At 41.4% G+C, this 57671-nt stretch carries 39 protein-coding genes and 3 pseudogenes (1 of these 42 only partly in view); 20 read left to right on the top strand and 22 right to left on the bottom strand.

Features of this window, described 5'->3' with window-relative positions; all coding sequences use genetic code 11:
* The 3 genes from LEP1GSC194_RS08850 to LEP1GSC194_RS08840 all read left to right on the top strand — a co-directional run.
* On the top strand, positions 1 to 633 hold the final stretch of the coding sequence (locus LEP1GSC194_RS08850) for an apolipoprotein N-acyltransferase (protein WP_020773258.1). 1122 nt of this gene lie to the left of the window's left edge; the window shows 633 of its 1755 coding nt (coding positions 1123-1755); its start codon lies off the left edge, out of view; the stop codon is at positions 631 to 633.
* Positions 627 to 1397, top strand: coding sequence for a ribonuclease H-like domain-containing protein (locus tag LEP1GSC194_RS08845; RefSeq protein WP_017807869.1), 771 nt, complete (start codon positions 627 to 629; stop codon positions 1395 to 1397). Before LEP1GSC194_RS08850 ends, LEP1GSC194_RS08845 begins: the two co-directional genes overlap by 7 nt.
* A gap of 337 nt (positions 1398 to 1734) precedes the next feature.
* On the top strand, positions 1735 to 2766 hold the full coding sequence (locus LEP1GSC194_RS08840) for a hypothetical protein (protein ID WP_036041896.1): 1032 nt from the start codon (positions 1735 to 1737) through the stop codon (positions 2764 to 2766).
* Positions 2767 to 2773: 7 nt separating this feature from the next.
* On the opposite strand, the gene LEP1GSC194_RS08835 is transcribed toward LEP1GSC194_RS08840, so the two are convergent.
* Positions 2774 to 3661 carry an alpha/beta fold hydrolase gene (locus LEP1GSC194_RS08835; RefSeq protein WP_020773349.1) on the bottom strand — a complete coding sequence of 296 codons (888 nt, stop codon included), beginning with the start codon at positions 3659 to 3661 and terminating at the stop codon, positions 2774 to 2776.
* Between the two features lie 132 nt (positions 3662 to 3793).
* On the opposite strand from LEP1GSC194_RS08835, the gene LEP1GSC194_RS08830 reads away from it, so the two are divergent.
* Positions 3794 to 4795, top strand: a complete 1002-nt coding sequence (locus LEP1GSC194_RS08830; protein ID WP_020773250.1) for a class I SAM-dependent methyltransferase — start codon at positions 3794 to 3796, stop codon at positions 4793 to 4795.
* A 39-nt stretch (positions 4796 to 4834) separates the two neighbouring features.
* Here the strand turns inward: LEP1GSC194_RS08830 and LEP1GSC194_RS23415 are convergent.
* The 13 genes and pseudogenes from LEP1GSC194_RS23415 to LEP1GSC194_RS08755 all read right to left on the bottom strand — a co-directional run bounded on the left by LEP1GSC194_RS23415 (position 4835) and on the right by LEP1GSC194_RS08755 (position 29249).
* Positions 4835 to 7468 (bottom strand): annotated as a pseudogene (locus LEP1GSC194_RS23415) (TonB-dependent receptor plug domain-containing protein).
* 740 nt (positions 7469 to 8208) lie between these two features.
* On the bottom strand, positions 8209 to 9093 hold the full coding sequence (locus LEP1GSC194_RS08815) for an EAL domain-containing protein (protein WP_020773291.1): 885 nt from the start codon (positions 9091 to 9093) through the stop codon (positions 8209 to 8211).
* Positions 9094 to 9954: 861 nt separating this feature from the next.
* Positions 9955 to 10638: a response regulator gene (locus LEP1GSC194_RS08810; protein ID WP_036041894.1), complete on the bottom strand. Its 684-nt coding sequence runs from the start codon at positions 10636 to 10638 to the stop codon at positions 9955 to 9957.
* The gene (locus tag LEP1GSC194_RS08805; RefSeq protein WP_020773276.1) at positions 10635 to 13262 is read right to left on the bottom strand and encodes a sensor histidine kinase; all 2628 of its coding nucleotides are present in this window, start codon (positions 13260 to 13262) and stop codon (positions 10635 to 10637) included. Before LEP1GSC194_RS08805 ends, LEP1GSC194_RS08810 begins: the two co-directional genes overlap by 4 nt.
* Positions 13259 to 13840 (bottom strand): potassium-transporting ATPase subunit KdpC, encoded by a 582-nt coding sequence (kdpC, locus tag LEP1GSC194_RS08800; RefSeq protein ID WP_020773247.1) that lies wholly within the window; start codon positions 13838 to 13840, stop codon positions 13259 to 13261. The genes LEP1GSC194_RS08805 and kdpC overlap by 4 nt, the downstream gene beginning before the upstream one ends.
* Positions 13841 to 13850: 10 nt before the next feature.
* Positions 13851 to 15935: a potassium-transporting ATPase subunit KdpB gene (gene kdpB / locus LEP1GSC194_RS08795; RefSeq protein ID WP_020773326.1), complete on the bottom strand. Its 2085-nt coding sequence runs from the start codon at positions 15933 to 15935 to the stop codon at positions 13851 to 13853.
* Positions 15936 to 15945: 10 nt separating this feature from the next.
* Positions 15946 to 17622, bottom strand: a complete 1677-nt coding sequence (gene kdpA, locus LEP1GSC194_RS08790; protein ID WP_020773308.1) for a potassium-transporting ATPase subunit KdpA — start codon at positions 17620 to 17622, stop codon at positions 15946 to 15948.
* A 9-nt stretch (positions 17623 to 17631) separates the two neighbouring features.
* Complete coding sequence (locus LEP1GSC194_RS22980; RefSeq protein ID WP_020773333.1) at positions 17632 to 17721, bottom strand: potassium-transporting ATPase subunit F; 90 nt, start codon at positions 17719 to 17721, stop codon at positions 17632 to 17634.
* A gap of 483 nt (positions 17722 to 18204) precedes the next feature.
* Positions 18205 to 23427, bottom strand: a complete 5223-nt coding sequence (locus LEP1GSC194_RS08775; protein WP_020773241.1) for a trifunctional serine/threonine-protein kinase/ATP-binding protein/SpoIIE family protein phosphatase — start codon at positions 23425 to 23427, stop codon at positions 18205 to 18207.
* A gap of 7 nt (positions 23428 to 23434) precedes the next feature.
* Positions 23435 to 25498, bottom strand: coding sequence for an NAD(P)/FAD-dependent oxidoreductase (locus LEP1GSC194_RS08770; protein ID WP_020773211.1), 2064 nt, complete (start codon positions 25496 to 25498; stop codon positions 23435 to 23437).
* 147 nt (positions 25499 to 25645) lie between these two features.
* Positions 25646 to 26569, bottom strand: a complete 924-nt coding sequence (locus LEP1GSC194_RS08765; RefSeq protein ID WP_020773203.1) for a hypothetical protein — start codon at positions 26567 to 26569, stop codon at positions 25646 to 25648.
* A 690-nt stretch (positions 26570 to 27259) separates the two neighbouring features.
* Entirely contained in the window at positions 27260 to 28363 is a 1104-nt protein-coding gene (locus LEP1GSC194_RS08760; protein ID WP_020773307.1) for an LIC_10091 family lipoprotein, read from the bottom strand.
* A 1-nt stretch (position 28364) separates the two neighbouring features.
* Positions 28365 to 29249, bottom strand: a complete 885-nt coding sequence (locus LEP1GSC194_RS08755; RefSeq protein WP_020773183.1) for a formylglycine-generating enzyme family protein — start codon at positions 29247 to 29249, stop codon at positions 28365 to 28367.
* Between the two features lie 145 nt (positions 29250 to 29394).
* Here LEP1GSC194_RS08755 and LEP1GSC194_RS08750 point away from each other — a divergent pair, with 145 nt between their 5' ends.
* Both LEP1GSC194_RS08750 and LEP1GSC194_RS08745 read left to right on the top strand, forming a co-directional pair.
* Positions 29395 to 30924, top strand: coding sequence for a M14 family zinc carboxypeptidase (locus LEP1GSC194_RS08750; RefSeq protein WP_020773283.1), 1530 nt, complete (start codon positions 29395 to 29397; stop codon positions 30922 to 30924).
* A complete protein-coding gene (locus LEP1GSC194_RS08745; RefSeq protein WP_020773318.1) occupies positions 30925 to 31827 on the top strand; it encodes a DMT family transporter in 903 nt (300 codons plus the stop codon).
* Between the two features lie 104 nt (positions 31828 to 31931).
* On the opposite strand, the gene LEP1GSC194_RS08740 is transcribed toward LEP1GSC194_RS08745, so the two are convergent.
* The 3 genes from LEP1GSC194_RS08740 to LEP1GSC194_RS08730 all read right to left on the bottom strand — a co-directional run bounded on the left by LEP1GSC194_RS08740 (position 31932) and on the right by LEP1GSC194_RS08730 (position 35378).
* Complete coding sequence (locus LEP1GSC194_RS08740) at positions 31932 to 32585, bottom strand: tetratricopeptide repeat protein (RefSeq protein ID WP_408605330.1); 654 nt, start codon at positions 32583 to 32585, stop codon at positions 31932 to 31934.
* Between the two features lie 166 nt (positions 32586 to 32751).
* Entirely contained in the window at positions 32752 to 34224 is a 1473-nt protein-coding gene (locus LEP1GSC194_RS08735) for a Kelch repeat-containing protein (protein WP_157229211.1), read from the bottom strand.
* A 275-nt stretch (positions 34225 to 34499) separates the two neighbouring features.
* Entirely contained in the window at positions 34500 to 35378 is an 879-nt protein-coding gene (locus LEP1GSC194_RS08730) for an LA_3334 family protein (RefSeq protein ID WP_020773230.1), read from the bottom strand.
* A 348-nt stretch (positions 35379 to 35726) separates the two neighbouring features.
* Here LEP1GSC194_RS08730 and LEP1GSC194_RS08725 point away from each other — a divergent pair.
* The 6 genes and pseudogenes from LEP1GSC194_RS08725 to LEP1GSC194_RS08705 form a co-directional block, all read left to right on the top strand.
* Positions 35727 to 42275, top strand: a pseudogene (locus LEP1GSC194_RS08725) (RHS repeat-associated core domain-containing protein); the annotation flags it as partial.
* A 1014-nt stretch (positions 42276 to 43289) separates the two neighbouring features.
* Positions 43290 to 43493 (top strand): annotated as a pseudogene (locus tag LEP1GSC194_RS23410) (RHS repeat-associated core domain-containing protein); the annotation flags it as partial.
* Positions 43494 to 43527: 34 nt separating this feature from the next.
* Complete coding sequence (locus LEP1GSC194_RS22975; protein WP_036041834.1) at positions 43528 to 43893, top strand: hypothetical protein; 366 nt, start codon at positions 43528 to 43530, stop codon at positions 43891 to 43893.
* Positions 43894 to 43980: 87 nt separating this feature from the next.
* Positions 43981 to 44487: a hypothetical protein gene (locus LEP1GSC194_RS08715; protein ID WP_232424456.1), complete on the top strand. Its 507-nt coding sequence runs from the start codon at positions 43981 to 43983 to the stop codon at positions 44485 to 44487.
* Positions 44484 to 45041 carry a hypothetical protein gene (locus tag LEP1GSC194_RS08710; protein ID WP_036041833.1) on the top strand — a complete coding sequence of 186 codons (558 nt, stop codon included), beginning with the start codon at positions 44484 to 44486 and terminating at the stop codon, positions 45039 to 45041. Before LEP1GSC194_RS08715 ends, LEP1GSC194_RS08710 begins: the two co-directional genes overlap by 4 nt.
* 789 nt (positions 45042 to 45830) lie before the next feature.
* Positions 45831 to 46685, top strand: coding sequence for a hypothetical protein (locus tag LEP1GSC194_RS08705; RefSeq protein WP_051997431.1), 855 nt, complete (start codon positions 45831 to 45833; stop codon positions 46683 to 46685).
* Positions 46686 to 46727: 42 nt separating this feature from the next.
* On the opposite strand, the gene LEP1GSC194_RS08700 is transcribed toward LEP1GSC194_RS08705, so the two are convergent.
* Together LEP1GSC194_RS08700 and LEP1GSC194_RS22245 are read right to left on the bottom strand one after the other, a co-directional pair.
* Complete coding sequence (locus LEP1GSC194_RS08700; protein WP_020773314.1) at positions 46728 to 46943, bottom strand: B9T54_RS14040 family protein; 216 nt, start codon at positions 46941 to 46943, stop codon at positions 46728 to 46730.
* Between the two features lie 92 nt (positions 46944 to 47035).
* Positions 47036 to 47629 carry a helix-turn-helix domain-containing protein gene (locus tag LEP1GSC194_RS22245; RefSeq protein WP_157229210.1) on the bottom strand — a complete coding sequence of 198 codons (594 nt, stop codon included), beginning with the start codon at positions 47627 to 47629 and terminating at the stop codon, positions 47036 to 47038.
* A gap of 735 nt (positions 47630 to 48364) precedes the next feature.
* Here LEP1GSC194_RS22245 and LEP1GSC194_RS08685 point away from each other — a divergent pair.
* On the top strand, positions 48365 to 48760 hold the full coding sequence (locus LEP1GSC194_RS08685; RefSeq protein ID WP_020773190.1) for a hypothetical protein: 396 nt from the start codon (positions 48365 to 48367) through the stop codon (positions 48758 to 48760).
* Positions 48761 to 48765: 5 nt separating this feature from the next.
* On the opposite strand, the gene LEP1GSC194_RS08680 is transcribed toward LEP1GSC194_RS08685, so the two are convergent.
* From LEP1GSC194_RS08680 to LEP1GSC194_RS22970, 3 genes are all read right to left on the bottom strand, one after another.
* A complete protein-coding gene (locus LEP1GSC194_RS08680; protein WP_036041886.1) occupies positions 48766 to 49665 on the bottom strand; it encodes an LIC10906 family membrane protein in 900 nt (299 codons plus the stop codon).
* Positions 49666 to 49687: 22 nt separating this feature from the next.
* The gene (locus LEP1GSC194_RS08675; protein WP_036041831.1) at positions 49688 to 50308 is read right to left on the bottom strand and encodes an LBL_2463 family protein; all 621 of its coding nucleotides are present in this window, start codon (positions 50306 to 50308) and stop codon (positions 49688 to 49690) included.
* Between the two features lie 394 nt (positions 50309 to 50702).
* Complete coding sequence (locus LEP1GSC194_RS22970; RefSeq protein WP_017809507.1) at positions 50703 to 50924, bottom strand: hypothetical protein; 222 nt, start codon at positions 50922 to 50924, stop codon at positions 50703 to 50705.
* 680 nt (positions 50925 to 51604) lie between these two features.
* On the opposite strand from LEP1GSC194_RS22970, the gene LEP1GSC194_RS08665 reads away from it, so the two are divergent.
* The 7 genes from LEP1GSC194_RS08665 to LEP1GSC194_RS08635 all read left to right on the top strand — a co-directional run bounded on the left by LEP1GSC194_RS08665 (position 51605) and on the right by LEP1GSC194_RS08635 (position 57626).
* Entirely contained in the window at positions 51605 to 52390 is a 786-nt protein-coding gene (locus LEP1GSC194_RS08665) for an AcrVA2 family anti-CRISPR protein (RefSeq protein WP_232424455.1), read from the top strand.
* An 836-nt stretch (positions 52391 to 53226) separates the two neighbouring features.
* Positions 53227 to 53685, top strand: a complete 459-nt coding sequence (locus LEP1GSC194_RS08655; RefSeq protein ID WP_020773337.1) for a hypothetical protein — start codon at positions 53227 to 53229, stop codon at positions 53683 to 53685.
* A 2-nt stretch (positions 53686 to 53687) separates the two neighbouring features.
* Entirely contained in the window at positions 53688 to 53843 is a 156-nt protein-coding gene (locus LEP1GSC194_RS22240; RefSeq protein WP_020773240.1) for a hypothetical protein, read from the top strand.
* A 136-nt stretch (positions 53844 to 53979) separates the two neighbouring features.
* Positions 53980 to 54588, top strand: coding sequence for a hypothetical protein (locus LEP1GSC194_RS08650; protein ID WP_020773219.1), 609 nt, complete (start codon positions 53980 to 53982; stop codon positions 54586 to 54588).
* A 153-nt stretch (positions 54589 to 54741) separates the two neighbouring features.
* Positions 54742 to 55524, top strand: a complete 783-nt coding sequence (locus tag LEP1GSC194_RS08645; RefSeq protein ID WP_020773305.1) for a hypothetical protein — start codon at positions 54742 to 54744, stop codon at positions 55522 to 55524.
* Between the two features lie 122 nt (positions 55525 to 55646).
* Positions 55647 to 56003, top strand: a complete 357-nt coding sequence (locus tag LEP1GSC194_RS08640; protein ID WP_036041828.1) for a hypothetical protein — start codon at positions 55647 to 55649, stop codon at positions 56001 to 56003.
* A gap of 414 nt (positions 56004 to 56417) precedes the next feature.
* Positions 56418 to 57626, top strand: a complete 1209-nt coding sequence (locus tag LEP1GSC194_RS08635; protein WP_020773214.1) for a ParB N-terminal domain-containing protein — start codon at positions 56418 to 56420, stop codon at positions 57624 to 57626.
* Positions 57627 to 57671: the final 45 nt, after the last annotated feature.

Raw genomic sequence — 57671 nt, 5'->3', positions numbered from 1 at the left:
CCTTTTTTACGTTCGATCTTCAAGGAAACCTCCCGCTACGTTCCCGGAGAAATCCCCAAACTTCTGATCGGAAATAAAATCCGGAACACAAAGCCGATTTTGCCTCCGAGCGAAAAGGAAATCTCCCGATTGAACGAGCCTGAAATCCATAAAGCCGAATTTTTCTCCCGGGACAAACGATCCGATAAGATTATAAATTTAGAATATTCGTATTCGATTATGCCTTTGCTTTGTTACGAAGCGATGTTTACGGAACTCGTTTTGGACTACTTTCGGACCGGAGAACAACCGGAAATCCTGATCAACCTCACCAACGATTCCTGGTTCGACTCGGAGCTGGAGGCCTATCAACATTCCGGAGCCGTCCGATTGAGAGCGATCGAAACCGGTCTGCCTTTGATCCGTTCCACCGTATCCGGAATTTCGGAAGTCTGGGACGCCCGCGGAATTCCTCTGATCGTTCCGATCGGATTTCACGAAACCGGAACCCGAACCTTTTCGATTCGACCGGGTTCCGCCGAGCCGACGATTTATACCGAACTCGGAAATTCTTTATTGTGGGTCTGTTGTGTTTCGATCCTGATTTTTCGTTTTATTCTCGTGCTGATATCCGTAAGGAAAAGCAGATGTTGAAACATACGTTTTGCCATCTTCCCGGGATCGACTCTAAGGAGGAAAAAAATCTTTGGGAAAAGGGAATTTACGATTGGAAGGATCTTGAAAAATATCTGAAGACCGAACCCGTTCCGATTCGAAATCTGATTTTAGACGCATTAGAGTTTTCTAAAAAAGAATTGGAAAGGGAAAATTTTTTTTACTTCTTTCACGTTCTTTCCGCCAAACATTACTGGAGACTTTTTCCTACGATTCGGGAAAAACTTCTTTATATGGATATCGAAACCACGGGTTTGGGGAACGAGGACAGAACGACGGTGATCGGAACCTTCGACGGAACCGAATATCGTTCCTATATTCGGGGATTCAATTTGGATTTTTTTTTAGACAATCTCAGCCAGGACCGGATTTTCGTTTCCTACAACGGGATCGCGTTCGACGTTCCTTTTTTGGAAAGGGAGTTTAACGTTCGTTTTAGAAACAATCACATTGATATTATGTTTTTATTAAGATCTCTCGGGATAAAGGGCGGACTCAAAGGATGCGAAAAAACTTTAGGCATCCATAGGCCGGAAGCGGTTGCGATCACAGGCGTCGAAGCGGTGAATCTTTGGAAACAATACGTGGATTATGACGATATGGACGCGCTCAAAATTTTGGAAGAATACAATCGGGAAGACACGGTCAATCTTGAAATATTATTCGTCAAAGGATATAACCTGAAGATTAAGGAAACTCCGTTCTATGGAGAGATTATCGGCGAGCCTGAGCGTTTCAAGTGATTAGGGACTATTTGCTGATTTCTAAAATGTGGGAACTCCCGCTTTTTAGGAATTGAGTGGAACGGGAACATTGAGATAAAAGTCGCACTTACTTTGAAGTCTGAATTCAAACAATTTATCGGTTGGGTAGGTTGTCGGAACGACTAAAAATAAGATCTTGTCAAAAATGAAAACGAGGGTTCGGCGCGGATTCAGAATCAGAATTCAAAAAACGAGAACCGTATCGAATGACGGATTCGGATTTTTATCAACGGAAAAAAACATAGCCAGAGTCGGGCCTATTCCCATTTTAGTATTTTCAGAAATCAATCCGGAAATTTTTTTTCAAGATAGTCCCATGAATTTAAAACAAACTCGAAATATTAAAACTTCCTCCAAACGTTTCGTCGCCGTTTTTATTTTTTGCCTTTTTCCGTTTTCCATGTTCTCCCAATCTAAAACGAAAAACGCGGATCTTCAAGATGTCGTTCCGTTTGCGCAGATAAATGCGGAAACGAAAACGGAACAAATTCCCGCAAATCAAGCGGCGATTACGGAAACAAAGGAACCTTCCAAAAGAGTGGATCAGAGAAAGGGAAACTGGAGTTTCCAATGGGGTTACAATCGCGATTCCTATACGCAAAGCGATATCACTTTTCACGGTCCCGGATATAACTTCACGTTGAAAGACGTCGTCGCGAAAGATAAACCCGAAAAATTCGATCCGTCCGTTTATCTGAACCCGAGCCTTTGGGAAATTCCGCAGTATAACTTTCGTCTAACGTATTATTTTGCGGATAAATTCTTTGTCGCTTTCGGTCAAGATCACATGAAATACGTGATGAGCAGAGGACAAGCCGCCAACATTTACGGTTATATCGATCCGCTTGCGATTCAAAGGGCGCATCTCGGAACGTCCTCCGACTCCGCGGTTTTTCTTTATCTATTTCCGGACGCCTATAAAAGATTGGAAGGATATCATAACGGAGAGACGATCAACGTAACTCCCGACTTTTTAAAATTCGAACACACCGACGGATTAAATTTTCTTTATATAGATGTGGGAATGATTCAACCTCTGCTCGTTTCGTCTAACGGAGAAAATGCGTTCAGTCTCGTTTCTTCCGTGGGCGGCGGCCCGATTGTTTGCAGAAGCGACGTTCGTCTTTTCGGAGAAGGAAAAAACAATCACTTCCACGCGTCGGGTTACGGAGTTTCCGGTTACGTCGCCGGTCGTGCGGACGTTTATCGATCCGTCTTTTTCGAACTCGGCGCCAAGGGAGGATATATCGATCTATCCGATATCTTTACAAACGGACGTTCCAAGGATCACGCCAGCCAAAGTTTCGGATTTTTAGAGTTGGTGGTTTTCGGCGGAGTGAATTTTTAAAAAGACGTTACGCGGAATGTTTGACGACGAACTTTTGAATGAGATCGGTCACTAAGTCGGGTTGTTCCCTGTGAACCCAGTGATTGGAATCGAGTTTATGAATTTCTAATTTTTCCACGTAGTCGTACGCGTTTTCATAAACCTCCGGTAAAACGATAAAATCCTTTTGAGGAACGATCAATTGCACCGGAACTTTGATATTGGAGGGAGCGGAGATCACCGTTTTACCGAACAATAACTCCCGGAACAGATTGATAGGGGCCATCGTCGCGCCGTAGATATCGTTTTTGCTCGCGTTTCTCAGAGAATCTTTTTTGGGAACTCCGCCGAGATCCATGATCCATTTGTAAATCGATTCACCGAAGTTCCGCCAGACGAATTCCGGCAGCATAGGAATCTGAAAAAACCAGATATACCAGGAGCGAAAACCCTGATCGATCACTTTTCCCCAGTTATCCAGATTGAGACTGAACAGGTCGTCGATCATTCGTTTGCCCGCGAGCCAGGGATGCGGACCGGAAATCGCCGTAAAGGAACGTACATATCCTGAATATTCAGGATCGCTAATAAATAACCAACCCAGAGCCGCTCCCCAATCGTGACCGACCAAGTGTACCTTTTTATCCTTGGAAAGGAAACGGATCGCTTCCAAAAGATCGGGAAAAATCATAGTGTAGTTGTACTCGGATTGTTCCGAAGGTTTGGAGGATCTTCCGAAACCTCTAAGGTCGATCGCACCTAAACGATATTTGTCTTTTAAGGAATCGATCTGTAAGTCCCAGGTCCGATGTGTATCGGGATATCCGTGCAGGAATAAGATAACGTTCTTCGAATCCGTTTCCGAATAGGAGAGAAATAATTTTACTTTTTGATTTTCGAGATATGTGTGTTTCAAAATTTCAACTCGCTTCTTCGATTCGGAAAATAAGAAAAATGTTTTGCAATCGTCCCGATCGTCCAGTCTTTTTATGGAATTTCCATTTTTGTTCTGATTGGATTTTGACGGGGATTTTCGTATTCTGGTTTTATGACGGAAAAACGATTCGATGAAACCAATTCGTTTAACGATTCCGGAAATCCGATGGTGATGTTTCGAAATCGTATAACGAGAATGTCTAAACATTGGAAAAAATGGGCGCGTAAAAGAAACATAGAATGTTTTCGAATCTACGATCGGGACATACCTCAGGTTCCAGTCAGCGTGGATCTTTACGGGCCTTATTGTCAAATCGCCGCATATAAAAACGATTACGAGATTTCGGACGAAGAAAGAGAAAGGGAGAACGCGGAGATAGGCCGGATCGTCTCCGAGACATTGAACCTCGGACCCGATTCCGTCTTTTGGAAAAAGAGAGAACCCAAAAAAGGCAAAGAACAGTACGAAAAACAATCCCAGCAATCGGAGTTGTTCGAAGTAGGGGAGAACGGACTTCGGTTTTACGTAAACTTATCCGATTATATCGACACGGGATTGTTTTTAGATCATAGAATCACGAGGGAACTCGTCCGCAAAGAATCAAAGGGAAAAAAATTCCTAAATCTTTTCTCTTATACGGGATCGTTTACCGTCTACGCGGTGTCAGGCGGAGCGACCGAAAGTTTAAGCGTGGACCTTTCCAACACGTATTCGGCTTGGGCCGAAGAAAATTTGAAGTTAAACGGATTTTCCCTTACAAAACATCGTCTACTCAGAGCGGATGTAACGGAATGGCTTTATCAGGAAAGAACGAACCCGAATCGAAAAAAATACGATCTGATCGTGGTCGATCCTCCGACCTTTTCCAACAGTAAAAAGATGACTAACGTCTTCGACGTACAAAAAAATCACGTAGAGATCTTAAACGTTCTCTATCGGGACTTTGCGCTTCCCGGAGCCGTGTTGTACTTTTCCACGAACTTTAGAAAGTTTGAATTTTCAGAAAAATCCGTTCTCTGGGAAAATTCGAAAGACATCACGAAGACGACTCTTCCGGAAGATTTCAGAAACGAAAAGATTCATTATTGTTGGAGAATGGAAAAGCCGCTTTGATCTTACGGTTTGTCCGAAAACCGAGTCGGAAAGATATCTTTAAAATTGCATTTGTATTCCGAAATTAAACATCGGAACCTTAGTTTTGCCGACTTCCAACCCGTTTTGATTGATGTAACCGGTAGCGGGGTTTACGTTCGGGATATAAGGAGCCAGAGTATTATAAAGATTTTTTGTAACCGCGATCCTATTTCCGGTCAGATTGATGATTTCAACGTACAAATCCAACTTCGCCCAACTCGTCGATATAAAACGATCAAATCGAATATCGATCTGATTGTAAGACGGGAGCCGAGCGGATCTGATATCGTTCGAATAAGTGGGAGTGTAAAGATTTACGGAATTAACGGGAGTCAGTTCCGACCCGACGATCGGAGTATATGCGTAATTCGTTAAGTGAATGATTCTCGTGCCGATTTGCCATTGGTCCTTGTGTTTCCAGCCGCCGACTAAACTGAACATGTGTGTTCGATCCAAATCGTAATATTCTTCCTTGGAATTTTTCTTTAGAACCTCGACGTTTCCGTTATCGTAAACGTTCGTATAATAATCCTTGGATACGTCCTGATACAAAACCCTATGATTTTTAGCCAGTTCGTTATGGGCTTGAAGTTCGGTATTGTTCAGAAGGGGTTGATTTCTATTTCGTTTTGTCAAAGAGTTCGTATAGGAAATCCAACCGAAAAATCCGGAGTCCTCCGGGATTTCTTTTTTAATCATCAACTCGAATCCTTTGGACCAGCCGGACATGGAATTTGAGTAATTCACGTTCTTTTGAGGAACGAGTTCCGCGTTTTGATTGTTGAATGCGGAAACGAGATTGTTGATGTTGGCGGCCGAAGAGTTGTAGATAAAATCGTCCCGAACGGCCAAACTGTCAAAGTGTTTTTGTAACCTTCCAACTTGACGGAGTAATTCGATAAAAACTTTTGTTCTATTCCAATATTGGAATGTTGCGATTCTTCCATTTTGAGATTGGGGTTTCCTATCTTTTTGGAAATATAACTGATGTCCGGAGGGGCTTGAAAGAATTTCCCGGTTCCGCCGAAAAAAGTCGTTTTCGTGGATTCCAGTTCTTTTGCAAACATAAGTCTCGGACTTGTTTTCCATTGTTCCGATAAATCGTGATAGTCCCGTCTTGCTCCGAGCGTTAACACGTTTCCTTTATAATCCAGTTTCATCTCGGAAAAATATCCGATCTGTCTATGAACCATCCTATCTCCTTCCAAGGTTGCCGATGTGTTCGGATCGGAGAGGATGAACTTGGTTATCTTAAGCATCTCCGGATTTTCATTGATGTATATAACCTTGCCCTTAAAGCTGGAAACGGTTTCCCTATATTGACCGCCCACCCTGAGCTTTAGGATTTTTTTGAATAAGTTCACTTCCATAACGTCCTCAAAATACCGAAGGTCCTCCGAAAAATCATTTCCAAGAGTATTCGCTTTTTGTAATCCTTCAAAGGCAAGGGAAAGTACACCTTTAGAGGTATCGATAAGATAAGTGCTGTTTTGAATTCTTTCCTGAAAATAACTCCTAGCAAAGTTCATCGTATTGGAAACGTACTCGAACGGTTTCCAAACGTATTGAATCCCGTCCGTTCTAAAATTCCTATCTACGATAAAAGAATCGTTCAGGGTTTCCATATTATTTTTTTTCGGTTCCAGTTGTTTGTTGGAAGAAAAGGGATGACGATAATCCTTCGTTCCGAAAGAGGAAAGTGTGACGGAGTTACGCTCGTCGATGTCCCAGTTGATTCGGAATTGATAATCGCTGTAATCGGAGACGAAGGTTTGATTCGGTATCAGGTCGGGTATCCTACCCAAAACGTAGTTCGGATAGTATTTTCTTCCGGATACGCTTACATTTAAGTTTTTTGTAATATTCTTAAAAACGTAAGCGTCCGTCAAAAAAGTATGTAGGTTTACGACGAGGGAGTCGTTCTTCTTTTTAAATCCTTCCACGGCGATGACTCCGCCAGTGGCAAAACCGTATCGGGCAGAATAAGTGCCTGAATAAATTTCCAGGGATCGAATCGCGTTATTGTTCAACACGGAAGTCATTCCGTCCGCGTGAAACGGGTAGACTAAGGGAAGTCCGTCGTAATAAAATTGATTGGCTCTGGTTCCCGCGCCTCGCATCACCAGAAATCCTCTTTGGCTGTTGGGAATTTCCGGACTTCTATCATTGGGGGCGGTTCTGCTTGTTCTAATCGCCATCGAGGATTGAAAGCCCGAGTTGGTATAATTTTGAAAAATCGGCGCAATTCCCGAAATGTTGAAGATCGCTTTTAAGGAATCTCCGAACGTACCGGGCATCTTGTTGATCTCTTCCGGCTTTAAGCGAACGAAATCAGGCCCGTCTTTCACCGATGACTTCGATACCGTCTTTGTCTTTTTCCGAGTCGATTGAAAAAGAAGTGTTTCCGGGACGGACTTGGATCTGAATTTTTTTCTGAAGTCCTTTTTCATTCTCCGCTAAAACCGTATATCCGCCGTAATCGGGAACGCCGAACGTGATTTCGGAGTTTGATCCCCCATTGATCCTCTTACTGAAATTCTTTCCCTCGATATCGAGATGTTTTATTTTCTCTTGCGATTTGATTTGCACTTCTATTTTATTTTGAGCGAGCAAATCCGAAGACAAAAGGCCGAAAGCGTAAAGAAACGTTATGTAGAAGAAGGAAAGTTTGTTCGTCCGAAAATATTTCTTTTGTGAAAGGAATCGTACTATGGGGTGATACCGAATATATGAGAATAAAAAAAGAATTGGAAAATTTTTCACGATAACTCTTAAAGTCCTTTAATCCTATAAAAATCCGTTCCAAAGAAGACTAAAGTGACGCCTCTCCCTCTGGATCGCTTGGCGGGCTTTGGGGACACGCTTCAAGTTCAAATATTCAGTAGCATTTAACTTTAAAATATTCTTAAATATTTATATACTTTCAATGCAGTTTAACGGACAGGCTGACAAAAATAAATTTTTACAATGTTCGGATTTAAATTTTTTACGAAGAGTTTGTCCTTAAAATACTGGTGAGTGACACTCAGGATAAAAAATGAAATCAGTGAGTGTCACTTGTGGAATCTCGGATATTAGGGTATCGTAAATTTTGGCAAGGGTCCGTCTTTTATATGCAGAATTTTCGGCGCCTTTATACGGTTTTCAGTAACGAGAAAAAAAATCCGTATTACTGATCCCTATAAAATAGAGTACCGTCAATTTGAGCACAAATCCCGCGTTTAGACGCAGAATTTCGGACATTCTATTATAGAGTTGTCGTTAGGAGTTAAAATTTAAAAAAGGAAGTCGTAATTGATTCGTATGAATTTTTTACGCCGAACTTGTATGAGATAAAATCAGGCCGATCCTTTTTGCGCGGGAAATGAAAAGAAAAGTCGGCCCGTTCGGTTTCAAACCGAAATATTCTTGGATTGGAATAAAAATCCTTGCACTAAGGGGAATCGCATTTCCGCGGCAATCAAAAGATCCTCTTGGGTTTCGACTCCTTCCAAAACACACAGTATATCCGATTCTCTCGCAAAGTCCAAAAATCCCCAAACGATATTCTTATAAGACGACTTGGTTCTAAAAAGTCGAAGCCAATGTTTATCGAACTTAATAAATTTTGAATATTCTAAAAAATCAAAACAAAAAAGATTCCGTTCGCCGCCCACGTCGTCAAGTGCAATCGGAACGTTAGCTTGTTTTAACGCGTTCAAACAGAATCGAGTGTCTTCGATCAGAGTGGAATCCGTATTTTCTATGATTTCGCAGACGATATTTTTTTCTTGGCTTAAAAGTTCATGCCAATCCTCGGCTTGAGATTGTTTTTTGCAGACGTGCGGGTCCAAATTCAAAAATAACTTTTTGCCTTGAGGGCGGTTTTTTATCTGAAAGCGTTTTAAATTTTTTTCAAATTCAAAAAACAAATCCGCATCTTGATGCAGTTCGTTAAAGACAAATTCGGGAGAAGTTTTTTCTCCTTCGATATAAAATCGGGCGAGGGCTTCGTATGCGTAAATTTTACCCGTTTCCAAGGACAGAATGGGTTGATACTCCGTATGAAACTTTTCGGTTTTCAAAATATCGATTAATATTTTGAGAAGTTCCGAACCGCTTGTCTGAGTGAAAGATTCGTTTCGTTCCGGAAGGGAGTCGGGCAGCTCGGAGATGATTTCTTGAGCCGTTCTACGTTTCTCATTGAAAGAGAAAAGGTTTTGGGCAATTCGGTCGTCTAAAGCCGAAATGTTTTTCGAAAAATTCGCGTTAGGTGATAGACCGAGAATTTCTTTCATTGCAGACCTCTTTTTTCCAAGGGTAGAAAGATAGTTTAAAAAAGTCAACATAAATGAGAATGAAACTCAAAATCGATTTTTTTAGATTGAGACATGCTGATACATAAGAAATTCGGATTTCGTGGGGGGTGTTCCCGCGTTTTCATGGAAAATCCCCGCGCTACGAAGAAAGTCTCGCGACTATCGGTGCTCGACGCGGGTAACTTGGATCTTTTCCGTACAAAATTTTAGATAATCGGAAGAACTTGACATCGCTATTTATTGATTTTTAACGCACTGACATTTAAAACGTGGGAGTTCCCACAGATTAAGTCTCTTTGTATTTAGAGAGAATTTGAAATTTATTGATCATTGTACTTCGAGCTATCGAACGACCCATGGAAACTCAATGAATGCCTTCCTAAACTAAAGTCTCACGCCCTACGGGTCGTTCGATAGGTGGTCGGCATTCAGGGAGTGAGACTTTAGTTCAGGAAAGCTCTGCGTTGCGAGTCGCTCACAACGTAGTTGTGAAATCAACGCGATCCGTAGAGAGCGTTGCATTGAGTTTCCCCTAATTTTGGGAAGTGGAAAGGCTCGGGAGGTTTTCTCTATCAGAAAATCATACTTTTTGCAAGTAGAAAACCTCACCCTTGTCGGAACACTTGCATTTTATTGTTGTATGTAAAGTCCTAAAATCTAATCACTAACCACTTGAAAAATACTGAGCTTCCTAAAAGCCCCGGTTGTCGGGCCGATTCAAAAAGTTTTTTTTATAGAAAAGATTACATCCGACATGCGCCCGTTTTAGATGTTGGCGAGTAGAAGTCGGATGTCAGGGTTTTAGTGGATGGAAGTCGAATACTTTCAATAATTATAATATTAAGGATTTATGGATAATCGGTAGCCGACTCCGGGTTCGGTCAAAAGCAACTCCGGATTGGAAGGATCCGCCTCGATCTTTTTTCTGAGGCTCGCGACGTGAACTCTTAACGGTCCGGATTCGTTTTTTGCCAGCGGTCCCCAGACGTGACGGATGATCTGTTCCTGAGTTACAACCTTTCCCGCGTGTTGAATCAGAAAAACTAAAAAGGAATATTCGATCGGAGTCAAATGCACCGTCGTACCCGAGACCTGAACGTTTCTGCCGGATAGATCCGCGTATAAATTGCCGGAAACAAAAATCGGCGAGCCGGGTTCCTGGGTTTTATTTCGAAGCGCCACTCGAATTCTTGCGAGCAGTTCTCCCATACTAAAAGGTTTTGTAATATAGTCGTCGGCTCCGCCGTCCAACAGGGAAATTTTTTCGAGGTCCGAGGAAAGAACGGACAATACGATTACGGGCGTTTCGCTCCAGGTTCGGATTTCGCGAAGAGCCGCGATTCCGTTTCCATCGGGGAATTGTAAATCCAAAAGAATCACGTCAGGAGATTCCTTTGCCGCTTTGAGAATCGTTTCCCGAATCGTCGCCGATTCGATTACGTCGTAATGAGAGGCGTTTAAACTGATTCGAATCATCTTTCGGATTCGATCGTCGTCGTCCGCGACCAATATTTTCGGATTCAATCCGGTTTTACCGGAATCTCGATACAAAATCTGGCGCCTCCTTCTTTTCGGTTTTCCGCGATCAAAGTTCCGCCGTGTGTTTCCACGATGGACTTGCTGATGGAAAGTCCGAGTCCGCTTCCTACGTGAGTTCGGTTTTTACTTCTATAAAATTTCTCGAAGATCTTTTCAAGCTCTTCTTCCGGAATTCCGGGGCCGTTGTCTTCGACGGTGTATTTCATTTTATCTTTTTTGCATATAAGTTCTATGGAGACGGGAGAACCTTCGGGAGAAATTTGAACCGCGTTGAATACCACGTTAAAAAGCGCCTGTTCCATCAACGTAAAATCCATCCAAGTAGGAATCGGATTGTCCGGAAGTCGAATCACACAACGACTGTTCTTCACCGTTTGTCTGAGCCTTCTTACCACTACGTGAACAAGGTCGGACGGATCGTGCCAATCCATTCTCAATTTCAAAAATCCGGATTCGTAACGGCTCATATCCAATAGATTTCCTAAAAGAAGATTGAGAATCATACTACTTTCGTTGATTTCGTTTAACAATTCCACGCGGGCTTCCTTGGAGTTGTCTATCTCCGGCTCCAGAAGAGCGGTGACCGCTCCGCGAATCGCGGAAAGGGGAGTTTTCAATTCGTGCGAAAGGGAATTGAATATGATCGTGTACAATCTTTCGGATTGATTGGCGAGATATCTCGTTCGAGTTTCTTCGGACAATAACTCTCTTTCGAGCGCGAGCGCGATCTGATTTCCCATCGTTAACAATAGATTTTCCTGATCCAAGTTCGGTCTTTCGGCGGGAACGATTCCCATAACTCCGATCAATTTACCGGGAGCGACCATGGGAAAGTAAGTTCCCATAGACAAGGACAAAGTATCGGTGAATTTTCCGGCGGGGATCTTATTCTTATAAACCCAGTTTGCAACCGCGGTCTCTTTCGAATCCGGAAAAAAATTTCCGGCTCTGGAAGAATTGGAATCTATGTTTCCCTGATTTTCCAATAGGATTACGACTTCCGTTTGAAATACTTTTTTGAGATATTCGGCTCCGATTTCGGAGATTCGACGGATGTCTCTCGCGTGTCCCAATTCCTTGGAAAGCTCGTATAACGTTGTTAAGCGAAGTTCCCGATTGACCAAAGTTTTTTCTTTTTGTCTCAGTCTGGAAGTGACGTTTCCTATGATGATGGATATAAAAAGAAAGGAACCGAACATCAGAACGTCTTCGAGTTTTTCGATGAAAAAAGTGTATTTGGGAGGGATGAATAAAAAATCCCAGAAAATTCCGGATAACAATCCCGCGAGAACGGTGGGCCCCTTGGAAAAGAAGGATCCGATTCCGGATACGAAAAAAAGATATAAAAAGGAAATGCTCCAGTATCCCGTAATCGGTTCTAAAAAAAGACTGAAACAAGTGGCCGATAAAATCAAGGTTACGGACGCGACGTATTGTTTTCCGCCGGAAGAAGTTTTTAGAATTCGAGAGAGAACGGATTCCTCGCCGGAAAAGGAAGTGTGATCGTAGGGGACTAAACAGAGTTCGAAGTTCGACGTCGTCCTCGCTAGTTTGGAAGCGGCGGAGTTCCATTTCTTCCACCAGGACATCGGCGGTTTTCCCAAAACGACCCGCGTTATGTTCTTTTGCTCCGCGACTCTTAGGATCGCTTCCACCGGATTTTCGTCGGCGGCGTAGAGAATTTCGGATCCTAACTCTCTCGCAAAACTCAGATTCTTTTCGAGCTGGCCTACGTTTTCCTTGGAAAGATTTTCCCTCGTTTGATTGTAGATCGCGAACAATTCTCCGTTTCGCTCGTATGCGAGACGTTTCGCATAACGTAGCAAGGAGTAGGAATGCGGACTCGCGCCGATCGCTACGAGGATTTTTTCCCTGAACTTAGTCGAGTCGGGAGAAGTGTTGACGTGCCTTGCCGTGTAGTTGAGCGCGGTTTCTCGCAGAAAGGTCAGGTTTTCCTTTTTAAAAAAATGATCTCCGGCCAGATCCGCTTTTTCCGGAACGTAGACCTTACCTTCCTGAAGACGTTTTCTGAGATCGTCGGGAGAAAGATCGATGAGTACGATCTCGTCCGCCATATCCAAAACCGAATCGGGAATCGTTTCCCTGATTTTTACGGATGTGTTTTTTTCTACGATTTCCACCTGACTTTCCAAATGTTGAACATTCAAAGTTGTGAATACGTTGACGCTGTGATTGAGAATTTCGATCACGTCCTGGTATCGTTTGACGTGTCTGCTTCCGGGAATATTGGTGTGAGCGAACTCGTCCACTAAGACGATTTCGGGTTTTCGTTTGAGAACGGCGTCTATGTCCATCTCTTCGAATCGGATTTCCCTATGTTCTATGTTTTTTCTCGGTAGGATTTCCAATCCTTCCAACAGTTCTTCGGTTTCCTTGCGTCCGTGTGTTTCGATATAACCGACTACTACGTCCACACCTTCCTTTTTGAGGTTGCGAGCTGCGTTTAACATCGCGTAGGTTTTGCCGACCCCGGCCGCCATGCCGAAAAAAACTTTGAGCTTTCCGGAGATCTCCTTTTGTTCTTCCGCTTGGATTTTACGAAGAAGTTCGTCCGGATCCAAACGCGATGTTTCCGTCCTTTCGTTCATTCTAATATTTTTCCAAATTCGGAATCCAATTTCAAGTTCAATCGGAGTACGTTGATTCGTTTTTCACCGATATAACCGAGGGAAGGTTTTTCGATCGCTCGCTCCACGATGTCTTGAAATTTAAGAGTATTCAATTTACGCGCTTTCGCGACGCGATTCATTTGAAAACGAACGGCCGCGGGACTGATATGTGGATCCAGTCCGGAACCGGAAGCGAATAGTAAGTCGGGAGGGACCGTCTTTTGATCCGGATGTTTTTCGAGTAGGAATTTTCTTCTTTCTTGAACTTTCTTCTTCAATGCCGCGTTCGTCGCTCCGGCGTTGGACGCTCCCGACGGTGTTGTCGTATAATCTCCCGCGGAGGGTCTAGGCCAGAAATATTCATTTTTTGTAAACTTTTGCGCGATCAATTCGGAACCGACGATTTTGTCGCGGACGGAAATCAGACTTCCGTTTGCCTGCGACGGGAAAAAACGTTCGGCAAATCCGGTAATTACGATCGGATAAAAAATGCCGGTGATGAAAACGAGGGTCAAAAGAACTCGGATTGCGATCGACGCCGTATTTAATAAAATCATAAAGTTCTCCTCAATTAATTCCCGATAGAACTAAAATCATGTCGATCAATTTGATTCCTAAGAAGGGCGCGACGATTCCTCCCAAACCGAAAATCGAAAGATTTCGTTTTAGGATTCTATCGGCGCCTAACGGTTTATAGGCGACTCCCTTGAGTGCGAGAGGAATCAGCGCCGGGATCACCAATGCGTTGAAGATGATCGCGCTTAACACCGCGCTTTTTTGCGAACCGAGTTGCATCAGATTGAGAACGGACAAAGGGCCGACTAACGTTTCGTTTGTCGCATAAAAGTTTCCGAACAATGCGGGAAGAATCGCGAAGTATTTTGCGACGTCGTTTGCGATGCTGAACGTGGTCAACGCTCCTCTTGTCATCAAAAGTTGTTTTCCGATTTCCACGATTTCGATGAGTTTACTCGGGTTGCTGTCCAAATCGATCATGTTACCGGCCTCTCGCGCGGTTTGTGTTCCCGTATTCATCGCCACTCCCACGTCCGATTGCGCAAGAGCGGGCGCGTCGTTGGTTCCGTCTCCGATCATCGCTACGAGATAACCTTTGTTTTGTTGTTCTCTGATTTTTTTCAGTTTGGTTTCCGGAGTCGCTTCCGCAAGAAAGTCGTCCACACCCGCTTCCGCCGCGATCGCAGCCGCCGTGAGCGGATTGTCTCCCGTGATCATCACCGTTCTGATTCCCATTTTGCGAAGACTCGCAAATCTTTCCTTGAGTCCCCCTTTGACTATGTCCTTGAGTTCGATCACACCCAACAGTCGATCGTCTTCGGTTACGAGAATCGGAGTACTTCCTCTTTGGGAAATTTTTTGAATGACCTCTTCCATCTCCATTGAAATTTCTTGACTGAAGTTGTGCAGATGGTTTCGGATCGCGTCGCCAGCTCCTTTGCGGATTTTTCGAACCGTTTTCCCTTCCTTTTTTAAGTCGATTCCGCTCATTTTTGTGGAAGCGCTGAAAGGAATGAATTCTCCTTCCATCTCCGTAAGATTCCTTTCCCGTATTCCGAATTTCTCTTTTGCTAATACGACAATGGATCTTCCTTCCGGAGTTTCGTCGGCGAGTGAGGAAAGTTGTGCGACATCGGCCAGATATTTTTCTTCCACTCCGTTTGCGGGGTAAAAGAGGATCGCCTCCCTGTTGCCTAACGTGATCGTTCCGGTCTTATCCAATAGTAGAATGTCTATGTCTCCCGCGGCCTCGATGGCCTTTCCGCTTTTTGAGATCACGTTAAACCGAATGAGGCGTTCCATTCCGGAAATTCCGATCGCTGAAAGTAAACCCGCGATCGTGGTCGGTATCAAACAAACCAATAGAGAGATCAAAATCGGGATCGAAAGGTCCGCCGTTTGGCTCCCTTGTTTGGCGACGAACTCCGCAAAAAACGGAAGGCTGATTACGGCGATCAAAAAGATAAAGGATAAGCCGGACAATAACATCGTAAGCGCGATCTCGTTCGGAGTTTTTTGACGTTTGGCTCCTTCTACAAGGGCGATCATCTTATCTAAGAACGTGTTTCCCTGTTCCGCAGTGATGCGAATCGTGATCTTGTCGCTTAACACTCTCGTCCCGCCGGTCACCGCGCTTCTGTCTCCTCCGCTTTCTCGAACCACGGGCGCGGATTCTCCAGTGATCGCGGATTCGTCCACGCTTGCGATTCCCTCGATAATTTCTCCGTCTCCGGGAATCAGGTCTCCGGGTTCGCATAAAACTATATCACCGATCTTTAATGTAGTTCCGGAAACGTTAGCAATTTCTCCTTCGAAGAGTTTTTTAGCCGTGATGTTCGTTCTCGTTTTTTTGAGACTGTCCGTTCTCGCTTTGCCCCTTCCTTCCGCGATCGCTTCCGCAAAATTCGCAAAAATTACCGTGAACCAGAGCCAAAGACCGATCTGCAGGTTAAAGGAGGAATACGTTCCATTACGGAGATCCTTAAAAAAAATCCAGGTCGTGAACAAGGCTCCTAAGAATACGATGAACATCACCGGATTTTTTGCCTGGGAAAAAGGATGCAGCTTTTTGAATGTGTTGATTGCCGCTTCTCTTAAAACCCCCGATTCGAAAAAAGCTTTCGACTTACGACTCATTGGTTTCTCCTTAAAAGGTTTTGCCTTGCAGCATTAGGAAATGTTCAAGTATAGGTCCGATGGTAAGAACCGGAAAAAAGGTAAGCGCTCCGACTACCACGATCACCGATAGGAGTAGAACGTAAAAAGTCCCCCCTTCGACGGAAAAAGATCCTTCCGATACGATCTCGGATCTTTTTTTAACGGCCGCCGCCCCAGCGATCGCCAAAACGGGGAGAATCACTCCGAACCTCCCGATCAACATCGCAAGTCCTATCATAGAATTGTAATAAGGGGTATTTGCGTTCAAACCGGCGAACGCGCTGCCGTTGTTTCCGGCTCCGGAAGAAAACGCGTAGAGAATTTCGGAAAGTCCGTGCGGCCCGGCGTTTGAAAGAGCGGATAACGCGTTCGGAATACTTACGGAGATCGCCGTAAAAAGAAGAATGACCGTGGACGGTAAAAGGATTCCTAATACGGACATTTGGATTTCTCTCTTTTCGATTTTTTTACCGAGATATTCGGGGCTACGTCCTACCATGATCCCGCTTAAAAAAACCGTTAGAAGGACGAATAGAATCATTCCGTACATTCCGGCTCCCACTCCGCCGAAGACGATTTCGCCCAATTGTATATTCAAAATTCCTACTAAACCGCCGATCGGAGAAAAACTGTCGTGCATGGAGTTGACCGATCCGTTAGACGCCACCGTGGTCGCAACTTCCCAGATCGAGCTGTTTAAGATGCCGAATCGAATTTCTTTTCCTTCCCAAAAACCGAGGGTTCCGGATATCGGATTCCACGAGGATTCGGAGGTCCAAACGACGAGAACTCCGGCACAAAAGATCGTAAACATCACGGCGAAAATCATCCAAGCGTGTTTGAGATTTCCGGTAATTCTTCCGTAAAGAAACACGCAGGCTCCGGGTAGAATGATGATGGAAAACATCTGAAGGAAGTTGGAAAGCGGAGTCGGGTTCTCGAAAGGATGGGCGCTGTTGACTCCGAAAAATCCTCCTCCGTTTGTTCCCAGTTGTTTGATCGCAATCTGAGAGGCCGCAGGTCCCAAAGGAATGATTTGTGTATTTCCTTCCAAAGTGCTTGCGGTTACGGATTCGGAAAAAGTTTGAACGACTCCGGAACCGACCAGGATCAAAGCGAGGATAAAAGAGAGAGGTAAAAGAACATATAACGTTCCTCGAATCAAATCCCTCCAAAAATTTCCGAGCGCGACAATATTAGAATTTGCCGATATTCCTCTTGCAAGCGCAAGAAGAACGCAAAATCCAGTGGATGCGCTGACAAAGTTTTGGACCGTCAATCCTACCGATTGGGAAAAATAACTCATTACACTTTCTCCGCTATAAGCCTGCCAGTTCGTATTCGTTGTGAAACTCACGGCGGTATTGAATGCAAGATAGATATCGAGTCCGGGAAAATTTCCGGGATTGAGCGGAAGGTGGTCCTGAAAAAACAGGATCAGAAATAAAAGAATACAACCGAAAAAATTGAATACGAGTAAGGAGAGAGCATATTCTTTCCAGTTCATATTCTTGTCGGGGTCGATTCCGCAAAGTTTATACAGTATCCGTTCGAGTTTTGAGGTTCCGGAAGACGAATACACTTTATACAACCATAGGCCGAACAAAGGAGAGAAGATTACGATCGAAAAAAGGAAGATCGAGAGTTGAATCCATTCCGTCGCCATAAAAGCTCCTTAGAATTTTTCCGGTTTGAAAATCGAATATACTAAGTAAACGAGACAAAATACGCCTGTGCCTAAGGCTAGAATAGTTTCTAAATTCATAATAAACTGTTTCCTGAATATAGATTCGGAAAAACGGTTTTAGTCGGACGGTTTTTCGGTTTGAACGGAAAAGGTCTCGCAGAAATTCTCTTCATGTTCCAAGTAAACCACGGAGTAGTCGTAGAGTCAAGATCGTCCGGTTAAACAAACGGAAAACGAAGTTAAGAAGTTGTTAGGATCTCGTCCGGCGCTGGATTTCCGAATGAAACGTACTTCCGAGTATTCGACTTGTGGTTCGTCAAGATTCTATTTTATTTACAGTGTGAGCTCGGTATAACAAATGCGAAAGCGATTGAAGCGAGATCAACAAATTGGAATGACGGAGAAATTTCGTTTTTCGAGCGATCCGTCAATTTGTTGATCAGAGCAGAAAGCGCGGTCCAACCCTTGGCAAAGCCAAGGGTTGGATTCGCCCAAACTTTCTTAAGCGAATTCGCGTTACTTTATAGAACGTATTAAAATTTTATATTTTTTGAATACGATTTACAATATCTCCACGGATAAGAATGTGATATCGTCCACGACCTTTTGACCCGAAAGAAAAGACTGAAGATCCGCGAATACCATTTGTACGATTTCCGAAACAGGTCCGAAGGGTTCTTTGAGAATGGATTTTAAAAGTCTGTTTTCGCCGAACGCTTCCTTGGAGGAGTTGAACTCTTCTATGATTCCGTCCGAAAAGAAAAACAACTTATCTCCTTTGGATATCTTCAAAAACCGAGAATCGTATTTTTTCTTTGCGGGAATGCCGATGATGGGTCCGCTTCTGGGCAATTTTGTGATCGTACTTCCGGAAAGATAAAATTGATCGGGATGTCCCGCCGCGGAATATAAAAGCGTTTTTTCTTCCGCGTTTACATCGGCGACGAGGCAACTGAAAAAAAATTTGAGAGTTCCGTACTTTACTATAACCGTTTTGTTGAGTTCGGAGATCACTTCGCTTGGGGATATGTTGAGATATTTCAGGCTTTCATACTCGGATTTAATCAGCATGGTGACTAACGCAGCTTGTACGCCGTGCCCGGTTGCGTCCGCCAAAAAGATCCTTACCTTGCCGGGAGAAATTTCGGCGTAGTCGTAGATATCACCGCCCACTTGGGTCATCGGAACGTATTTCGTGAGAATATGTATTCCGCTTAACGTAACTTCCGGCTCCGGTAGAATCTTGTCTTGAATCTTTTGAGCGTAGAGCAAATCCTTTTGAAGTAGACGGATCGTGTCGTTGAGTTCGGAAGTTCTTTCCGCGACCTTTTTCTCCAGTTCCGCGTAAAGGTTTGCGTTTTCGATCGAGATCGCGGCTTGCCCCGCGATCAGTTTTAGGGTTTGAATATTATTTTTCTCGAATACTCCGTCGACCATTCGATTTTCGAGATAGAGAATTCCTTTCAACTCACCCGCATAAATCAGAGGAATACAAATCATGGATCGAGGTTTTTTCTCCGCGATATACGGATCGGCAAAGTCTCGACTCGAAGAGGAGGTATCGGATACGCCGGTAGAAATCATTTTACCGGTTCTTAAAACGTAGTTGAGATACGAAATAGGATATTGTGTTTCGTCCAGTTCCGGAAATTTTTCGACCGCAATTCCGGTTTCGCCGCTTTGTCCCGTAAGATATACCGTCGGATTTTTATCGTACAAATGAAAATAAATCGCCCTCGTCGCTCCGGCCGTTTGTATCGCGATCCGAATCAATTTTCTCAAAAGATTGTCTAGGATAATCTCTTTGGAAAGAATATTATAAGTTGTTAATATAATTTCCCGATCCAAATTCGGATTTCGATTGGGAAACCCTTTTTTCTTCGTTTCTATGGAAAGGGAGAAATCCGGCCGGTTTGAAAAACGACCTTTCAAATCGGCGACTTTGGCTGAAGCTCCCCATCTGGAATAAAGATCGATTGCGCGTCCCATATAATGATTTTGAAGGGAAAGGTTTCCGATTTTAGAATGAAACTCGGAAGCGATTTCGTTCGATAAGGCTTGAAACGAAACAAAGCCGGATCCTTGAAGGAGTTTGATCGCCTTTTCGTAGCCGATAATCGTCTCGGAGATTTTTCCTCGTACTCTTTCTCTTTCAGCGCGTAGAAGTTGGAGAAGTCCCATGAAATTTTCGGGGCAATCTCCGCTCCATTTTTCAAAATAAGAAAATAGAAGATTTAGTTTTTTTGAATATTTGATTCTGTCTAAAAGGGAAAATTCATGAAAATTCGCCAAAATGGTAAGTCCGTAATAAAACCAGAATTCGGGAAAGGGAATCAATCCGAACGCGTTTTGGATCAGCCTTTCGCCTTTGTCGCCCGATATTAGGGCTTTTTGAAATTGTCCCGAAAAATAATAAAGTTTCATAAGATCGTGGTGATAATAGGAAAGCGCGGTATAATTCTTATCCTCCAAAATTCTTCTTTCAAAATCTTCCGTTTGAAATTCGGAGTCGTCGAGAGAATCAAGGGACGATGTTTTTCCCGCTAGCGCTTTGACGAACTGATGGGAACTTTTTGCGATCATAAATGCGAAATCGTCTCTTGCGGCCTTAAAGTATTTTCCCGCGGAATCTGCGTCCTTTAGAAGTTCGTTGATCGGATACGAAGCGAAGATTTTTTTCTGTATTTTCGCCTGAAGGCTGAATCCCGCGTAGAAGATATCTCCGTTCTCTAAGGCTCCGTTGTGAACTTCGTCTAACAAATCGATGTCTAGGCTGATATGTCTTTTCCAATGGCAAAGATAGGCGGAATAAACGTACTGCACTTTCCGTTTTACAAGATCGAATGGAATCCTTTCGTTTAGATCCAAGGCGAGTTTGGAATAACGCATCGCTTGATCCAAGTCCTTGAACGTTTGATTTACGATCATTCCGTAGCCGCCGTATGCGATCGGGCTGCTTCTGGAAACTCCCTCGGTTAAGGAAATATTAAACATTTTTAATACTATAAGCGCAAAAAGATTTTGGTTGTACGTAAACGCAGAAGGGCCTAGGTCCGCAAATAGGTCGATCAGGGCTCGGTATTCCGCTTTTTCGTTTTCTTTTATTTGAACGAGTTCGAAATCCGATTTTCCTTTGGATAAGATCAAGGAGAGGAACAATTCCTTTAAAAGCGCTAAATTGATCGCGAACCGGGAAGAAGGAATGCGGATCTTGAAACGTTTCATCGCGCGTAAACCGGCCAAAACGGCGTCTTCCACCCTGTTCATTTTGGAATAGAGTCGAACGCGAATCGCGTTTGTGCGAATATATTGAAGATCGTGAATATTTAAATTTTCTAATGAGTCTAAGTAGAATATTGCTTTTTCGTAATTGTTCAGAAGGTATTCCGCCTCTGCGGTTTCTAAAATCACGTTGGAATAAAACTCCAAATCCTCGATACGCCTCTCCCGGTTCAAGGAATCCAAAGCGAATTTCAAATATTTAAGGGAACTTTCATAAGAACCGGAACTTTTGGCTTGAAGACCGGCTTTGTAGTTCAAATTCGTAAGATCGTTGCGAAGAGTTTTCTCATCAATCGTGTCGATAGCCTGATTGAGATGATTCGTAATCTGGAAAAGAACTCTGTCTTTGGGTTCCGGCCCGTGAAAGGCGAGTAGAGCGGTTCCGACTCGTTTATGAAATTCTTTTCGTTTCGATTTTTCCAACAGAGTGTATGCCGCTTGTCTAATCCTATCGTGCGAAAAACCGAACATTCGTTCCGGAGAATAACTTCTTTCAAAAAGAAAACGATCCGGATTTTGAGAGGGGGTTATAAGTCCGTCTTTCACCGCTTCCCAAAGGGTTTGATTGAGTTTTTCAGTATCAAAAAAATATAATTTAGATACGAATTCCAAGCTGAATCTTTCTCCCAAGCAGGAACATGCTCCGAGCAAATCCCGGACTTCGGGTGTGAGTTCCCGAAGTCTATCGCAGAGAAGGCCGACGACGTTATCCGCAACCGGTAGTCCTCCGACTTTTTCGAGATCCCATTCCCAGAGTTTGGATTCGAATTGATAGGAGATGAAATTCCTTTTTCGACAGCTTCTGAGAAGTTGGATGATCGCAAAAGGATTTCCTAATGTTTTATTTTGAAATACGGCGGTTACGGATCGGGTTTGTTTTTCCGATCCGGGCGCCAAGTCCTGAAGAAGTCTGTAAATGTTTTTTTCATCGAGAGGATCGATTGTGATCCGGCTTTTTCGGATCTTGTTGTTTTCGATGGATTCGAGGAACTTGGAAAACGGACTTGTAAATTCGACGGCTTCGGACCTAAAAGAAAGAATACATAATAAATTCTTAATTTTTGAATAGATCAAAAGGGTTTCTATGAACTTAAGACTCGCCGGATCGGCCCACTGCAAGTCGTCCATATAAAGAACGAGCGGTCTGCTCATTTCGGAAACGGCTCTGATAAAGTTGCGGAGTGTATAATAAAAACGGATCCGATTTTCATCCGGCGGGAGTTCGGACAACGGCGGCTGCGGACCCAAAACATATTCTAATTCTGGAATATGATCTAAAAGTATTTTTCCGTTGGCTCCCGCATATTGGGCGATCAGCCTTTTAAATTCTTGAATTTCTTTTTCCTCTTTGGAAAGTAAAATCGAAACCAAACCTCTTAAGGAATGGATTAACCCTCCGAACGGAAACGATGTTTCATACTGATCGAACTTTCCTTGGACGGCGACGCCACCTCTTTCGGAGACACTCTTTAAAAAGGATTTTGCGAGCGCGGTCTTTCCGGAACCGGAATCACCGGTGATAAAAACGAGATCGGTATCCCCTCGAAACACTTTTTGTAGGGAAGATTCCAAAACGGACTTCTCCTTATCCCTTCCGTAAAGAGCGGAGGTTTCGAACGTCAGTTTCGGGACGTCTCTCGAACCGGGAACGAAGATCGAATTCATATTTCCATTTTGAAAATCCTTGAAACAGCGGTCCAAGTCGTGTATCAATCCTTCAATGGACGCATAACGTTGGTCGGGATCTTTTTCAAGCAGCTTTGAGACGATAAGCGATACCGCAATAGGCAACTCCTTCCGAACCGTATGCAAGGGGACGGGTTTTCTTGCGAGATGAGCGTGTAAAATTTCGTTTCTGTTCTTGGATGTAAACGGCGGAGTTCCCGCGATCATCTGATGGAAAATGATTCCCAATGAATAAAAATCCGCGCGAAGATCCAAAACACGGGAGAGTCTTCCGGTCAATTCCGGCGGTACGTAGGAAAGAATTTCGGCGGGTAAATGCGGTTCAACGGAGGGCGAGTTGTCTTTTGCGGAAAAAGTAGCGGATGAAAAATCCGTAATTTTTATTTTTCCAGTTTGCCGTTGAATCCAAACGTTTCCGGGGCGGAGCGCCTTATGAAGAATTCCTTTTTCATGAATTTCTTTGAGCGCGAAAGATATTTCCAGGGCGATCTCAAAAAATTTTTCAACGGAATTTACGCCGTTGGGAAACAATTTCGAAAGAGGAACGGAATCGCAGTCTTCGATTACAAGAATTGGAGCGCCTTCATGTCGTATTAATTCCAGTGAATTTTGAATTTTCGGTCCTTTGATAAAATTGGAGATCCTAAAATCGTGATGGATTTTTTGAATCTCCTTAAGAGTCGGTTTTTTTTGACGAAGGATTTTGAGAAGGACGCGTTCCCTCGAACTTTTATCCAGAGATTTGTATATTATAAATTCATGATCTATGGAAAAAAGTCCGAACGTTTCAAAACCGGGAAGTTCGATTTTTATCATTCGAAGTTCAAGGAATACACCGAGCCGCTTCGATGCCGCTTACGACCGTACTTTCCACACATCCCGCGTTTAATACGGAATTTTGAATCCAATCCCCGGTAATTACAAGATTGGCATATCCGTTGTTGCCCGCCGGAAGTCGATACTTTGTGGAACCTTTCACCGATAAGACATATCTTTCCGTGGGTTGAATATTTAAACGCATATACTGAGACTCGATTCTTTGCGGACCTTGTTCCGTCCTGTTCGAATCCGACAATAGATTCCAATTGAATCCGCCGGTTTTTTCGGAAGGCGCGGAAGTCGGCCAAAGATTTTGCGCGTCCTGTTCCAGAAATTTTACGACCCTTTCCTTTAACTTTTTCATTTGTGTCGGTATGTCCGGATCCAGCAGCGGATCCTTAGGCGTTATCCCGGCGGGAGAGGGGCCGCAAAAATAAGCGATATGATTCGGCGTAAGAGAATCCGGCCAAGACTCTCTGTTGATGAGGTGGCTCATATCGCACCAAGTGTCGAAAGGTTCCACGTAAGATCCTAGAACGGGAGGTTCGTTTTTCCAATATTTCCATCCTAGACCCGCAACATCGGGATACATCCAAAGTTGAAACGCATCCGTTAGACACGTTGTGATCGATTCCGTCATTCGTTTCCACTCGGAACTTTCCTCTAAGATTTTCGGGCATAGGAAAGGAATCGCACCGATGGAAATCCCGAACACGAGTCGATCGAAATCCTTTCCGTATTCGAGAAGGATTTCCTCCCTGTCCTTCCAATCGGACCAATAATTTTCCAAATCTATATTATTATTTTTTAATATTTCTCCTTCCACGATCTGATCGTAGAGCGGTTCGCTCGGCCAACAAGCGAGTCCCTTAACGTCGATCAAGGGAGAATATTCGTCTTTTTTTAAGTTCGCTTGTTTGCCGATTTTTACGGTTTGAATCAGGGATTGTCCGTTTACTTCGGCGGGGATAAGTTCCCTCACTCTATGAAAGAACTTGATCCGAACTCCGCGTTTTTTCAGAGCTTCATACATGGGTGTGAAAATGACGTCTCCCATTCCGGCCTGCATCCTATAAGCGACTGCACCCTTGTAAGTGAAGACCATTCTTAAGGCTCCCTTGAGAGCCGTTCCTGCGGCGAAAGTGTACTGATCGGTTCCTCCGAACACAAGCCCGTATATTGCCTGTACGATTGCGGACCGAATCGTAAGGTCGCTCGCTCCGTGAAGTTTTAGCCATTCCCTATAATCGAAGTCGTCTATACTTTCAAAACCTTTTTCGAAAACGTCGTCTTTGATCATTCCCTTGATGTTGGTAAGACAGAAATCGATCAGGATCCAGAACCTTCTTGCTTCTGTGTTCGATTCGATTTTTTTCTCGATCCTTGTCCAAAGATTGTCGACGAACAGGTCCAAAATTTTTAGAAAACGGTCTCGAGGAAAACCGTCGCTCAGTTTATCCGAAAGATTTTTTAAAACGAGAACGGATTTTCCGATCGCGTCCAAGTCCGCCGCGTTTTCGGCCCATTTTAAAATCTCTTTCCAAACGTTCGGATCGTCCGCGGGTTCGTTTTCGGGAAAGATAAATTGCTTGCGGTTTTTATAATATTCCTCCAAGTAATCCAGAATCATGGAAGGATAAACTTTAGGATCAGGAAGTTCCGTCGTATCTCCCGGAATTCGATCGTTCATCGGAAACTGTATCGGCCAAGGTTCGTAACGTCCGTTGACGAGTTCCTCCAAGACGAAAAAGTTCGCCGGTTTAAACGCTTCCTCCCAGACGGCTAAGGGTTCCGTGAGAGGTCTTCCGAGTTCTTGATAACATTTTTTGATGAGTTGAAAGGAGTGATCGTAAAATCCGAACCAGATGTGCAGTCCGTGTTCTTCGATTCGATCGTAAACGTCCCGATTTCTTCCGCTCGCGCCTTTTCCGCCGAGTCTCCAGCCTAATTGATAAATTGTGATCTCGTATTTTTTTTGCCAATCGGGCCTGGAAGTGATTTCGTAAGCGGTAACGAGAGATCCTAATCCGCCGCCGAGTATAACCACTTTTTCTTTTTTATCCTTCATAAAACACCGCCTAATATCGATTAAAGTATTCTTATAACACATTTTAAATATTTAATATTTATGTACAAAACGAGCGGAATGATCCGCCGATTGATTGAACTCGCCGTCGAGCTTTTGCGCATAACTTGCGTTTTGTCGAAACCGATTTCAAACGTTTTGATGGATGATCGTTCCTGCGGAAAAATCGAAATCAAAATCGCACCAAATTCCGAATTGAACGGGAACGGAAGTGCTTTTAAGACCGAAGTCGGAAATAAAGGGGAAATAAGCGTTACTCAGGACATCCAAAATGTAGTTTCCTTCCAAAAGTCCGCCTTTGCGAAAGCGCGTAACGTTGCTGTTCGCTTCCACGATCGCTTGATAGCAGGCTAACGTAGGATCCGCCGCGTCTCTGAATTGTTTTAAAAAAACCATTCCGAGTTCGGGAGAAAATAAGTAATCCGAGAGATTAATCGGCAAACTCATACCCGGAATTGCGATCTTGTAAGGATTATCGAAAAGAATTTCGGCGAATCGATTTCCTATCTTTGAAAATTCATCGTAGGATTCTTTTGTCTGTGATTCTCCCGGAGGGCAGGTGAGAGTGAATATCCGTTGAGAAACGGCCTGTCGGTCCTTACCGCGAGGCGTGATCGCATCCACGGAAAAGTATTCCGGAGGAACTTGGAGAGAAGGTATTTGAAAGTCGCCTTGAATTTTATGAAAACCGTAGATTTCCCTTCCCGTAGCCATTGCAGTCGGAATGTCCACAAAGAGATAGGGCTGATAAAAGCGGATTCGAGACGGGTCCGTTGCAAATAGAGGAATCCAAAAACCTACGTCCGTTTCTTCCACCCAGCCGCATTGGTTACCCGGAACAAGATATCTTTGTTTTGCGAATACGAGAAATATTTCATCGGCGAACGCCGTATAATGCGTTCTACCGCTTGCGGGTTCGTTCAGGTCCCGATCTATGATCGATTGAATCGCATGCCGATTTCCTTGTATACAAAAAGCATAAAGTTCTACACGCTTCATACTATACGGAGGAGGAAGTTCCTGCTCTCCTCCGCGAACAATGTAATTTGTCATACGCGCTCCTAAGTTTTGCGTTTCAAGGTTTGTTGGAATTGTTGGATACTGTAAATAATAAAATTAATTGAATACGAAGTTATTCTTTGAGTTCAAGTTCTTATTAAAAAAGAAAACAAAAAAAGAATTTTAAATTTTGAAATCGGATTACTTGAAGGCGATGAGTATGACGGTTGGATTATACTTAAAGAAGTGCTAATGTGATTGTCTTGATATCGCTTAGGTGATATTTTTTAAGAGGGCGGAAAGGTTCGTTTTTTATTTTAAAGGCGTATAACGCGAGCTCAAATGCGAATTTCGCAACTTCGTTGCGAGCCTACGCTTCCTATCATAACCAACCCCGCAAGTACTTGGATCTCAAGATAAATCTGTCGGAATTACGACAGATCCTCCGTGAAACTTACGCCCTGCAACGCGATCCGTAGAGAGCGTTGCATTGAGTTTCCCCTGATTTTGGGTGGTGGGGTGAATAAACTCTATTTCGCTCTCTACGGGTCGCGAAATTGGTGGAAAGGCTCGGGAGATTTTTCTCTATCAGGAAATCATACTTTTTGCAAGTAAAAAGCCCCATTCTTGTCGGAACACTTGCATATTAGATGTTAGGGACGAGTGGATAGGAATTAGGAACAGCTGCATGTTATGTACGTAAAGTCCTAACCCCTAATCACTCGCCCTTGAAACGCTTGCGTTTCATCGTGTGGGTTGGGCCGTTTTTGTTTTGTCTGTGGCGGTAGTTGTCGAAGTCGGCGCGGTAGTTACGACAGGCTCCTTGTCTACGACGGTGATCCCGTTCTTTTTATCGACGGTCCCGCCTTCCACCATAATTTGTAAGGAGCGAAGTCCCGGCTTGTCGCTTGCGAGCCATTTTTGGAAGTTGGAAATTTTTTGAACGCAGTAGTGAAAACCTCTGTCCGTGGAAATTTCGGAACCCGGGGACCAAGGAAACAGATCCTTACGAACGGAAATCGTTCTTACAACGAGAGAGTTCCCTTCGATCGGAAGATTGAGAATGGAACTTTTAAACTCCCGAGGATAAGCGAAATATTCCTCCGCGTTGCTGAAATAAACGATTCCTACCTTATGTCCAATTTTTTTCAAAGTATTTCCGATTCCGGTTAACGTGGTATTTCCGAGAAGGTTTCCGCGAACCGGTAAAATCCTTTCCTCGACCGCCAACTTGCGAATATAAGAATATTGTTCGTCGTCGGTTTGGAACATCTTGTAGTTGTATTTTTTGGAAAGCATCAGGTTGGTTTTGTGACGTTTACGGATAAACGGAGAAGCCTGTTTGTAAACCTTCTTGTAAACCTCCGGATCGGCAAGAGAGGTTTGAATCAGTTCGAGAGCTTCCTTTTCCCCTTCTTTTCCCCAAAGTCGGATGAAGTCTTCCTTCCTCTCTCCTTTTTTTAGGAAAAGAATGGTGATCGTGTTCGCGTGAACCACGATCTGAGTGAAGTCCATTAGATAAATGAAATCCGATTTTGCCCAAGCGGCGATCGTGAGGTTTTGTTCCGATCCCACTCCCACGTAAGCGTTGCCAACGTTTTGAACGTGGGGGATCAGAAGATCCAAACGGTCCTCGTTGGAAACCGTGGTATCGCCTACGTCCCATTTGGTGGGAACGAGGGTTTCTTGAGGAGTTTCCTTCAAAGTTGCGAGTTTGGAAACGAGATCCTGTTCGCTTAAGGAACGGCCTTGACTTTCTTCGATTTTTTCCGATCCGGAACAAAACGAAAAACCGACAACGAACATCGTAAGAATAAAATAAATTCTTAATTTAGAATGATTGAACATATTATTTATTTGCATCCTTTGCACAACGAAATCCGAAATGATGGTATTCCGGAAAATTTTCCGGAATATGAGATCTTCTTTTGGAACCTCTCGCGTAACTTGCGGGCCACCACCAGGAACCGCTTTTTAAAACTTTTTTCGTATGGCCCGGACAGGATTCTTTACCGTCGCAAGGCCCTTTGGGGTCCTTTCCTCTGCACGCGTCTCCGCAAACTTTGAAAGAAGGGGAATACCAATCCGCGGTCCACTCCCAGGAATTTCCGGCCATATCATACAATCCGTACATACCCGGAGCTCTTGTCCCCACGTTTGCCGTCGGCATAAGATGAGGTTTCTGCGTTTTTTTAGAGACACATCCTTTGACGTCTCCCACTTCTATGATCGCCCTTTCGCATGTCGCGGGTTCGTTTCCCCAGGGATATAAATTTCCGTTGGGTCCTCTAGCCGCTTTTTCCCATTCCGCTTCGGTCGGAAGTCTCTTACCCGCCCATGCGCAGAATTCTTTCGCCGTATACCAACTGATTCCCGCCGCGGGTTGTTTGGGGCCCAAGTACGGTTTACCATAACGTGGCCCGATGTAATTGCACTTTCCCGTTTTTAAACATTCTCCGCACTTGCCCGCGTTCCTGCATTGATCGAATTCTTCGTTTGTGACTTCGTATATATCCATGTAGAAGTCGCTCACGTAAACCTTCTCCTCGGGTTTTTCGTCCGCGTCGTGTGTGTTACTTCCTCGGATGAATTCTCCGGCAGGAATACATTTCATCCCGGTAATTTCTTTGCCTCCGCAAGAGGAGGAATCCGCAAGGAGTTTGCACATACACGCCGTGCAGACGACCGAAATCGTCGCGGTTAAAAGAAGAAGATTCCGAATTTTCGATTTCATACAAAGTCCTGTTCTAAAAGATTCCGGCGTTAAAAGGAATCTTGGTGAGGATAGACTGAAAAAGGAAACGAACAAATCAAGTATTTAAAAAAATCTCTGGATTCTTAAAGCGATCGGAACAAATTAGTTCCAATATTTTAAAAGAATGAAATCGTATTCCGTTCTTCCAGTCGGCGCCGCGTCTCTCATCGTTTGTATGAGCCTGTTCTTTTTGGTTTCCTGCGCGGGTTTCTTTCGGAAAAAAATTCCGAGTTCTCCCTTGAACGATCCGAGAAAGATGCTTCTCGTTCGGATCGAGCCCGGACGTTTGGGCGAATTTAGGGATAAAACCGGAGGAAAGTATTCCATCAGTTATCAGGAATCCGACTCTTATTATGCCGTGATGAATAAGGAGGACGTCGACAAAAGCGGATTTCCCTCTCCGGGAATCGCGGTCGTCAAACAATACTTTCCGTTTAAATATTATTCCGGAAACTATCAGGATCTCATCAACGAATCGTTCGGCGGCCTTGAGGATCTCAAAAAAGGTTATAAGGATAATATATTAAATATTCATTATTTACTCGGGGTCGCCAATCTTTATTCCAAATCGGCCCGTATGGAAGTGATCGGCAAAACCGCAAGAGGGAGGGAAATACCCGCGTTGCTTCTTACGAATACGAACGTTTCGGATACGGAGAAAATTTCCGTCCTTTTCAATTGCGCCCATCACGCCAACGAGGTCATTTCGATCGAACACTGTTACGATATCGTCTATTCCGTCCTCTCCAAACCGAAAGAATATGATGAAATTCTAAACAAGATGAAAATCTGGGTGGTTCCGATCGTCAATCCGGACGGGGCCAGACATTTTTGGCACGTGTCCAATTTGATGGGGAGAAAAAACGGTTATCCCGGAGCCGGTCCGGTCAACGACAAGTCCAATCCCGGCGTCGATATCAACAGGAATTATCCTTTTTTCTGGGGAAAAACGGGAGGGGGTTATTCCTCTCCCAACCCTTCCAATTACTTTTACAGAGGACCGTCGCCGGGGTCCGAACCGGAAACCAAGGCGATGATGGGTCTTGCCAATCGCGAAAGGTTTGCGGCGTCCATTAGCTTTCACGCATATGCAAATTGTCTGTTGATTCCATATTCGATCGATTCCTTAAACAATCCCGAGCCGGACATGGCTGGAGAATTGGGAAAAAAGATCGCCGCTTCGGTTGCAGGTTTGAATCCCGAAAAGGAATTCGAGGCGAGAAAGAACATTTATCCCATCGACGGAGTCGATCAGGATTACCTTTACTTCGCACACGGAACCCTCGCGTATCTTTTGGAAACCACACATCTAAATCCCGTATATAAGGAAGTGGAGAAGGTGAACGTTTCTTTGAGGGAATCCTGGAACGTTTTGTTAAACGAAGTCTTGGAAGGTATAAAAATTTTCCTGAAAGTCACGGACGAGTTCGGAGTTCCTCTCGAAGCGAAAATCGAAATCGAAAGGGTAAAATATTTCCAGGAAGAAGTCCGGGTTTCCAATCCGATCAACGGATTTTTCTTTCAGTTGTTTCCCGATCGAAAGGAAACAAAAATCAAAATTTCCAAAGAAGGTTACGAGCCCGTGGAAATTTTGTCCAAGCCGAGCCGAAGTTGGGAACCTCTGAAAATCATACTTAAGAAAAATAGAATATAGATGTTTCGCATCGGACAATTCGGAAACGAGGTTTATCTCATTCTCTGCACCCTGATCTGGGGAGGCACGTTTACGATGACGATCTTCGGACTCAGGGACGCGTCTCCTTCCGTATTTTTGGGCCTGCGTTTCGGGATCGCAAGTTTGGTCTTTTTTCCGTTTGTTTGGAAAGAATTCAGAAACGGTAAAGTTTGGTATTCGGGAGCGTTTTTACTCGGAATGTTTTTGTTTCTCGGATTTGCCTGTGAAACCGTAGGTCTTAAGACTACGACCGCGACCAAGTCGTCCTTTTTAATCGGAACGTTAGTCGTCATTACTCCGTTTCTCGAAGCGATTTTTAAAAGAAAAATGCCCGCAAAAGGAAATCTTTTTGGGGCCGTCGTCGTTTTTACCGGAATTTGTCTGATCTTTTTGGGTGAAATCGGAATGGAAGGTTCTTTGACGATCGCAAGCGGGGATTGGATCACTCTCGGAGGCGCGCTTTTTTTCTCTTTGTACATCATACAGATGGATCGTGTGGGCGCGGAAATTCCGATTCGGGTTTCCGTTTTTTATCAATCCTTTGTGGCGGGTTTTTTCGCTTTGGTTGCGGTGGTCGGTCTTCATATAACCGGAATCGAAGAAGCGAGATTGAATCCGAGTATGAGATTGATTCCCGGGGTTTTGTACAACGCGATTTTGGCTTCGGTCCTGACCACGTTTTTACAAACCAAATTTCAGCGTTATGTGTCACCGACTCGGGTGGGAATCATCTTTTCCTTGGAACCGGTTTTTTCCTCCATTATCGCATTTTTATTGTTAGGTGAAATATCCGGTCCGATCCGTATCGCCGGTTGTGCGATCGTTTTTGCGGGATTGGTTTCGGCCGAGTTGTTCGGAAAGGATGGGGAATCGGATCTTTAATTCCGTCGGTTTCGTTTTAAAATTTCCGCGGGTAGGACTCGACATTGGAGATGGAAGCCGTGCAAAAAAAGCGAGTGATTGAATTGTAGTTATGTCGAAAGCCATCACTTTCTTTTCCACAAAAGGAAAGTAAAAACCAAATTCAAGAGCGAGACGAGCGCAAGAACGGAAATAATTCCGAGATAGAACGTTTCTTTTTTAGAAAAGGAATCCGATTCCTTGTTAGCAGAATTAATTTCTTTGAGATTGGAAAGGGTAGAATGGAGTTCCGACTTCAAATTATCGATCGAACGATAAAGTTCGGCGTCCAAGAGAATGACCGTTTGTGGACCGGAGGGTTTACGATTTTGGGAAGAACTTTGATTCTTACTTTTCTGAATGGAGATATTTCCTAATAGTTCAATCTCCTTTTTTAACTCCTGATCGAAGGGCCATTTTTGACGTGCCTTTTGCAGGATCGCTATAGCTTTTTCAAAGTTACCTTTTTGAGCTTCTTCTCTACCCAAACCGACCCAGGCGGAAGAAAGAAGATATTCCGCGTGGTGATCGGAAGGGTTATTTGAAAGTAAGGAAATCGCTAACTTTTCGGCCTCGGAATAACGTTTTTCTTCCAACAGTTTTTTACCGTTTTCGTGACTTCCTGAATAGTCGCTGTCTTGCGAAAAAATTCCGGAAGAAAAAGTGAAAAGAAAAACGGGGATTAAAATCGATCCCAAATAAAATTTAAGAATATTATCCATTGAACTAAAGCGTTTCATTTTTTGAATATAACCAACCTCTTTTAGTGGATAGGGATTAGGAAATAGTGGTTAGAGTTTTTTTATAAGAGTAGGATCTCCTATCTCTTACTAATTTTAACGCCCTTAAACTCGTCGATTGGTAAGATCGTTTTGGACAAAAGGCGGCTACCGGTTTCATACAACGTTACCTGTCGATCCGAACGACTTTGTGGGAGTATCTTGCGCGAGGCATCTTTAGAGAATCCAGAGACCAGGTGCTTGCGATCGGATTTTGAAGACCGATGGAATAAACGGAATCCGTAGGAATGTTAAGGGCGGAAGCTCCTCCAAAGACGAATAACTTTCTCGTTTCATACGAGGCTTGAACTCCCGGATAATAAACGGAAACCGGAAGGATCGGACCGATAGCAAAGGCAAGAGTTCCGTTTTGAAAAAAATCGGTTCTGTTTGTAGTGGTAATAGACGTGATCGGTTGTAAAGTGCTCACTCCTGTAGATCCTCCGATGACCGCAATCCATTCGGGATCGGTAGGGTAGGGATCACTATTCAAAGGTTTTACACAAGCGGAACCCGCGCCGTGTCTTGCAATTGTAATCGAAGGTTCTCCGGCGGCGGAAGTGGAGTTGATGGAAGGAGAATAAGAATCGGATGTGGCTTGAGAAGTTCCGTCGTTTGTGAATCTTCCTCCCGTAAAAAAGATATTTCCATTCAGACCGCAACCGGACATGTCCGCTCTGGAAAAAATCGCAGAGAGGGAGGTATAACTTTGCCAAAGACCGGTCGGTCCGATTCCCGGAGCAAAACGAGAAACCGTATTTAAGATCGTGCCGGTTGTCATGTCGGCTGTAGTCGTTCCCGCGATGATAAAGATTTCTTCTCCTACGCTTGCGATAACTCCGCCTTGATTGGCGACGGGTATATCGGCAAGAGTTGTCCACTGATTTGTATACGGATCATAGACCTCGGTTTTTTTAGAGGCTACGTAATTGATCCCTTGTTTTTCGAGACCGCCGATGACATAGATTTTGTTTTTGTGGGAGACTATGTTTGCAAATGCGCGGGGTGTGGGAATCGAAGTTGCGGCCGGGTACCAAGTGGAAGTCACGGGATCAAAAAAATCAATCTCGGAAACGGGAGAAGCGTCTGCGCCGATTCCACCGACAACCCAAAGACCACGGGTTCGATTGGGAAAATCACTCGTCCAAGTTTTAAAAGTAAGAGGAACTCGTTGGAGTTTGTTTAAGTCAGAAGAACAAAAAACATAAGCAAGATAATCGGTGTTTGGATCCAAATTGGGAAGCGTCATCGAGTGGATATTAGAATTTTTTAAACTAGTAACAACAGATTCGATTGCGCCTTTGCCGTACAAAACGGAACCCGGAAGAGACGAAGAACATTCCCAGAAAATCGTAGCCGAACGAGGTCCTATTTGTGAAACAAAAGCCAGATTTACTTTTGCGTTTTGTGCGTCTTGAATATGAGAAAGCGGGGAATTTAAGCAGTTTGAGAATTGTAAGATTAGGGTGAAAAGAAAAGTGAAACGGGTTATTTTAAAGAGATTCCCGATTTTTAATAGGAACGCCGGTATAACGAAAGAAAAGGTTTTTGATAAGAATCCGGATCGTCTTTTTTTCAAAAGAATATGTCTCTTTGTTATTGCGAATGATTTACACTCTTTAAGAAAATTAGAATCTACATGGAACTTTTCCCAAAACCTGCAACGGTTCCTAATTCCTAACCACTCGTTTCTAACATCGAATTTGCAGGAGTTCCCACAGATTTTGTCCCTTTGACGGCTGTTCGGCTTTTGCGAGATTTTCCCATCGTTTAAAAATGTAGGAGTTCCCACATTTTTGTGAAACTCAGGCAAAGGTTCGTATATAAGAGCTAAAATCTCCAAACGATTTAGGAACGCCGGTATAACGAAAGAAATCATAACAATAACCCCCAAGAGATACGAATTCCGGATCTACAAAGTGAATCTCCGGATTCAAACGCGCACTGTGACCTGACTCCAAGCCTGAGACGAGAACCGTTTGCGAACTCCCAGGCCCAACCGAATTCCCCTAAAACTTCCGGATCGGTTCCGTTATACGAACGAGAATCGTTTTTCCATTGAACCGAGGTTACACCTCCGCCTAACAAGAAGTAGGGGGCGGACGATCCGAATTGTTTTCCGAAATACAAAGATTGATTCCAAAGAGAAACGGAGCCGGAAACACCGGGTGCGACGGAATACTCGGAAAGAAATCCGAAAAACCAAAGCGGATGATTTAAAAAACCTTTTTCGATAAAGAACCCAAGACCGGCGGTTCCGGGGTTGTTCTTGTTCCAAGATCCGTGATTTGACTGAAAGAGAAGACTTCCGCCTACATAGAGTAGGTTTTCACCCGAACGCCCGGAGAGATATTTGTCGGGTAAGTCGGGAGATTCCGTTTCGGATTCTAAGGAACTTGCGTTTAGATTTTGAATCTTGGATTTTTCGACTTCTACAAACCCTAGCTCGGTTCGAAATACAAGCCTGTCTTTTTTCTTTTCAACGATGATTCCTCGAATGGATGAGCCATCCGTTAAACGAAATTCGGAATAATTGTAAGAGGATTCAGGGCCTTTTTTCTGATAATCGATCCTTTGAATCTCGGATTTTGGGATTCTGTATTGTCGCCCTTTCCAACGAAGATTAATCACGTCCGCGCTTTCGTTGATTTCTTCGATTAAGAACGCTTCCCCCGATTTTAAAAGAAGTTCGGAAGCGAATAGGGGAGGGAAAAGGTGCAAAATACATGCAAGAATTAGAATATAATATTTCATTTTGACTTTCACTGGATAGAACTCTTGAAAAAGTTAAAACCAGGAGTCTAAAATATGTCTTTCTTGTAAATAGAATATTAATTTTATTTCAGAGATAGGGACCTTGTGATTAAATCACTTTATAAAAAGTCAAACGTACTTGAAAATGACCAGTCGCATACGTTATGCGAAAATTATAATTCAAAAATACAAAACTAGATCTAAAAATCAAAAAATCATTCCTAGAAATAACTTGTTTGTGTAAAAGTGACAAAAATATCACAAAATAAAGCGGTATTTCCCGTTAGGTGAACTTGATTGAAGGGATGTGCGGCTTAAAGAACAGAAGATTAGAACAGGGGTTTTTAAATGAAATTACGATTTGTTGGAATTGTTTTCTTCGGATTATCGATCCTTTTCATACTTAACTTTTCTCTTTTAAACGGAATTTCTAATATATTCAACGCTGTGGCTTCCGCAATCGCGGGTGGAATTCCTCAAAAACTTCCTATAATACAAGCGGGTCCCGACGGGTCGGCATCAACTCAAGTAGAAATAGAAATCCCACCCGGTAAAGTGATTCCGGAGCTTTCCCTTTCGTATAACTCAAACGGAGGAAACGGAGTCGTGGGATACGGTTGGAGTTTAAACGGAGTTCCGACCATTTCCAGAAATCCATCCACTGGAATCAATTACAACGGAAGCGACTCGTATATTTCCGGTTTGGCGGGGGAGTTGTTAGACATAAGCGGGAATAAAACCAAATATCATAGTAAAAAAGAATCTTGGGTGCTGTATGAACCGCAAGGAACTTGTGGGGACGGACCTTGTACTTGGATCGCCACGGACAAAGACGGGAAAAGATTTATTTTCGGAGGTAGTATCGATTCTAGAATTCCGGCACTTGGAAGAACCGCCGGATCGATTCGAGAATGGGCTTTAAGCAGAGAAGAGGATTCACACGGAAACGGATACGATATAACCTACACGCCGATTGATGTGACAAACGGAGACTATTATCCGAATACAATCACGTATAACGACAGAACGATTCGGTTTAACTACGAAAATCGAAACGACAAAATCCCGAATTATTCTTTAGGAACTTTGATTAGAACTCAAAGAAGACTCAACACGATCGATGTTCTTGTCGGAGGAACGACGTTTCGGACCTACGACTTGGATTATACAACCGGACCCGTAACCGGGAGATCCGTTTTACAAAAGATCAAACGATCGGGAAGTAACACGTTCGGGAGCGAGAATTTTGCGGATCTGAATTTTACATATACGAACCACTCTGGGAATTTTTCGCCCGGAAACATAGACTACCAAACACTGAGTAATACGATATCGATGGCCGTCTTTATGCCGAATATTGCATTAGATATATTGAATGTATATTTTAACGGAGGGCTACCGTATCATCCATCTGCGCTCGATTCTAATGTGGACGCGTCCTTGCAATACATCGTAAAAGTTCCCGTCCCGGATCGAAACGCGTGTAATTTGGGATTTGCGTCTTGTTTGTGTGCGGCTCTTCCTCTTTGTTGGGGCGGGAATGCCGGTTTTTTCAATTATCTAGCTGGTAACTGTCTCAGTTTTTTGAGTTGGGGCGGACCGGGAGCTTGCGACAACGGAGTAGATTCCGCGTTGACCGCGTGGTTACCGATGGATTTAAACGGAGACGGAATTCTTGACTTTGCGACCTTAAACGGAAACGAAACAAACGGATCGATTCATTTGGTAGGACATATCCAAAGGATCGGACAAGGTCCTGTAACATTCAACGGTCCTAATATTCCAATTCATTACAATACCTATTATCAACCCGTGGACTTAAACGGGGACGGAAAGACCGATTTCGCGTATGAAGACGGAGGCCAGCTCTGGGCGGTTTATTCCACAGGAGGAAACTTTAGTTCTCCGGTAGCTTTTGGAAATGTGAGTCTTGCGGGATCGAATCGGGACATGAAGGTATTCAGCCCTTATGAATACAGGTTTCAATATTCACCGAGTAATACCACGCCACTTGCGAGCAATCGGGCGACGTCCGATTTTTTTGCGGATATGAACGGGGACGATCTGACCGACTTTGTACATTCCAACGGAGGAAGTTTTTCGATCTATATCAATCGGGAAACTTACTTCGACAATCCGATTGTGATCGGAGGAGGTAACGACTTCTATATCAATTCGATGATCGATATGACCGGAGACGGTAAATCGGATTATGTGCAGCTCATTGCGACGTATGACAATTCCACATTGACGACCTTACAAGCTCAAAAGGCCGCGTTAGACGTTTTGATGGCACAGTATCAAGTCGATCATGCAAGAGTGAAAGCGGTTGCGGATCTTTATCCCTTGGCCCTTGGGGTGACGGTGGACGCGAACGAATTTCAGTATATGATCGATTACTTAAATACGAACGGTTATGATCCTCTTGCCGATTTTTGGGAATCCAACGGAAGCGGGTATGCGTATAATTCATCCGAAATCGGAAATTTACAAACCAGTTTAGAGAATATCGTAAGCGCAAAGATGAACTTTGTGGGACAACAGAGTCAGGCGATCAACATACAAATCGCCTCGATCTATGCACAAGGAACGTTAGGTCAAGCGACGTACGCGCTTCAAGTGAGAACTTTCAATACAAGTAACGGAACGTCTCAGGTTCAAACCTTTCCGATTTCTAATTCTATCGACGCGGATAGAAGTACCCTTGCGGACGTGAACGGGGACGGGGCTTTGGATTTTGTTTCTTTTATCGGGACTCAAGTTTCGGTTTCTATTTTTACGGGAAACGGATTTGCGCCACCCGTGGTTACGGGCTTAAACGCTGGAAACGGAAAGAATTTAGTTCAGTTTAATTTCGGAGAAGTAAACGGAGACGGACTTTCGGATTTAGTTTTATTTAATAGAGAAAGTCATATAATCGAAACCTATCTTTCGAGAGGTGACGGCGGTTTTACTTTGAGCGGAGGTTATTCGTTCGGAGGATTTTCCACTCAGGAATATACGGATTCTAACGGGATTGAAAGATCGGATTTGTATCAGATTTCTCTGCAAGATATCAATCTGGACGGAATTTCGGACGTAAGCATTGCGTTTCTTTCTACGGACAAAAACGTGGGTAAAATTTATTATCGAACCAATACAGCGAGAAGTTCAGGGGAAGATATGCTCCTTTCTACTTCAAACGGAGCGGGTCAAAGTTCGAGTGTTCAGTACGGACTTAAAAACTCACATCCGGGAGCGGTTAACGTAGGTTCCGGAAACTATCCGGACATGCCTAACTTGTCTCCGGGATATCTTGCGGTTCAAACCACTCAAGGGTTAAGCGCGGGGATTTCTAAAACTACGGCGTATCAATACACAAACGCAAGACAGTGTTTAGGAATTCGTACTGTTTCGAGAAGTTTAGGATTTGCTTCCGTGCGAGAAACGGACGTAAACACCGGATTTTATTCCATCACGGATTTTTTTCAAAACGACATTCGTTTGGCGGGAACTCCGGGGACTACGAGAAGTTACAACGCGTCCGGAAACTTAACCGGAACTACTACCCATTCAGGCTTTAGTTTCCCAAATCCTTTCGGGACAGAAATTGCAGTTCCGGGAGTCGTGACTACGAATGATTACAGTAACGGAAATTTAATTGCGACTTCGACAAAGTCTTATTCTTACGACGCTTATGGATTTGTCACGAGTGAAATAGAGAGTTTGGGTTCCCATGCAATTACAAATACTTCTCAATACGCGCATGATACAACAACTTGGAGAATGGGAAGGGTTTTGCGTAAGAGAAAGAACGTAGACGGGACTTGGGTGGCGGACACACAACTCGGATATACGGGAGACAATCTCACTTCTCAGACGGAATTTCCGTCGAGTGCTTCTCCTTTAACGACTACGTTTGGGTATGATTCTTTCGGGAATGTGATTTCGATTACGGAACCAAATGGAGCGGTATCCGCGATTTCGTATGACGCGGTTTTGAATCTTTTCCCGGTCACAAAAACGAACGCCCTCGGACACGTAACGACCACCGCGTATGATCTTGCGACTGGACTTGAAACTTCTTTAACCGATGCAAATGGGGCCGTGACTTTAACCGGCTATGACGCGTATGGAAGGAAGACGAGTGTAACGTATCCGGGGGAGGGGAGTCCGAACGAAACGTACGCATATACAAACACAGGAGAGTATGATTTAGCGAATTTGAATAACAACGAATTTGTTACAAAAACGATTCGGGAGAACGTAAGCGGGAATACGAGTACGACTAGAATATTTACCGATCCCTTGGGCAATACGATTCGAAGCGAAAGTAACACTGCATTTGCAGGAGTGAACTCGATCGAGGAAAGTCTTTATGACTATACAAAAGGCCAACTGATACGCAAATCCAACGAATACTATACCAGTATCGCGCCTCAATACACGAATTTTCAATACAATGATCCCGACGGAGAACTGACATCGATTACGGAACCGAGTCCCGGCGGCGGAGTAATTACGACTAACGTAACGAGAACGGCATTTACCGAAACAAAAACAAGCACCTATCCGGACGGACAAACCAAAACGGAAGTCGTTACTAAAAACGAACTCGGACAAACGATGAGTAAAAGCGAAAACGGAAGAACGATTTCCTACACCTATTCTCCGTTTGGCGGAGTGAATACGGTGACGGACGTGGGCGGTCTTACGACCACATTTACATACAATTCTTTAGGAAGAAGGGTTTCTACACAAGATCCGAATTCGAGAACAATCAATTATTCTTACAACTCCTTGGGGCGGTTGTCTTCTCAAACCGACGCTCGTGGTAAGACGATTAGTTTTAGCTACGACATACTCGGTAGGCCGCTGACTCAGACGACAAATGGTCCCGAAGCCCCCGTGCAATACGCGTACGATGATGGAAATGTTCCATATTCTAAAGGGCGCGTAACGCAAATAACGGACGGAGCGGGAATTACAAAGTTTTTCTACAACCGAAGAGGGGAGACGATCCAAAAGACGAAGTATGTGGATGATATAACGGCGATTTTCAAAAGGGACTACGACTCACTCGGAAGGCCGATTACGGAAACACTTCCGGACGGAACGAAACTGCACAATTTCTATTCGCCTAACGGAACGTTGTCGAGCATTACGATGGATTCGGCGGACGGCACAAGCACCGGACACACTGTAGTCAGCTATCAAGGGCCGTATTTAGATGCAAACGGAGTTCCGTCTGTGAGACGCGTAACCGGAAACGGTGTGACGATGGAAATCGGGTTTGAGCCGCTGGACAAAAAACCTTTGAGCGTGGTTTCTAAAAAACCGGACGGAAGTGTGATCGGCAACACTGAATTAACGTATGATTCCAAAGGGAATATTACAAGAATTGAAGACAAATTGAACCCGACGAGAACCCAGGACTTTACGTTGGACAATTTAGGAAGGGTGACTCAGGCAAGTGGGAAATACGGAACTCAGAATTTTGGCTTTTCAGCCAACGGAAATCTCATTCAAAAAGGCGCCTACACGTTAGGATATACAGACGGAAGTCACGCCAATGCGGTGACAACGGCCACAAGTACAAATACGGGAACGTTAAGCTACGGATATGACGCGAGCGGAAACATGGTTTCGAGAAACGGGGATACACTTCGTTACGATAGCTATGGAAAACTAATCGAATTGACCCCGTATGCAACGAGCAGCTCGATCAGCAATACTTACGACTTTCAAGGAAACCGAGTTAAGTCGGTATCGGATATATCTCTGATTTCAACCTATACTTTGGGGGAAAATTACGAAATCGTAAGAACTCCTGGAGTAGCGGAGAGACATACTTTGTATGTGAGAGGATTGCAGGGTGATTTGGTCGCTCAGTGGACGAGAGATGATGCGGCATTGCAGATCGCGGATGCAAGTTCAAGTCCAGAGTCAAGTGAAAATTCTATCGGATCGTTTGTGGGAACTCCCGTGAATTTGTTTTGCAAGGACATAGTAGGGGATTGCGGTAAATACTGGAAAAACCGGTTGAAATCCGAGTTTATTGGAATATTCGGATATTCTAAATACTTTCAGGCCGGAGTTCCGACCCAGTATTACAGCGCGTTTTATTTCTTGCTTTTATTAGGAGTTTGTTATTTATCGTATCCTTATTTTCTCCGAGGGAACGAATTACTGCAAAGACTGAGTTGGCGCGGCGTCGGAACTCCTGCGCTGGTCCTTGCAATGTTTGTCGTAACATCCTTACCGGGTTGTGGAGTGTTGCCGGGAACCGGTGGCAAAGAAGGTGATCCCCCTTGGATCTTGGCAATGGGCGCAAACGTAGCACCGGGAACGCCGAATATCCAAAATCCGGGAGTAGGGATGACCGGCGGCGGATCTGTCGGAGGAATGCCGGTAACCGGAATGTATTTTTTTCATCCGGATCATTTGGGATCGATTCAAATGATTACGGACGGAGCGGGGAACCCTGCATCGGGTCCGGAACCAGGAGTTAGCTATGTTTCTTACGAACCTTACGGATCGATCAATCGAAACGACTCCTATGGTCCTGATATATTCCGTTACAAGTTTACGGGACAAATCGAAGACAAGGACACGGGTCTTTACTATTACAAATCTCGTTATTACGAACCGATTCTTGGTAGATTCTTACAGGCGGATTCTGTTGTAATGCCGACTAACGTGAACGGTATGAATCGTTACATGTATGTGGACGGGAATCCAGTAAGTTATCGCGATCCGAGCGGTCATGTTAGCGGTGCCGGTCTTATGCACATGGTGAACCGGATCGTTGGTCATGCAATGGGGAAGGATTTTAATTCGAATGGTCTCGACAAGAGATTGAGCACGAGCGGAATTTCGAAAGGTGTGAATCGATTTGTGCATAACGCGACGTTTATTCCGAAAGGTAGGTTGTTCTTTGATGGTAAGAAGGTATTCGGGATTAATAAGTTTAATAGATGGATAAATCACGGACAGGGTCAATACGGCAGAACATCTAAAGGGTTAGCGTGGTCGTTCACCATGGCATACGCAAGTTCTGCGGATTGTATTCAATCAAACGGTAAAGATTTCTGTGAGTTATTAAGAAGAATTTCTGCTGAAGTCTATAACAGAGAAGAGGATCAATATGATAGAGGACCGACTGAAATATTTGGGCTTGGTTGGTGGGATTGGAAGATAAGGCCGACCCCGGAGGATGACAGTAAAGGAAAGTTGGCACTTGTTTGCGCTTATTATAATATTAAAGAAGGACATGTCTGTGGAATATCGGATTAAGATAAAAAAATATTTTTATATTTCAACCTCCACGTTACTTATCGTAGTAGGGGGTAGCTGTATGACTGATAAGCAGAGTTGTTATTCTCATGCTTCAGATAGATTTAAGGAATGTATGTTTAGATTCCAATTTTTGAAAACCGTTTCATCTGAAGACATAGGAGATTATGATTTATTGTATACAAGCTGCTCAAGCTATGTGCGTAAAGAATTGAGCTGTCCGGATGAAGATAGTGTAATTCCTATAAATCCGAAACGTTAATATTGAGTTAGTCGTAGTTTTAAGGATAAGATAATTAGTATATTAGAATGAGGACTAATTTAATAATAGTTTTATTTATCCATATAACTTGCTTTTCTGATTCGCAAGATGTGTTGATTGTTAGAGATAAATATAAGAAATTATCAATAAGTGGGAGTCAGGAACTTGAAACTAATTATCTAAAAGAATGTGCGATGAAAATGGATCTGTGTCTGAAAGGATGCAACGAGAAAAATCCCTATTCATATTTAGAGAACTCAAATAGGGAAAATTGTAGAGACCGATGTATTGATAAGATTTTGAGTATGGATGGATGTTATATGTATTACCGTTCATCCAGAAACCACGTATTTAGAGCGTATACTACAAGATAAGCGGATTCTGTTGTAATGCCGACTAACGTGAACGGTATGAACCGTTATATGTATGTGGACGGGAATCCAGTAAGTTATCGCGATCCGAGCGGTCATGTTAGCGGTGCCGGTCTTATGCACATGGTGAACCGGATCGTTGGTCATGCAATGGGGAAGGATTTTAATTCGAATGGCTTAGACAAGAAGTTGAGTACACGAGGCATTTGCTTATTATCAGACAGAAGGGGATTTGGTATCGATGGTCGATGCTTATTTCAAAGGAATAAAAGCAGGAAAGCAAGAAAGAAAAAATAAAGAAATGAGGAAAGTAGCGTTAGGCATAACCTATGCGGGAATTGTAGTGATTAGCATTGCGAGTGGCGGCCTTGCTGTCGCTGCTTTTCCAGAGGCTGGTGCTGTGGCAGCGGTGATTGTAGGGAGCGTAATGGCTTTGGGAGGAGGAAGTGCAAATGACACTCTTGCAAAAAATGGAGTTATAAACTGGAAAAATTTTCTATACACTTGCGGCGGAGAAAGTGCTTCAGGGGTGAATAACAAAAGTCAGTGGGATGGCTCTATTTCCGTAGGTTCGAAAGGCTGTTTTGCTGCACCGCAAGGGGAATGATTGTATATGAAGATAAATATTATAATGATTCTAATCATATTCTTAATGCTAAGCTGTATGGGTGCTTATACGTTAAAAGGTCCCATTTTGGATCAAGAATTAAAAGGCGTGCATTGTGACTCAAGGTGGATAAAGGATTCGTTGGTCAAAGTGAAATTTAGTGATGATTTGTATGAGCAACCTGAGCGTGAATTGTTAGCTTATGAAACATGGAAATCAATAAATCATATTATTAAAACGAGATGTAACAATTCGAAAATCGACGCTATTGCAAAAAGTTCAAACACTATTGAAATAGATTTTTATCGATTTCGAATTAAGGAAAGCTATCGGTTTTACATTTTGAACCTATTGTCGATTTTTATTTTTGATTTAATTTTTAAAAATTCCTTACAAATCGAATATGACATTAAAGCCAGCATACGTACAAATCAAATTACTAATGATCACAATGGTCTTAAACAATTTTCATATGTAAGACAGGAGGTATTTTCAATATTTGAATTAAATATACCAAAAAAAACTAATATATTTTCTATTTTACGCTCTGATTTATCTGCTAAGATTTTAAATGAAATCGGAGAAATAAGATGAAATGCTATTATTTAATTATTATTTTAATTTTAACAAATTGTCATTGGCATCAAATAGAGCCCATCGCATCTAGCGAAAAGAAGTCTTTTGATTTTAAAAGTAAAAGACTTAAAGTTGATATTGAGCTTGATTTTGATAAGCCTCATTCGATAAATCTGAACATTGAGCATTATAAATTTATTTCAATGTTTGTCCCTTCTTTCAGAAAATTGAATATATTTAATGATGTTGGATATTTAGTAGAAAATTCCGATGTTCAGATAAATATAAAAGTATCTCCCCGCCGTGTTACAAGTTCAATGTTTAGCTTGATGTTAAGTTCAATTACATTAGGAATCATTCCCGTTTACTACACACATAGTTTTGTTTTGGATGTGGAAATGATTAATTTTAAAAAGGATAAAAAAATAACTTTTTTATTGCCGATTCAACAGGCGGCTATAGGTAACATACTATATAAAAAGTCTTATCATGATCTTAGTAGAACTGATTTTGTAGATGAAGTGATTCTTCAGATTGCTTATAAAGGTATAGACTCGGGAATTTTTAATTGACGTGTAAAATTTTCACAATTGGGTTTCTCTTGAGTAGTCCAGTGCAGCTTTTCTGTGAAACCTGAAAAGGATTGTCCGGAAAACCAGAGAGAGGAAAAAGCGACTCCATAAGACCGCAACGAGTATAAACCAAAGGAATGAAAACATATATTTCACTACCTTTATTGATAAATTTGGTATTAACGTCGTGCAATGTTGAAAACGATATTCATCAGAAAACTAATGGGAGAGGCGATGATTATTCTCAAAGAAAAAGTTTTATTGAGTGCGTAGAGCGCAGAATGGCCGTAAGTCCACTTCCAAAACTACAAGATTATGATGATGTGTGTTGGCCGGTTTATGCACTCGAATGTTCTATTTAATAGGGTTCTCCTTATATTTGTATATTCTACAATCCTAACATATAGTTCTTTATCTGGAAAGAATACTCAAGAGAAGGTGTATCCAGAAAGAAATGTAGACGTGGAAAATGTGGAAAAATTGAAAGGATGTAATAAAAAATTAGATGAATGCTTATCTGAATGTTTAAGGCATTACCCAAATAGAAGAGATTTCCGCCAAGGAAAATGTCGCGATTATTGTTTAATCGATTATAAAGAAAAATGTGGAATTCCGGTATATATAAAATCGAATCGAATTTAAGTTTCTAATTTGAATGTGTTAGGCTGCATCTTACCTACGAAAGCACAAAAGGTTTGTCCGGCAAATCCAGACAAAAAAACGGCTAACTAGAAAACACCATACAGAAGATTTAGAAAAATAAAATCTAAAAAAGGAATGAACCGGAAAATGAAACAATATAAAAAAATCGTAATGAATCTATTAATATTAGGGATAACTATACAAATTCTAAACTGTAAACAATCAGAAAACTCAAACGAAAGTTTATTAGCTCTACTTGTAACGACCCAATTGGCGGCGAATTGTGAAACACCTCAACTGAGTGGGGAAAGCATACCCTTGAAGTTTACCCCGTATAAAAGGGTGGTTACACAATACCAAGGAAGCTTAGGTTATCTAAATAATTTCGAATTCGGAAGGAGGATCCAGATGAATATGACTGAATCAATGCCGGTACAATATACGATGCTTTTTTATAACGCAAATAGTCCGTGCGACGTCCCACAAGATTATAGTAAAAATATAACTTCCTTTTCTTACTTTTCAGCGAGAGTAAACAAAACGACAGTCTATACCTATCCGCTGTCGGGAGGATTGATGGCTCTCGCCACTTCCTTCGCTACGAGTAATACAGCTCCAACGGATATCACGTTATCCATAGAATCAACCCCAGTGTGTAAGAATCCGACAACGGCGGACGGCACACTTAGAAATTTACCATTTAATTTTAAAACGACGAATTCACTTGCGGTAATAAAAATCGATTCCTATACACAAAACCAACAAATTGTATTTACTTCGAATACAACAAACTTAGGAAATTTACAAACTCTAATTGTAACCGGCACAGACGCCTGTTTTCCTACTACGTATAAAACATTGAATTTTCAGCAAAATACGCTTTCGGCAAATCAAGTATCCTGGAGTTCTTCGACAGCGAGCGGGCCGCTCGTGATACTCGTTCAGTATTTTTCGGAGTCAACGACAACAGCACCGAATGATATAAAAATTCAGATACAATGAAAAAATAAAATCTAACGCGAATTGTCCTGATTATTATCGCACTCACTCCTTATAATATTCAAGAGACGTAAAATCGGTAGCTTTGTTAAAAATTGCGGGTCTCATCGCTAAAATTTTCCTTAGGTGGTCACTTTTACGTACACATTCCCTCGTAAAATCATCGATTCTAATATTCAGGTGTTGTTCCAAAATATCGAAGTCGATTTCGTTAAAACTTACGGGCGTTATATTGTGTTTTAATTCTTTGTATGAAATCATAGTGTATATCCCCATTCATCGAAAATGATTTGTTGAAATAGAAAATCGGAATCATAGCAATTTATTAGTTTATTCTAAACTTAAAAGAATCTCTAACTTTCAAAGCGGTCGCGTTTCCTTTCATCTAACGCATTTTTCGGTATCGAACCCGCAAACTTCAAATACGCCTTAAAAAAAGTAGCATAGGAACCAAAACCGGTAAGAGAGGCAATTTGAGTTAGATTAGAAATATTTTCTGCAATGAGTTTCTGCGCTTCTTGGATACGAAGCTTATTGATTAAATCGTAAAAGCTGACCCTCTTGTATAAATTCAGATATCTGGAAGTTTCGTATCTGGAGAGACCAAGGTAATCGGCCAGATCACCTTGACTGAGATTTGGTTTCAAAAAAAGTTTTTCTTTAATAAAAGATTCTAATCGAGATTCCAAGTTAGCTAAATCACGATCTCGTAAAAAGAGGGTGTCTCGCGGTGCAGATTGTTTTGAAATTATATCCGCTAATGGATTGATTTGAAGATCATCGGGAGATTTATCAGGTTTTAAATCTTGAGTTCTGCGATACTTTTTGAAAATAAAAATTAGAATAATGTCGTAAACTAAATAGGAAAGGTAGTTTAAATTTCCATTAAGAAATAGATTTGCGAGAACGTTACCAAAAAAGATGAAACCTAAAGATAGAGGAATCAACGAAAAAAAGTGAGGACGAAATCCTAACTTCTGTTTAAAGATAACGAAAGACGATTCGGCTGATAGAAAAAGAGCTACGGCAAACGTTAGAATTCCACCGAAAAAAGTTAAGGACCAAAATTCTTCAAATGAGATTAGAAATGTAATACTCGTAAAAACCGCGAATAGAATGTATTTCAGAAAAGAAAAAGACAGGCCGATCCTTAAAATCGATCTGAGGATCGGCCTGAGTAATAAAAAGGAGAAAATTTGAAGCCCGTAGATTAGAGCAATCAGTCTTAATTTATTACTCGGATCTTTTTCATTTACGGCTTCTTCCCAAAGAACCATTGAAGCTCCTGAAAAGAAGAGTAGGGCGGGGAAAATGATATCATCAAAAGAACTTTGGTTCTTGTTATTAGAGAACCAAGGGGAAGATAAAAAGTGTTTAAAGAAACGGCGGCTCCACTTTGAGAACGAAGATTCAAATTTTTTATGAGTGGCATTCTTTCGGTGCTCGATCATTTTAGTTGTCCGAATAATTATTAGGAAATCGCATAAAACGGAATTTATTTGAGTCGTTATCAATGATTTCAATCACAGAAAACGAGATTTATTCAGCTTGCTATTATGCGTATTGCACAGATCTTTCTCAATTTGGTACTGACATTGAGAACGAATCGTGCAATACGCACGTAGTTATTAGTGCAATTCGCACTAATGTCAATTAAAAAATGCGAAATGCAACATAAAAATATGGAAACATTCGAAAGACTGCAAATCGCATGCGATACTTTACAAATCAATCGGAAAGGTTTGGGGAAGCTTTTGAGGATTCATCCGTCCAACGCTTCCAGGTTATTAAACGGAGATACAGAGTTCACATGGACGTATGCCGAGCTGTTCCAGTTTAAAACAAACATCTCTGCAATTTGGATTATGGAAGGCGAAGGCGAGTTTTGGTTGGAGGAATCCGACAGTGGTAAAAGATATACGGATTACGAAATTTTAAATCTTCGAATTATTTTAAAAATTCCCGGTTTGATGCAAGAATTGGAAAAGTTTGTGAAGCTGCCCCAAGACAAGCAGAAATTTATTATGGGTTTAATCGATCGATTTCATACATTATTTGTGATAATAAAAAAAGAATAAATAGATTACTTTAAGTATTTATCATACTTAATTGCGACTTTTCGAGCGGTTGCTCTAAATGGTATGTCGGCTCTAAAGATCCATTCGAAAGCTGTGTTTATAACTTCTATTGCTAGAATCGAGTTAGAATCAAGTCTTCGCATCTCAAATTCTTCGGGGTCTAGAATAGAGTATAATTTCAGTATGGGATTGAGTGTGATTCTATCCATGAAGGGAACTTTATCTCCGGATAATACCTTGTTTCTAGTTTGGAAAGCGTCGTAGTGAAGGATGGCTACAGCCCAGCTTAAAATGCAGATAAAGGTACCGATTGATATATAAGATCCAAGGTACAATCCGAAGAAAGGTAGAATCCAGACTAAAGTGATTGAAATTGGTAATGCAACGGTTATTCCGAAAAGCATCAAGGAAAGCCTAACGCGGACCATCCCATCGGAATTTTTTAAACATTTTGCAAGTTTGAAAATGCTTTCCAGAATCCAAAGAATAGAATAAAGAATCAATACGTGATATGCAAATAGGGGTTCGTGTGCAAGAGTTTGAATATTTGTTATTTTTATCAAATTAAAACTAAGTCCTGAAATGATTAAATAAGCAATAAGGCAAGTTTCGATGAATTTTCTAAATCTGGAAGCATTGTAATTTTCATCCACAAGTTTGCTCACGATTCTGTTTAACAAAAAGGGAACGAATATTACAGAAATTAAAATTAGGTTCGGAGCGTAGAGACGAATACTGTAAGGTATATATTGTCTACAGCCTGAAAATAAAGTCCAGAGCCCAACAGAAAGAGTCAGATAGAAGAAGGTTATCCTAACGGATATAAGCGGATCTCGTTTTTTTTTGATATAAAATCCTAATAAAAAAATCAGAGAGGATGTAAAAATGTTAAATAAAATTGACATAGGTGCCACGAACGAATCGGGATCACCATAATTTTGTTCTAATTTTTTGTAAAGCCACTTTGTTAATTTCAATCGGAGTCAGGTAAACTAACTCTTCCCGGTAATAACATTCCGGAAAATAAACCTCTTTTGGATACTTTTCAGAAGGAATGGCTCCAATCGAAGTATAGAGTTTTACGATCGGATTTACTTTTTTGTGGTAAAACCCGTAAATCATATCGAAATTTTTTTCCAGACAAAAATTGGCGGCAGCATGAAACGTAGACAAAGCGGCGCGTGCACCTTTTTTAGAGAGCAAAAAACTGACCGAATTCCAATCTGCAATATTTTCCCCAATCACTGCATATCTTTGTATTGGATCGCTTTCTTTAATGATACCGAGTTCCAAAGGGATTAAATTCATCGGTTTTTTTTCTACAATACGCATGGCGGCCAAGATTTCCGACCCTTCCCGCACATAGAACCAAGTAGACCAAGGGTCCATATCGACTGTCGTATATAATGATTTAGTGTAACCGCTTTGTAGAAAAACATTACTAGCAAATTTTTTAACATTTTGAAGTTCTTGAGGGTTTTCCAACCCGACTAACCGAATCACATGTAAATTCTTAACGAAATTTGACTTTTGAATTGCGATAGACATAATGTTAATTATGTCTCTTTAATATCAAATTTTCAACTATTTATTAAAATCTCCCAATGGTATTTTTTCAGTGGTGTGCGCTATGTTTCTTTGACGATTACGAGGATTATCGATTAAAACTAGCGGGAAGAAGATAAAAGCAAGCCCGGAACAATTCTTTTGAATCTATTATAAACCAGATAATTAAAAATATATTCTATTTTAGAATAAAAAAGAGCCTCGCAAAGCGGGGTGTTTAGGAAATGAATTTGAACTGGTTAAAGGGTACTAAGAAACAACTAAAGTGGTAACTAAAAGTTCTTTAAAAAAGATATCGGGCTATTCAATGAAAAACTAAATAGAATCAAAAAACCCTAACTTACTATTAAAAACAAAAAACCGAATACAATTACTCCTAAGACAAAATCGCATCTTTTAGCATCGACTGAGTGGTCGGATACAAGTCATAAAGTAAGGCAAACTTTTTATCAAAAACGTTTGAATCAAAAGGACGGTTTAACTGATTTAGAATTTCAGATTCTAAACGATTAGCAAAATCTAAATTAAGAGAAGTGGCTCGGATAACTTTCAAAATACCGGTAGACGCATCAATAAGAAGCGTAGTCAAAACGGGCATATCCGAATCCAAATTCCTTTTTAAAGGAGGAACTCTATTTTTTTCAGGTAAAACTAGGTGAATCGAACCAATCAAAATCAGGGTAAAAACGAAATAAAAAACAAATTAGCTCGTCTTGAACCAAAAAACCAAAACTCGCTGTACCGCTTTTCACCGATTTGATTTCTTTAGGAGAAGGGGAATTGAAAAATAATTCAAGCCTGTGTTCACCACCCGCGCATTGATAAAAGGCTCCCTCCTGCCACTTCGTTTTATTCGGGTGATAAAGTTTACCGACTTCTAAAATATGCACGGAACTTAAATACAAAACCCTACGAGAGAGTCAAATTTATTTTAAGTAAAAATAGCAACAATGATGTCAAAAAAACACTACAGGGAACCGAGAAAAGAACCGATTTAACTAAAAAATTAGAAAAAGAAGAATTCTAAAAACAGAATATAATAAAGATCGAACATACAAAAAAGGTTTAAAACATAAACTATGATCACCTCCAGAAGAAAAAACCGAAAAACAAATACAATCAAAACCGGAATTAATCTGTGAAAAAGTTTTAGGACAATTTCCAAACTGGAAAACGGTAGCCAAATACGCACTGGAAGAAAAGGGGAAAAAACTCCCCGAATGGCCGAGTTACGTATTTGCGCCGATGGCGACGTATTTCCCGAATGTATTTGAGGGAATGCCTGAACAATCAGATTCCCAATTGGTATTTAAACTACTACTCGTGAATCAACTCGCAGCACTAGCCCCTTGGAGTTTTTCGAAAGGGGTATACAAGTTTTCAAAAGAACTTGCAAAAGAGTTAGTCTCTTCCGCTTTGCCTGAAAAAATCCCAACGGAGATATTAAAAAAAATACCTCTCTGGTCGATTTACGTGGAAATACCGGAAGGCATCATAGAGGATTGTAACGGATTTTTTGTATTCTTAGAATCTACAGACGGAGAAGAGGAGTTGCGAATATTACCGGATTACGATAATCAACCACCATTTCCGTTAATCTTAAAACTCGGAGACTATACCGTAGAAGAATCGATTTTAGAATTACTCAAAACGAACACAAAAAAAGTAGAACAAAAATTGGGATTTGCGGGATTCGAACGGATCAAAGAGAGTATAAAGACTCAAACCCTGGAATTAGAAAAATTCATCACTCTAATCCTGTATATCTGTTCGGAAAATGCAGAGATCACGGGAACTTACTCCCACACGACTTACAAACAAAGAGCGAAAGAAAAAAGTAATATAGAACTCAATCAAGCGGCGCAAGTTACAGTTTGGGACGTGGGGAAAGAAATCGGTAAAAAGCTAAGGGATTACAGAGAAACAAAAAAACAGACAGAAATTCAATCCAATATGAAAAGTCCACATATCCGAAGAGCACACTGGCATCATTTTTGGATAGGAGGAAAAAGATCCAAGGAACTCTTACTCAGATGGTTGTCTCCAATTCCGGTAAATCTTTAAAAGAAGAAATACAATTCACTTGAAAGTGGAATTTGTAATCGAGTTTACCGGCTGACTTAAAGAAAAGAGCGGTTCTTATATTTGATTATTCGGATCGATCTGTAGCTAAAAATCAAATCTCATTATCCTTCTTATTGACAAGGAACATCAAATTCGTCAAAAACGCTTATGGAAATGATATCGTTTGTGACTGATAGGAAACGGTTACTTTCGAAACTCAAACACAAGAATCGTTACAGGACAGTAAAGATTCAAAATTTGGAAACGGGGAAAAATTACTCGAATTCCTAAGATACGTATCCAAAAAACCGGGGGAGGGCCCTTCTCAGTAACGTTAAAAAGCTTTATTAAGAATATTATGAAATAATAAAGTAACACAATTGAATGAAATTAACCTTTTTTTAAATTGGAAATTTTTTGGCATATTTCAAGTAAAATGTCGATTTTAAGTTTACCCGTTTTTTTCACTCTGTGGAAACGATGGACGGATTCGTTAATATAACGCGCCCCATGATCCTCTCGTTTAAAGGATTTTTCCCCTGCAATCCGTCTAGAAAGTTCGAATTGACCCAAGATTTTCGATTCTTGCTCGATATACGAAAGGCAAAGATTTTCCAATGTATTTTCCAATTCGGCAATTGATTTGAAATGAATCTTTTTAGAAGGATGGTTGCTCAATGTTAAATCCTCGATTATCGATGAAATATACTAAAATAGAGAGGTAAATTGGAATATAAAAATACAAAAAATAATAGGTATTCATATATTAAGTGTTGACTATAGTCAACACTATGTTTAAATACTACCGTCTAAAATAGCAATATCCGGAGTAAGAAATGAAACCGAAATTAAGTCGATTTGCCGTTTTGTATAACGAAAATGCTGATTTTGATAAAATTGCAAAGGAAAGGATTAATTCTAAGATATTCGAAGTATATCCTGAGTTGGAAAACAATAAATCGAATAGCCTCTATTCAAGATTATATAACCAATATATCACTGGATTACGCAATGAGAACGAAGAATACGAAGCGTTATATCATGAAATTTTAAATCAATATAATCCGGAACTTTCCAAAACCGTTAAAAAACAAAATGACGCAGATAAAAATCGACTTAAAAACAAAATAGAAAATCTAACAAAACAATATGACGGAATTACTATAGGGCCGATAACTACAAAAATCGTAGGAAAAACCGCCGAATTAAAATTTTCCTACGATCCGCAATTATCCACCCGACTGAAAAAAATTATAATGCGATTTGGGAATCGGATAAGAAATGTTGGGAAGTGAATTTGGATGTTCTTCCAAAATTGGAAAAATTATTAACAAAACCGAAATCAGAAACGGCAATCAAACAAGAAGAGTTAGAAAGGTATAATGCAAAAGTTTGCGAGGCGACTCGTTGGTTGGAATATATAGAAGCGGCGGCTAACAACGGTTTCACTTGATAAAATAGTAATAAGGTGAATTTATAGAAAGATGTCGTGTCGGTCCCCCTTCGGGTTGGCGACGTCGGCAAACCTACTTCGTTAGGCGTCATTAGTGAGATCATCTTTAAATATATCATACATTAAAGGAGTCAAAATGACTTGTCCGAACTGCGAATTAGGGTCGATAAATGAGAACTTAGTTGAAGGTAGAAGACAATTTTTCTGCAATAATTGCAGATACATTTGGTATGCAAAAAGAAAATCTGGTAATGGGAACGAGCATATTGCCGACGGAATCGTTGAAAAGATTAGGTTATATGGAATATCGGAGGAAGACTATTCAGTTTTGCGAAACACTTTGTTTAAAGCGGAAACTAACACGAAGAGTTATCAATTGGTTTCGGAATGGTGCGGCCTCCATTATTTGTCATATAAGCTTACTGATGATGGGAATTTTTTATTTCAAAAAATAGAAAACGATAAACCTCTGCCTCTTAGAGCGAATGAGTTAGCAAGGAAGTCGATTTCTATTAAAAATTTTAACGCGCCTGTGGTCGTTGTAGTTTTAGACACAGAAAACAACTATCAAATTGAAGGAAGAATACTTGGTCATTTGATTCCTTATCCAGTGTATTTAGCGGATAAAATTTTATTTCCTGATTACGAGATTCCACTTAAAATATTTACTGCTAATTTATTGAGTAATCAACCGGTCATATTGCAACGACTGAAAGATAAGTTTGATAATAGTTATTTAATTTAGTTTCTTCCGTTGTATTTTCAGTGATATAACTAAGGGAGCTTCGCAGCGTATCTGAACACCACGGGGTTTCCGCTCGGTCTCCTCCATCCTTTGGTACGTTCGCATAAGAAGCAGTTCAGTAAATGATTGCGGATTCAAAGTCAAAAGCCTAATATGGTAGACATCGATGCGAAAAACTTTTTTAATTTATATATGATAATACTCGATGATTCAAAAACGTATCCAAAAAACATAATAGATCAACTGAATCAAAGGAAAGTTATTGATCTATTAATGAATAATTTATGGATCGAAAACATTAAACGAGATCGTTGTATAGTCGATATTTTCGAGGATGTAGAAAAATATTGTAACAATAATGGAATAGTCGGGTTCCATTGTACAAAAGAGATTCATACTAAGCCTTACCATAAAACTGGTCTAAGAATTCTGAACATGCGTCAACATCATTCTGAGTTTATTCAATATTTAAAAGATGAACTCAGAATTTCTAAAGAAGACATTGTTTACTTTAAAGAAAAGTTAGATTATTTTCGCGAAAACAATTCTGAAGGAAGAGAAGGAACCTTATGGTTTTGTTTAAATCGCAACTTTGTAGGAGAAGACTCCGAAGATTTCTTAAAATATTATGGCGGGGAAGCGGTTTATTTTTGGTTTAAAGAAGATCGTAAAATTACAAAACTGTGTAAAAGTATTGGAAAGCCTGTGGTTATTGAGGCATTAATTGAAGTTTCAGAATTAACGATATTTCAAGAATATGGATTTGGGAAAACTCTTGTAAGCAATTATGCACACTCCATAAATAAAAAGTTTCATACTAGTGATTTAGAGGGATTTGTTAAATCAGATATTCCAAGTAAAAATATTATTCAAGTTCATCCTAAAAAATCCTTTTTTAAAAAATATCACCAAGTAAGAAATGATTTTAATCAATAAAATAATCCGTGATACCATTATCACAAATCGTTATAACGTCGAAAAATGATATTCAATTCTAAATATTTAATGTAAGAAAATTTACTTGATCTTAAAAAATATAAAAAGTAAAATTAAGAGATATGACTGAGTTACTTTTGCAAAATCTCAAGCAAGATCTGAAAGATCAGATTTTGAATATAAAAGATATTTCGGATGAATTGATTATTAGAATTCACTTGGCATTTATAAACGGATATACAGCGTCTTTAATAAAATATTCTGAAGACACAAAAAAGGAATTAGGAAACAATCCTAATTTCGACTATTACGAAATAGGATTGTGGATAACCCAAACGGGAGAATTTGCAAAAGGTATCTTTGTAGATCCGGATGAGGATTGCGTGATTCGCTATTATGAAGAATCCGAAGTGATTGAGTTATTGGAAAAAATTGCGAGTTTGCCACCGGCTTCGGTAGTAGAAAATAAATTAACATAACTTCAAAAAGGGAAACAAGTGGTTTTGCCTTCGGGTGAAAAATTTGACTTGTACTACCAATCAACTTAAATAAAAACATTAAGCCAAGGTTTTGAACAAAAGTGAGCGACAATATACGCACTAAAATCCCGTAAACGATTCTATATCTACGGACAATACAACCTAATATCCTGGAAAATGACGATGCGCCGATTGATCTGATTGAAAATCTATAAAATATAAAAATAGGACTTTCTAAACAAACTTTCTTAGAACTACTAGAATATAGCCTTGCTTGGGGATACGGACCAAGTAACGAACTAAAACAAAGAGATTTCAACGTAATCGCAAATTTAATAAGTTGGGTAAGAAGTAAAACAGGAGATGAAGTAGAAGAGCCGCCGTTAAACGCATTGCTTTTAGATGAACACATCAATGAAACGTTCTGATAAACTTAAAATGAAGAAGAAAATAAAAAAGAAGGTTTCAAAAGCCCCTATATCAAAAAAGAAAACCACTTCTACTAAGAATAAATTAAAAAAGAAAAAATCAAACAAAGGGTTTTCAGCTAAGAAAAAGATTAAAAAGAAAATATCTCTTACACTACCTTTAAAAATAGATTCTTTAGATCCGATCGTAAAATTTGTAAGTCCCAAACGATTAAAACCGAATCCGAAAAACGATTTTGACCCCTTAACAAAAGAAGAATATAATAACCTAAAACAGAATATCATTGCAAACGGGTTTTTAGACCCACTTACCGTAAAAAAAGGCGGAATCATTGTAACGGGTGAAAATCGATATAACATCGCATTAGAGTTACAAACTCACGAAGACAAGGAGGTAAGAAAAAAGTTCGCAAAAATCCCAGCACGATATTATTTAAAACCCCTTACCGACGAAGAAGAATACGATATAATGGAATCCGACAATTTGTTTCGAAGACACTTGACACCAGAACAAAGAAAAGCACGAATAAAACAAAGAATCCGTAGGCTTTACAAAACGGAATTGGAAAAAGAAAATCGGGGTGGAGACAGAAAGTCGTTTAAAAATACAAAAAAAGAAAAATCAAACCTTCACTCTGAAGGTTTGATCCTTGAAAAATCGGAGAAATTAAAAAAAGATTTAAAGCCGGAAAACGTATTATTCCAAAACAAACAAAATGAAGATAAAAAACAAAGTATTCCAAAAGAAGAGAAACCGAATATAACTCCTCAGAGCTCGAAAGAAGAACACAAAGACCTAGCTAAAAAGGTTTCAGAAAAGGAGAAAATACCTTTAGGGACCGCGACTCGGTATGTAGCCGAACTACGAAAAGAGCTTCAACCTCAAGAACCGAAACCTGAAAAAAAACAGGAACAGGAAGAAACAACACACAAACCCTTAAAAGAAATAGTAAGGGAATTTCGAAAACGATACACTCAAATGACCAAATCCCAAAAAGAAACTGAAGTAAATCGATTGAAAAGAACATTAATAAAACTGAATCATGAGTGGGACAAAATGAATGAACAAATCAGATCCAACGAAAGACATACCAGCCAGATTCACGAAAAGTTAATATCGGTTGGAAAAAAAGAAGAGATATTTAAAATCAATAAACTTTTAAAGGAAAGAGGAGAAAAACAAAATAAGAAGTAAATTATTTCCTAATTTTTATAAAAAATGAACAAATGTTCATTTATG

This window comes from Leptospira alstonii serovar Sichuan str. 79601, assembly GCF_000347175.1.
GTDB classification, from domain to species: domain Bacteria; phylum Spirochaetota; class Leptospiria; order Leptospirales; family Leptospiraceae; genus Leptospira; species Leptospira alstonii.
Note: the sequence above shows the minus strand (reverse complement) of the source record. Positions and strands in the feature narration are given on the sequence as shown.

Bases quoted from the DNA above. Each gene is read 5' to 3' on its own strand.
- LEP1GSC194_RS08845 (WP_017807869.1), top strand. From the start codon at position 627: ATGTTGAAACATACGTTTTGCCATCTTCCCGGGATCGACTCTAAGGAG.
- LEP1GSC194_RS08840 (WP_036041896.1), top strand. From the start codon at position 1,735: ATGAATTTAAAACAAACTCGAAATATTAAAACTTCCTCCAAACGTTTC.
- LEP1GSC194_RS08830 (WP_020773250.1), top strand. From the start codon at position 3,794: ATGACGGAAAAACGATTCGATGAAACCAATTCGTTTAACGATTCCGGA.
- LEP1GSC194_RS08815 (WP_020773291.1), bottom strand. From the start codon at position 9,093: ATGAAAGAAATTCTCGGTCTATCACCTAACGCGAATTTTTCGAAAAAC.
- LEP1GSC194_RS08805 (WP_020773276.1), bottom strand. From the start codon at position 13,262: ATGAACGAAAGGACGGAAACATCGCGTTTGGATCCGGACGAACTTCTT.
- kdpC (WP_020773247.1), bottom strand. From the start codon at position 13,840: ATGATTTTATTAAATACGGCGTCGATCGCAATCCGAGTTCTTTTGACC.
- kdpB (WP_020773326.1), bottom strand. From the start codon at position 15,935: ATGAGTCGTAAGTCGAAAGCTTTTTTCGAATCGGGGGTTTTAAGAGAA.
- kdpA (WP_020773308.1), bottom strand. From the start codon at position 17,622: ATGGCGACGGAATGGATTCAACTCTCGATCTTCCTTTTTTCGATCGTA.
- LEP1GSC194_RS22980 (WP_020773333.1), bottom strand. From the start codon at position 17,721: ATGAATTTAGAAACTATTCTAGCCTTAGGCACAGGCGTATTTTGTCTC.
- LEP1GSC194_RS08775 (WP_020773241.1), bottom strand. From the start codon at position 23,427: ATGATAAAAATCGAACTTCCCGGTTTTGAAACGTTCGGACTTTTTTCC.
- LEP1GSC194_RS08770 (WP_020773211.1), bottom strand. From the start codon at position 25,498: ATGAAGGATAAAAAAGAAAAAGTGGTTATACTCGGCGGCGGATTAGGA.
- LEP1GSC194_RS08765 (WP_020773203.1), bottom strand. From the start codon at position 26,569: ATGACAAATTACATTGTTCGCGGAGGAGAGCAGGAACTTCCTCCTCCG.
- LEP1GSC194_RS08760 (WP_020773307.1), bottom strand. From the start codon at position 28,363: ATGTTCAATCATTCTAAATTAAGAATTTATTTTATTCTTACGATGTTC.
- LEP1GSC194_RS08755 (WP_020773183.1), bottom strand. From the start codon at position 29,249: ATGAAATCGAAAATTCGGAATCTTCTTCTTTTAACCGCGACGATTTCG.
- LEP1GSC194_RS08750 (WP_020773283.1), top strand. From the start codon at position 29,395: ATGAAATCGTATTCCGTTCTTCCAGTCGGCGCCGCGTCTCTCATCGTT.
- LEP1GSC194_RS08745 (WP_020773318.1), top strand. From the start codon at position 30,925: ATGTTTCGCATCGGACAATTCGGAAACGAGGTTTATCTCATTCTCTGC.
- LEP1GSC194_RS08740 (WP_408605330.1), bottom strand. From the start codon at position 32,585: ATGAAACGCTTTAGTTCAATGGATAATATTCTTAAATTTTATTTGGGA.
- LEP1GSC194_RS08730 (WP_020773230.1), bottom strand. From the start codon at position 35,378: ATGAAATATTATATTCTAATTCTTGCATGTATTTTGCACCTTTTCCCT.
- LEP1GSC194_RS22975 (WP_036041834.1), top strand. From the start codon at position 43,528: ATGGTCGATGCTTATTTCAAAGGAATAAAAGCAGGAAAGCAAGAAAGA.
- LEP1GSC194_RS08710 (WP_036041833.1), top strand. From the start codon at position 44,484: ATGAAATGCTATTATTTAATTATTATTTTAATTTTAACAAATTGTCAT.
- LEP1GSC194_RS08705 (WP_051997431.1), top strand. From the start codon at position 45,831: ATGAAACAATATAAAAAAATCGTAATGAATCTATTAATATTAGGGATA.
- LEP1GSC194_RS08700 (WP_020773314.1), bottom strand. From the start codon at position 46,943: ATGATTTCATACAAAGAATTAAAACACAATATAACGCCCGTAAGTTTT.
- LEP1GSC194_RS08685 (WP_020773190.1), top strand. From the start codon at position 48,365: ATGGAAACATTCGAAAGACTGCAAATCGCATGCGATACTTTACAAATC.
- LEP1GSC194_RS08680 (WP_036041886.1), bottom strand. From the start codon at position 49,665: ATGTCAATTTTATTTAACATTTTTACATCCTCTCTGATTTTTTTATTA.
- LEP1GSC194_RS08675 (WP_036041831.1), bottom strand. From the start codon at position 50,308: ATGTCTATCGCAATTCAAAAGTCAAATTTCGTTAAGAATTTACATGTG.
- LEP1GSC194_RS22970 (WP_017809507.1), bottom strand. From the start codon at position 50,924: ATGCCCGTTTTGACTACGCTTCTTATTGATGCGTCTACCGGTATTTTG.
- LEP1GSC194_RS08665 (WP_232424455.1), top strand. From the start codon at position 51,605: ATGCCTGAACAATCAGATTCCCAATTGGTATTTAAACTACTACTCGTG.
- LEP1GSC194_RS08655 (WP_020773337.1), top strand. From the start codon at position 53,227: ATGAAACCGAAATTAAGTCGATTTGCCGTTTTGTATAACGAAAATGCT.
- LEP1GSC194_RS08650 (WP_020773219.1), top strand. From the start codon at position 53,980: ATGACTTGTCCGAACTGCGAATTAGGGTCGATAAATGAGAACTTAGTT.
- LEP1GSC194_RS08645 (WP_020773305.1), top strand. From the start codon at position 54,742: ATGGTAGACATCGATGCGAAAAACTTTTTTAATTTATATATGATAATA.
- LEP1GSC194_RS08640 (WP_036041828.1), top strand. From the start codon at position 55,647: ATGACTGAGTTACTTTTGCAAAATCTCAAGCAAGATCTGAAAGATCAG.
- LEP1GSC194_RS08635 (WP_020773214.1), top strand. From the start codon at position 56,418: ATGAAACGTTCTGATAAACTTAAAATGAAGAAGAAAATAAAAAAGAAG.